The following is a 57,088-nucleotide window of genomic DNA, read 5'->3' as shown; positions in this document are numbered from 1 at the left end:
AGGCACTCAGTGCCATGGTCTACCTTTACGAAGGCGATGCGCGGATTGTTACAGAAGACGAAGAGAAGCCCCTGACCCGGTCCGGAGCCAGCCTTCTCTCTGAGGGCGGGCAGGTGCACCTGAAAGCAGGAGACGATGGCGCCCGGCTGCTGCTGATTGCCGGCAAAGCGCTACGGGAACCGGTGGTGCAGTACGGCCCGTTCGTGATGAATACCCGCGAGGAAGTGGAACAGGCGCTGCGGGATTACCAGAGCGGCGCGCTCACGGCCTAGCCGAGGCTCTCCAGCAGTCTCGGCTTTTCAACCACGAAGCCCTGGGCATAGTCCACACCCAGCTGTTTGAGGGTATCGAGCACACTTCGGGATTCCACCTGGGCGGCAATGACTTCCCGCTTCATGTAATGGGCCATGTCCACCATGGAGCGAACCATTGCCTGGTCGTTCTGGTTCACGTCCAGGCGCGCGGTAAAGGCGCTGTCGATCTTGATCAGATCGACCGGCAGTGACCGCAGAAATTCGAACGATCCGGGACCGCTGCCGAAATTGGCCAGGCAGAACCGGCAGCCAATCTCCTGCATTTCCGCCATGAAATCCGCCACCGCCTGAACATCGTTGATGGCAGCAGCCTCGGTGAGTTCGAACCAGAGCCGCTCGATAGGCGCGTCTTTCTCGCTCAGCTTCTCGTAGATAAATTCCAGCAGGGACTGATCATTGAGCGAGTGCCCGGACAGGTTGATGCACACTCCCGCCACGCCAATGGCATCCGGCGCCCGGTCCCTGAGCCAGTCAAGCATGTGACCAACCACCCAGCGGTCCACTACCTGCATACGGTCATAACGCTCGGCCATGGTGACGAAATCCCGGCCGGAGATCATCTGGCCGCTGTCGTCGTACATGCTGATCAGGATTTCGTACTGGGCCGCCATGGAGGTCTGCGGGTGTAGAGGTATGATTTTCTGACAACGCAGCCGGATACGCTCGTCGTCCGGATTGTTCAGGCCGGCCACCCGGGCAGCGATCTGCTCCTGCCGGGACTGGTCTTCCTCATCCGGAACATAACGCTCAACCCGGCCCGGCCCGTTATTGCGGGCGATGGCCAGCGCCCGGTCGGATGCTCTCAGCCAGCGGCCGGCGCTGACCAGCGCAGGCAACTCCGGCACCAGCCCGACATTGGCCGACAACTGGTAGCTACGACCATTATGGGCGAAACCGGTGCCTTCTATCGCCTTGACGATATTCCGCGCCACCTGCTCGGCATCTTCTTCCGCCACCAGCATGGCGAACTCGGTGCCCGATATCCGGGCCACCGGCATGCCGTCGTTTACGTGCTGACACAGCATGTCCGCCACCTGCCGCAGGGCAGCGTCGCCACCCTCGTGCCCGGCGGTGTCATTGAGCAACTGGAATCCCCGCAAATCCAGATGCAGCAGGCTCCGGTGGTCCTCACGGCGGGTCAGTTGCTGGTCCACCATACGCTCGAATTCACGGCGGTTGAGCAGACGGGTCAGGTCATCGTGAGTCGACACCCAGGACAACTGATCGTAGACACTGCGAACCATCCGGTCGATGCTTTCATCCACCAGCGGCCGGTCATACTGGTTGTCCGGTACAATCACGCCCTTGCGCATCTGTCGGGCCAGGGCATCCAGTTCCAGTTCCACCACCCGCATGCCCTGGTGGTTCACGAAGACGAACCGGCCAAAGCCACGGGCAATCCAGACCAGACGGATATACTGCGGCGTTTCCGGATGGGTCTGGTCACGCAGCCAGTCCCCGGTGCGCAGTTGCTGGGCACGATTGATCCAGCGCTGGATGCTGCGCTGCTCGCGCTCGCTGACTTCCTTCGCATTCACCGTGTCCGGGCGACGCTCGGGCATTTGCACCAGATCCGGCGACCAGTCCGGCCGGCGCACCAGAAAACGCTTGAGTTCTTCGCGAATCTGGGACGATGGCAGGTGGTTACTGGAGATGGAGGCCAGGCCTTCCTGGATGGTGCGCAACAGCTCCGGCAGGTTGATGTTACCGTCCGGGTTGTCGGCAAATTCCAGCAGGGAGTCGATCACCGACAGGTAATCCTGCCACATCTGGCTGTCCGGGCCCTGGCGGATCCAGGTCAGTGACAGCAGATCCCGCCAGCCACCATCAAGCAGGCTGAGCACGGCGCGGGGCACACGACGGCCGGCCAGCCGGTCATCCAGTGCTTCCGACACCCGGGCCTTGGATTCCGAAACCTTTTGGGCGCCCTCGGCGGCCGCGGTTACCCGCTCGACATTGCGACGGTACACCAGGTTCTGGCGGTCAATCAGGGTGTCCAGTTCGCTCACGGTCTGCTCAAAGATACCCACATCCTGCTCGAACTCCGAGGCGATCCGGTGCACCAGTTCGTCCACGCGCCGCTGGACCACCGGATTAAGCCGGCCTCCTTTCACTCCCAGCTGGGCCAGGCGGTTCATCACCCCCCTGACAGGGCTGCCCTGGTCCTCGAAAAATGCGGGGCCGCGCATCACCACTTTCAGCACCGGCACTTCCAGCTGGCGCAGCCGGCTCTGCCCGTATTCACCCAGTTTCGGGCTTTCCACCACGCTCTTGAAGAAGCGGTCCACGACGTCCAGTGTTTCCTGCTCGTCGTCCCCCAGACGGGCATCATCGGCGTTATCGCGGATCTTGCTGACCACCCGCTCCCGTAGCGAGGCAGGAGACTCGGTTTCCCCCGGCCCCTGAATCTGAAGTTCCTGAAGCTGGCGCTGAAGCTCGCCGCTGGATAACGGTCGGGCATTGACCGGGAAAGGCTCAGGATCCCGCTGGCCACGGCTGAGGCGATCGGCCTGCAGGCTGCCCAGCAGGTTGCGCACGGTGGCAAAGGCCGTCTGTGCGGCCCGGGAATGCCCGGCAAACTCCCGGGAGGGCAATCCACGGCGGTAAGAGTCGGGCTTTAAAGGGGGCACCGGCGGAGCATCGGCTGCTTCTGTGGGTACCAAACGAGGCTCTGGCTCCTTCGGGGCAGTCGCCTCAGGCTCCAGCGGCGAAGCGGGCGGGGCCGTTTTTTTTCGGGCCTGGGTACTCAGATAGCGCGACAGATCCAGGTCCGGCAACACACCCTGGCGTATCAACAGATCATTGAGCTCCTGGTAGAGCGGACCCAGGTTTTTCAGGACGGTCTGTTCGAAGGTTTTCAGGCAGACCTTCTCCACCTCCCGGGAGAGTTTGAGCTGAGCCAGGGCCCGGTGAAAGGACTCACAGACCAGAGCCGGCCCCAGCGGATTATGATGTCCCGTGCGGTTGGCGATACCCAGCTTGTCGAGCCGGAGTTTCAGTTGCATCAGATCACCCCGGTACAGGGTGTCCGCCCGGGTGACCATCACTCGAACCGCCAGCCAGTCCTCGAATTCGTTCTTGTCCACCACTGAAAGACTGGCGTCCGGCGTCTCGTGGGATTCCGGTTTGAGGGGGGATTCGAGACTTTTGGCCATCTGGTGCCAGATCATCCGGTGCCGGCTCTGCATGATGCCCGAAGCGTCAATGTACTCATTGGCCAGCTGATCGCTGGTGGCAGCCTGGGCGGCCTGCCTCAGGGCCTCGGTCACCTGGCTACAGCAGGTGGCCAGCAGGGGTTCGATATGACGGATAATCGCCCGGGCCGACTGGTGCAGGACAAACTGCACCTGTTCATTGGGCGCCTTGAGTGCGGAACGCTCCTGGTCACCGTCACTGCCGCACATCTCGAGCATGTCTTCCAGGGCCTGGAGATTGGGACGGGTCAGCTGGACGCCCATGGCGCCATCAATACGGCGAACCGGCGCCACGTGCAGATCATGGCGGCGATGACCATCCGCGCTGCGGAAGCGGACAATCAGCTCGTTCGGAGCCTGCAGGTGGAACAGATGATCCAGCTTGCCAGAGGTTTCACCGGAATAGCGGACGAACAGACCTTCGGCACAAAAATCCGCGATCTGACACGGCAGCGGCGTATCGCCGCCAATGTGGATCTGGGCGGCCAGTTTGATCGGCTGTCGCTGACTGGTACGGCGTTCTCTGGGATCCATCCTGCCTCGTTCGGTTTACAGGTTTTTGAAAAAAACCTTGGAGTTACGCTGGGTGTTATAGGATGCCAGTTTGGGACCGGGCAGGTCCTTGACCTCGCCCACCTGAAAGCCACGCTCAAGGAACCAGTGCTCCGTCTGGGTGGTCAACGCAAACAGTTTTGTCAGACCAAGCCCTCGGGCCATTTTCTCGATCATGGCCAGTAGTTCGTCACCCCGCCCTGCGCGACGGTACTCCGGATTGACCGCAAAGCAGGACAGTTCCCCTGCACTCTCGTCCTGGTAGTGATAGAGCGCGGCGCAGCCCACGATCGTGCCGTCCCGCTCCACCACCACAAAACGGTCCACTTCGGTTTCCAGCATTTCCCGGGATCGTCTGACCAATATACCCTGTTCTTCCAGTGGCTGGATCAGTTCCAGAATGCCGCCGATGTCTTCCACCCGGGCCTGACGGATCTGCTCGTAATTGTCGCCGCTGACCAGTGTGCCCGAGCCATCCCGGGTAAACAGCTCTTCCAGCAGGGCACCGTCTTCGGCATAGCTGATGATGTGGGCCCGGCGCACGCCTTTGACACAGGCGTCACAGGCGGCTTGCAGCAGGGCGGCGTCATGGCCGGTCACCATGTTGCCATGAAGCCGTTCGGAAGCCTGGCGCGCCGACAACTCGCGGATCAGGGCGCCATCTTCCTCCAGCAGGCCTTCATCATCAATGAACACAATCAGCTTCTCAGCCTGCAGGGCAGCGGCAACCTGACTGCCCACGTCTTCATAGGACAGGTTGAAGGCATCGCCGGTCGGCGAGTAGCCCATCGGTGGCAGCAGCACGATGTGCCCCATCTCCAGCAACTGTTCGATACCCCGGGAGTCCACCCGGCGTACCCGACCGGTGTATCCGAAATCCGTTCCGTCCAGAACCCCGACCGGCCGCGCCATGACATAGTTGCCACTGCTCACCCGGATACGGGCGTTGTGCATGGGGGAGTTGACCAATCCCATGGACATCTGACTTTCAATATAGCCCCTGAGCCCACCAATGGCCTCCATGACCAACGGCAGATGATGATCCGGGGTGACTCTCAGCCCCCGCGAGAAGCTGGATTCCAGTCCGGCATCATCAAGACGTGACTGGATCTGCGGTCGCGCACCGAACGCCACCACCAGTCGGATGCCCAGGCTGGCCAGCAGGGTAATGTCGTGGATGATGTTGATGAAGTTCCGGTGCTCAATGGCATCCCCGGGCAGGGTCAGCACCACCGTACGCCCGCGATGGGCGTTGATGTAGGGTGATGAGTGCCTGAATCCGTGCAGCCAGTCATTTGATTTCAAGACTCTTTTCCTTCAAGACAGAACGCTTTGATTAACCCTTTAAGGATATCGACCGTGGGCTGTAACTGCGAGAGTTCCAGGTATTCGTCCGGCTGATGGGCCTGGTCGATAGAGCCCGGCCCCATTACCAGGGTCTCCAGCCCGAGTATCTGCAGCCAGGGCGCTTCGGTGGCAAACGCCACCGACTGGGCAGGCTGGCCGGTCAGCTTTTCGCAGGCTTTAACCAGCGCCGCATCCGCCGGCGTTTCGAACGGTGGAACGCCATCAAACAGCGGCTCGAACGTCAGCTTGAGCTCCCGCCGCTGCGCCAGAGGTCTCATCCGGTCCAGGATCGTCTGGCGCAGGGTGTCCATGTTCATTCCCGGCAACGGGCGCAGGTCGAAATGCAGCTCGCACTGGGCACAGATCCGGTTGGGATTGTCTCCACCGTGGATGCAGCCGAGATTCATGGTGGGTACCTGGACCCGGAAACCGGGGTTGCGGTAAGCCTCCTGCCACTGGCTGCGCAGCGACAGCAACTCGCCCATGGCCTCGTGCATGCCTTCCAGGGCATTGCGGCCCAGCGCCGGGTCCGAGGAATGGCCAGACTGGCCCTCGAACTTCAGGCGTTCCATCATGATGCCCTTGTGCATGCGCACCGGCTTGAGGCTGGTAGGCTCACCGATCACCGCATAACGGGCTTTGGGCTTGCCGGCCTCGGCCAGGGCCCGGGCGCCGTTCATGGAACTTTCCTCATCGGCGGTGGCCAGAATGATCAGCGGCTGTGCCAGTGGCTGATCGACGAATTCCCGGGCGGCCTCGATGGCCAGGGCGAAAAAGCCTTTCATGTCGCAGGTGCCCAGGCCATACCAGCGATTGTCTCTCTCGGTCAGGGTGAACGGATCACTCTGCCAGCGCTGGTCGTCAAAGGGGACTGTGTCGGTATGCCCGGACAGCACCAAGCCTCCGGAGCCACTGCCGAGCGTGGCAATCAGATTGTACTTGCCGGACATGCCCGGCACTTCAAGAATCTCAATGGCAAAGCCCAGTGCCTCCAGCCACTGGGCCAGAGTGTGCACGACACTCTCGTTACTGTGATCCCAGTCCGGTGAGGCACTGCTGATCGACGGCTGTGAAATCAGCCGGGCCAGCATCTCGCGGATACCCGGTACCTGGTCCGCGCTGTCCGTCCCTTTTGCCATAACAACCTCCTGCCGGTCGGTCAGTTCTGTTGGCCACGGCGCCAGACCTCAAACCGGGTGATGGCCCGGATCAGGATGGGATAGGCCACTTCGCCACCGGCCACGGTCCTGGCGACTTCGAATTCACGCTCACCCACGCTGACCAGACGCCCCTCGACTTCATTACCGTTCGACAGCAGCACCCGGACCTGACGGTTAATCCAGTCGTCGGCGTTCCCAACGGCTTCCGGATACCACTGCCGGCCCTGTGGTTGCTCCTGTGCGCCATCCTCGGGTAAAGCCGCCGAGGTGGTCGGGGCCGGCTGCGCGGGTTCTTCCACCGGCATCAGGTAAACATCCGGCACCTCGGCACCATTGTATCGAACCGGCCAGCTGTCGGTGGCGTCATCTTCGGCCCGCACAGGTATCCCCGGCAGGTCGACACCGGAGGCCAGTTGCAGGGTCAGTTCGCCACCATCCATCAGCCAGGTCCGGTACAGCGCCATCAGCTGTGGACTGCCACGATAGCCTCGGGCCGCCAGCGCCTGAGCCAGAAACTCCAGCGACTGATCGCCCCAGTCCTCCAGTGACAGCCCGGTTTCCCGGGCACAGTATCCGGAAAGCCGCCGCATCAGTCCGGCGTCCCGAAGCTGAATGTCGAGAGCAGGCGACTCGTTGCTCCAGAGGGTATCCAGGCTCTGTGGCCCCACACGGGTGTCTTGCCAGTGCAGCTCCAGGCTGCCAGTGGTGCCGGTGTTGATCTCGGCAACGAGTCCCGCCGGCGACTGGGTAACCATAAGGTCGCCGGTGATGTCGGTGATGCCCATCCGGATCAGATCGCCGCTGCCCAGACGCTGTCTGAGGTCCGGGCCACAGGGCAGCACCACCAGGGGAACACTGGCTTCATCAGACGGATCGCCGGCATCCACCCAGTTGCGGAACATGGCCGGCTCCAGGGTCAGGCGAAGGTCCGTCGCCGACACACGCCAGGTCTCCGGCAGATGGGAGGGATCGGCCAGCGCACTGATCAGGCTGACCGGCGAACCGGCGTCAAATTCCAGGGTCCCGATATCCAGGGGCGGGGTTAACCGAAAGTCCTGCCAGAGCGCATGCTTCAGCGTGACCCGCCCATCCACGGAGGAATGAATGCCGCCCCTTTCCAGCACGCCAAACTCGGACAGCGCCCGGCGGGCCTCCGCCATGCGCTGGTCCGTCAGCCACCAGACGCCCGCCTTGAAAACGGCAAACAGCACCAGTGCCGCAATGATCAGAAATGACAGCAGGCGTTTCATTCCTTGTCCCCCGCTCCGGTCAGAATCAGTTCCTTGAAATCAGGGTGCCAACCCCTTCGTCAGTAAAGATTTCCAGCAGGCAGGCGTGGGCCACCCGCCCATCAATGATATGGGAGGTGCGCACACCGTTCTCCACCGCGTTCAGGGCGCAGCGGATCTTCGGCAGCATGCCGCCATGGATGGTGCCATCCTCAATCAGCTCATTGACCTGTTGCGCCGTCAGCCCGGTGAGCACCTTGCCATTGCCATCCTGCAGGCCGGACACGTTGGTCAGCAGGATCAGCTTCTCGGCTTTCAGGGCCTCGGCCACCTTGCCGGCCACCAGGTCCGCGTTGATGTTGTACGAGGCGCCATCCGGCCCAACGCCGATGGGAGCAATCACCGGGATCACGTTGCTCTGGGTGAGCATGTTGATCACATCCACATTGACACTGGCCACTTCACCCACGTGCCCGATGTCGATGATCTCCGGCTTTTCCATCTCCGCAGAACGGCTTTCCACTTCAAGTTTGCGGGCGCGGATCAGGCTCGCATCCTTGCCGGTCAGGCCCACGGCGGTGCCGCCATGGGAGTTGATCATGGAGACGATTTCCTTGTTGACCTGGCCGCCCAGCACCATTTCCACCACATCCATGGTCTGGGAATCGGTTACCCGCATACCATTGACGAAGCGGGACTCGATATTCAGACGCTTCAGCAGCTCACCAATCTGGGGCCCGCCACCATGAACCACAATCGGGTTGATACCGACCAGTTTCATCAGCACCACATCCCGGGCGAAGCTGTTTTTCAGGTCTTCGTTTTCCATGGCATTGCCGCCGTACTTGATGACAACGGTCTTGCCTGTAAAACGTTGTATATAGGGCAGGCCCCGGCTCAGTACCGAGGCCACCTGCATTGCTGTCTCACGATCCAGCGCCATGGTGTTGTGTTGATCCTTGCTGTCAGAAAAGTTCAATGTCAGAAATCCGCGACCAGGTCCGGCGCGGCTTTTTGCAGTTGCTCCCGGAACACGGCTTTGATGCGCTCCAGGGCCGCGTCGCTCTCCGCCTCGAAGCGCAGTACCAGAACCGGGGTGGTGTTCGAGGCACGGCACAGGCCCCAGCCGTCGGTGTAGTCCACACGGATGCCGTCAATGGTACTGATATTGCCCTCGCCAAAGTCACCCTGCTGGGCAAGGCGGTCAATGATGGCGAACTTGTCGCTCTCCGTCACGTCCACATTCAGCTCAGGGGTACTGATGTCTTCCGGGAAATCGGCAAAGACATCGTCGCTATCACGGTCTTCGATACCCAGTATCTCCAGCAGGCGGGCGGCGGTATACAGGCCGTCATCGAAGCCATACCAGCGTTCGCTGAAGAACACGTGACCGCTCATTTCGCCGGCCAGCAGGGCGCCGGTTTCCTTCATCTTGGCTTTCATCAGGGAGTGGCCGGTTTTCCACATGATGGGCCGACCGCCCGCTTCGGAGACGACGCCCGCCAGGCGGCGGCTGCATTTCACGTCGTAGATGACGTCGGCACCCGGATTCCGGGACACTACATCCCGGGCAAAGAGCATCAGCAGGCGGTCCGGCCAGATGATCTTGCCGCTGTTGGTCACCACGCCCAGGCGGTCGCCGTCGCCGTCGAAGGCCAGCCCGATGTCGGCGCCGGTTTCCTGCACCTTGGCGATCAGGTCCTGCAGGTTGTCGGGTTTGCCCGGGTCCGGGTGGTGATTGGGAAAGTCACCGTCCACCTCACAATACAGGGGTGTGACTTCGCACCCGAGTTCCTCAATCAGCATGGGCCCCAGCTCGCCCGCAATGCCGTTGCCGGCATCCACCACCACGCGCAGCGGAGCCGCCACCGCGATATCCCCGACAATCCGGTCCAGATAGGCTCGCCGGACATCTTCCCGGGACTCGCTGCCCTGTCCCTGGCTGAAATCGCCGGTCTGGATGCGCTGATAGAGTTTCTGGATGGCCTCACCAGACAGCGTCTCGCCGCCCAGCATGATTTTAAGCCCGTTGTAGTTGGCCGGGTTGTGGCTGCCAGTGACCATGACGCCGGAGCCGGTCGCCAGATGATGGGTCGCAAAGTACAGCACCGGCGTGGGTACCGCCCCAATGTGAATGACATCGCAGCCCGCGGCCATCACGCCCCGCGCCAGGGCTTCGGACAGTTCCGGACTGGAGTGCCGGCCATCATAGCCAATACACAGGGACGCCACACCGCGCTGCACGGCCTCGGAGCCAATGGCCCGGCCGACGGTTTCGACAACCTCCGGCGACAGCGTCTGGCCGACGATGCCCCGGATGTCATAGGCACGGAAGATCTCGGGGGACACCTCAACGGCGGGCACTTCGACTTCCGCCACTTCGGGAATGTCTTCGTCGAACAGGGCCTCACCGGAGCCGCCAAACCCGAGCACATCCTCGTCACCGTCCAGCATGTCGATGTCGGGCACCTCTTTATCCTGGAACAGCGGTTCTTCCTCTTCCTGTGGCGCAGCGGCTTTCGCCTTGCCTGCCGCAGGGCGCGGCCTGGCGCTTTCCGACGCCTTGGCAATCCGTTTATCCACGACCTGGGACAACCGGTGCAGCACCTCGCCGGTGGACGCCACCATGTCCCACTTGAGAGTCGGCATCTTCACCCGCTCACCACCAAACACCTTGTGGGCCCACTGGATCAGGGTGGCAACATCCTGGCGAATACCACGCTGGGCTGACGACAGCAGCAACCAGATGAGAATGGCAGCGACCAGTACGGGGACGGCAACGACAATCGCGACCATGACCAGATTGACCACCGGCTCGGGGCCGGCAGCAGTCCGGTAGGACACCGACCAGTCGGGATTGAGCAGTGTCCGGGTTTCCGCCGTGCCATTGCCGGAACCGGCAGCAACCACCGTCCTTGAGGTACCGGCGACCGTCTGGATCAGCTCCAGCTTACCGACACTGCCCGCCTGGGCGACCAGGAAGGGGCGCAGGGTCGAGGCCTCAAACACCGCCAGCACGGTGCCGGCCAGTTCGCCACCGGGCTGCGCAACACGGGCTGCAAACTGCAGATACCAGCGGTTATCCCGGGGGAAGGCATCCGGCAACAGGGGCTGGCCGTTCTGGGCGCGGCGTGCCAGTTCCAGGCCGGCAAAGCCAAGCAGACCGTCATTGTCTGCTGTGCGGGGAATATCGTTCTCCGGGAAGACAAACACAGCCTGGGCATTGGGCAGGGCAGTCTCCAGATGCCGGGCCAGTTCATCGGAACCTGCTCTGTTGCCAAGGCCCTCAGCGATGAAGGGCTGGTTGGCCACCGCCTGAACCCGCTTCTGCTGTTCGGACAGGTACTGGTTCAGTTGCTGCCTGGCGCTTTCCACCTGCTGCACGCGCGCCTGCTCAAGCGCTGACCTGGCAGAAGGCTGGAGAACCAGGAACTGCAGCAGGGCAACCACAGCCGCGCCAGCCAGCAATACCACGAAGGCCTGGGTAACGGCGACGGAGCCCAGACGTTTCTGGCTACCGGGGCCATCCGCGCCCTTCGCTTTCTTGTTCCGCTTCCCGGGCTTTGCTTCCTCCGCTGAAGGATCCTGCTTCTTTTTACCGAACTTCATAGTGCATCCCGCCTGTTTTCCTTCCCGGACCGACATTTACACGGAATTATAGACACAGGCCGTGCAAACTGCCGCTCGTCGTGTCACACCCGGCAGTTACTGCCGGCCGGTGGAGCCAAAGCCACCCTCGCCCCGGTCACTGTCCGTAAACTCCGTGACCAGCTCGAAATCGGCCTGGACCACCGGCACCAGAACCAGTTGGGCGATCCGTTCACCCACGTCAACGGTAAACTCGGTGCTGCCCCGGTTCCAGCAGGACACCATCAGCTCGCCCTGGTAATCCGAGTCGATCAGCCCCACCAGATTGCCCAGAACAATGCCGTGCTTGTGGCCAAGGCCACTGCGCGGCAGGATCATAGCCGCCAGAGCCGGATCGGCGATGTGGATCGACAGGCCCGTGGGAATCAACTGGGTTTCCCCGGGGCGCAGAGTCAGGGGTTCTGCCAGGCAGGCCCGCAAATCGAGTCCGGCTGAGCCGTCGGTGGCGTATTCCGGGAATGGGATGGCGGTGCCGATCCGGTCGTCGAGAATTTTTACCTGCAGTTTTCTTTTGCTCATTGGGTTCATGCCCTGTCGTTCTGTTCCGCCATCAGCACCACCAGACGGTCGGCAATGGCCTGTTTGCTGTCCGGCCCGATGCTCTCCTGGCCCTCGGGCCAGAACACCGTGACCGCGTTATCGTCACTGTTGAAACCGAGCCCGGCGACGGAGACGTCATTGGCCACGATCATGTTCAGCTTCTTGCGATGCATCTTGTCGGTGGCGTACCGGGCAACATCGCTGGTTTCCGCCGCAAAGCCCACGGTAAAGGGCGCGTCCTCACGACCGGCAATGGTGGCCAGGATGTCGGGGTTGCGCACCAGTGGCAGCGCCATGGTCTCGCTGGTCTTCTTGATTTTGTCTCCGGCGCGGTTCTCCGGGCGGTAATCCGCCACCGCAGCGGTGGCAACGAACAGATCGCAGCCTTCAGCCACCGCCTTCTCCGAGGCTGCCAGCATCTCGCTGGCCGTCTGCACCGGGCGGACCTCCACGTTATCCGGCGCTGTCAGCGACACCGGGCCGCTGATCAGCACAACCCGCGCGCCAGCACGCTCCGCAGCCCGGGCAATGGCATAACCCATCTTGCCTGAACTGTGGTTGGAGATGTAGCGCACCGGGTCAATGGCCTCCCGGGTCGGGCCTGCCGTAATAACCACCCGTTTACCCGCCAGTGGCCTTGAAGCCGGCTCGGCCTCCGAGTCCAGAATAAGCCCGGCCAGCACCTGCGGCTCCAGCATCCGCCCCGGCCCGACATCGCCACACGCCTGATCGCCCTGGTCCGGGCCCCAGACCGAGATCTGCGGGTCGTCCTGCAGCAGGGACAGGTTGCGTCGGGTACGATGGTTTTTCCACATGGCCTGGTTCATCGCCGGCGCTATGGCAATCGGTGCTTCGGTGGCGCAGCAGACGGTGGTCAACAGGTCGTCGGCCATGCCCTGGGCCAACCGGGCCATGAAATCCGCGGACGCTGGCGCAACGACCACCTGATCCGCCCATTTCGCCAGTTCGATATGGCCCATGCCGGCTTCGGCCTCCGGGTCCAGCAGAGAGGTCCTTACCGGCTCACCACTGAGGGCCTGAAAGGTCATGGCGGTCACAAAGGCTTCGGCGCCCCGGGTCATCACAACCCGCACTTCGCAGCCAGCCTTTTTCAGTTGTCGCACCAGTTCTGCACTTTTGTAGGCGGCAATGCCACCGGTAATTCCCAGCAGTATGCGTCTGGCAGCCATGGGCTCCCCATCCAGTCGGTCAGTAGAAGAAATAAAGGAGTTACAAGATAGCATGTTGGGCGTTGCCAGGCAGCCTGCTATCCGCGCCGCGTTTACCGCCTTCGCGGTTTGCAGTAACCTCTGGAGACGCGATCTTCCAGGCACAGGACGGCCTGGACCAACTCCTTCACTTTCTCTGCAGGGAAGCAAGCATGAATGACTCTCACTGGCCCAGCGAGGAGCGCCCCCGCGAGCGGCTTCTGGCCCATGGCCCCGAAGCGCTCTCAGACCCCGAACTGCTCGCTATTTTTCTGCGCACGGGCACCGCAGGCATGCCGGTCATGGATCTGGCCCGGCACCTGATTCAGGAATTTTCCGGCCTGCGAGGGCTGATGAGCGCCTCCCGGCGCCAGTTCTGTCAGGTTCACGGGCTGGGCACCGCCAAATACGCCCAGGTCCAGGCGGCCATGGAGATGGCCAGGCGGGTCATGGACGAACCCCTGCGCCAGGGTGACCCCCTGCGCTCACCCGAGGATACCCGCCGCTTTCTGACCAGTCGTCTCGGCACCTACCCCCATGAGGTGTTCGCCGGCCTGTTCCTGGACAACCGCCACCGGGTGATTCGTTACCGGGAACTGTTCCGGGGTACCATTGACGGCGCTGCTGTCTATCCCCGGGAAGTGGTGCGCCAGGCGCTGGAAGAAAACGCAGCAGCAGTCATTTTTGCCCACAATCATCCTTCGGGTGTCGCGGAGCCCAGCCCGGCCGATGTTTCCCTGACCCGGCGACTGAAGGAAGCCCTGGGCCTGGTCGATATCAGGGTTCTTGACCATATGGTGATCGGGCATGGTGAGGTAATATCGCTCGCCGAACGGGGTTTGATGTAAACAGGCACCGGAATGCTGGCCAAATTCCCAACAATTTTTTGCGTTGGGGGGCCAGTTCTGGTATAAAAGCGTCCCTTTCTGGCGGCGTCTGGCAGGCAGCGTTCCGTTCAAAGGCGCGAACAGGGAGCAAATAACCGGCTCCCGGCAACCAGAGACGCATTAAAAACGAATTCGTATTGATTGAGACCACTGCTCAGGTCGGAGGCAAGTATGTCCAGAGTTTGTCAGGTTACCGGAAAGCGTCCGGTTACCGGTAACAACGTTTCCCACGCGATGAACCACACTCGTCGCCGTTTTCTGCCGAATCTGCAGAACCACCGTTTCTGGGTTGAATCCGAGAAGCGTTTCGTGAAGCTGCGCGTTTCCACCAAGGGCATGCGCATCATCGACAAAAAAGGCATTGACGCTGTGCTGGCCGATCTTCGTGCCCGCGGCGAGAAAGTATAAGGAGCCGCATCATGCGCGAGAAAATCAAGCTGGTATCCTCAGCAGGCACTGGTCACTTCTACACGACCAAGAAAAACAAGCGTAACACTCCGGAAAAAATCGCTATGAAAAAGTACGATCCGGTTGTACGCAAGCACGTTGAGTACAAGGAAGCCAAGATCAAGTAATTGATTCGAGGCGACAAAAAAACCCGGCCAGTGGCCGGGTTTTTTTATGCCTGATCAGCAGGCCCGAAGGCCCGCATCAACCTAACGACTGGCCCCCTCAGTGGGCACCAGCGCCTTGGTCAGATCCAGCATGGACAGACGACCCACCGTCTCGCCATCACGGACGACACGATAGACAAGACTGACATCGCCTTCGGATTTGGCCAGCACACTTTCAAGGTTGTCATTCTCAACCACCTCTCCGGCGTACTCGTCATCCGACCTGGCCTCTGTCATGACCGAGCGCACCCGCAGGACCCGGGCCCGGTTGATGTCGCTGACAAAGTCCACGATGTAGGGATCGTTCGGGTTCAGCAGGATATCCTGGGGATCCCCCTGCTGCACCACCTCCCCTTCCTTGAGGATCACCAGATGGTCCGCCAGTTTCAGGGCTTCATCCAGGTCGTGAGTGATAAACACAATGGTCTTGTGAAGCTCTTCCTGAAGCTCCAGCAGCAGATCCTGCATATCCGAGCGGATCAATGGATCCAGGGCAGAGAATGCCTCATCCATCAACATGATCGGCGCATTGGACACCAGCGCACGGGCAATACCCACGCGCTGTTGCATACCGCCGGACAACTGATGCGGATACTGCTCCTCGTTGCCTTCCAGTCCAACCCGGGCGAGCCATTTACGGGCTTCATCCTCGTAGTCTTTCTGGGTCTGGCCACCGATTTCCCAGGACAGACCGGCATTTTCCACCACGGTCTTGTGGGGCAGCAGCGCAAACTTCTGGAACACCATGGACATGGTGGTTCGGCGAAGCTTGCGCAGGGTTTCCTCACTGAAGTTCAGGATATCCTTGCCGTCGACCCGCACCTCACCGGAGGTGGGGTCAATCAGACGGTTCAGGTGACGGATCAGCGTGGACTTGCCCGAACCGGACAGGCCCATGATCACGGTGATCTCACCCTCGTGGATATCCACATTGATGTCCCGGAGCCCCAGGACATGGTTCTGCTGTTCAAGCAGTTCGGGCTTGGTCATGCCTCGCTGGACGTACTCCAACGCCACATCCGGCTCCGGGCCGAATATCTTGTACAGGTTTCGGATCGATATCTTGACGTTTTTAGCCACTGGCTACCTCACTGTTTCTGGGCCGCATTCACCCGGGCCAGGGAGGCCTTGGTGACACGGTCAAGAATCACGGCAAGAAGGACGATGCCCAGACCGGACACCAGACCCACACCCAGTTCCAGGTTACGGATACCACGCAGCACCAGGACGCCGAGACCGGGCGCCGAGACCAGCGAGGCGATCACGACCATGGCCAGACTCATCATGATGGTCTGGTTCACACCAGCCATGATGTTGGGCAGGGCCAGCGGAATCTGAACCTTGAACAGTTTCTGACGAGGGGTCATGCCAAAGGCATCCGCCGCCTCAATCACTTCCTTATCCACCAGCCGTATGCCCAGGTCGGTCAATCGCACCACCGGCACGATGGCATAGAGGATAATGGCGATGCCGTACAGCTTGGATTCGGTCACGCTGAACAGGAAGATCAGCGGAATCAGGTACACGAACGGCGGCAGTGTCTGGAGCATGTCCAGCACCGGTATGGCCGATCGTTGCAGCCAGTCACTGCGGGCCATGGCAATCCCTATGGGCACGCCCAGAAGCACACAGAGGAAGGCGCAGACAAAGATAATGGCCAGTGTCTGCATGGCGTAATCGTAGTGATCGATAAACGCCAGGGAGCCAATGGCAATGGCAACAAACGCCACCAATTTCCAGGAGCGGCTCACCAGAAAGACGATGGCCAGCATAATCGGGATCACCAGCCACCAGGGTGTATTCAGCATGGCGTAGAGGGCGCCATCAAGCCCCCAGCTCAGGGGCTGGGTAATCGGATCCAGAACCAGGCTCAGACTGTCCTTGATATTGAGAAAGCCATCTTCCAATCCCTTGGTCAGTTCCCTGGATTTGGGAAAAGCAGCACAGGATTCATTGAGTGCGTCCATGGACGGAAACGGCAGGTCCCAGAGGGACTCCTCCTGCGCTTCGTCGCCCTTGCTCTTGGCCAGCAGATCGGCCATGGACATGGGCGCGCCACTCTTACCCTGGCCACACCACTCCTCCAATCCCAGGGAGGAGAATAACCAGTCATACGTTGCCATCGATATGCCTTTTGCGTTGCGCTATCGGAAAGACGGGACAGTGTCGGGATCACCCACCCGGCCGAGGGGATGGCCGGGTGGGTGAGGCAGGCCTATCAGTTGTTGAGAACCTTGCTCAGGCGACCACGGGCGTCGTCGCTGAGCCAGGAGGACCATTCGTCACCGTAGTTGCTCAGGAAGTAAACAGCCGCTTCCTCGGCGGTGGCGTTGTTTTTGTCCATCCACGCCAGCAGGGAACTCATGGTGGAGGTTTCGAAGCTCAGGTGGCTCAGCATTTCAGCCACTTCCGGCTCGCGATCCTTGAAGTCGGTGGTCACGGACGTCAGGACGGTAGCAGCCGGGAATTCAGATACCCCCGGGTTTTCCGCATCCTGGGTCTGGTTACGCTTGTGGACTTCCGGCTTGTATTCACCGAGCTCGACGCGGGTCATGTCGAATTTACCCAGCGGCACGGTCGGGCCCCAGTAGTAGCCGAACCAGGGTTCTTCGCTCTGGACCGCAGACGCCATGGAGGACGCCAGTGTCTCACCAGAGCCGTGGTTGAAGACTTCGATGCCGGATGCTTCCAGATCCAGCGCTTCAATCAGGTTGTCACTGACCACACGACAGCCCCAGCCGTCCGGGCAGTTGTTGAAGCGGGCGTCAACCAGCTCGGGGTTTTCCATGATGCCTTCAATGGTGGTCAGTTCCGGATGTTCTTCGGCCAGGTAGGTCGGGATCCACCAGCCTTCAACACCGCCCGGACGCAGCACTTTGGTCAGGCGCTCGATCTTGCCCTGCTCTTCCAGGCGCAGATAGGCCTCACCGGCGGAGTTCAGCCACAGCTCGGTCACGATGTCCGGCTCACCGTTTTCGGCAACGGAGGTCACCGCCGGCACGGTGTCGGATGGAACCACGGTCACGTCACAGCCGTAGCCCTGCTCCATGATGAATTTGGCAACGCTGGTTACCACGGTGTTGGACGCCCAGTTCATCTCGGTGATTGAGACCTCGCCACAATTGGCACTGGCAACCCCTGGAATCGTTAGGGTGCAAAGCAATGTGGCAGACGCAAGTTTACGCATGGGTTACTCTCCTTTCCGGTTTGATATATATCTGGCGTTATGATTCGAACCAGTAATTCAGGTGTACGGAGGGTAGGCCGAAATGGCCCATCGACCGTCAGCCTGAGGGGGGAGGCCTAGACCAGGAAGGCCGTAGGAGCTCGGTATGTAATAAATCAGAATGTAGATCCATAGACCTCTAAGGATAGGACGCTCAGCAAAAGTTACAAGTCTTTCAAGCAAAAAACTGTCTTTGGCGTATCCATGTCAGGCCAGTCAGGCGGATCAGAAGGTTTCCAGATAGCCCTTGGGCAGAGCCACATCCATGGCAATGGGCAGATGGTCAGAGACCGGATAGCTGACGACTTCCGAGCGGCGGATTTCCAGGGAGGGACTGACCAGAATGTGATCCAGGGCTTTGCCGGGCCGCCAGCTGGGGAAGCTGTGAGCAGAAGCAGGAAGAGGGACAAGATCGGTTTCTTTCAGGGGAGTTTCATTCAGCAACTGGTCGGCATGGGCATTCATATCGCCCATCAGGACTACGTGCCGGTAGTCAGAGATCAGTTCCCGGATAAAGCCGAGCTGCCGCTGCTGCGCCGCCTTGCTCAGCGACAGATGCATCAGCACCAGCACCAGCGGATCGTCCTCAGCGCCATAACGGGCAATGATGGCCCCTCGCCCGGGAATCAGCCCCGGCAACCGGTGCTCGGTCACATCCAGAGGCCGGAACCGGCTCAGCAGTCCATTGCTGTGCTGAGCGATCTGGCCCAGATTCCGGTTCAGTTGCTGATACCAGTAGGGAATACCCGCTGCCTCAGCCAGATACTGCACCTGGTTGATGTAACCGCTACGCAGGCTACCACCGTCACACTCCTGAAGCGCCACCACGTCGTACTGACTGAGCAGCCCGGCAATGCGGTCCAGGGTGTCAAACCGTCGCCGGTGAGGCAGCAGGTGCTGCCAGCTTCGGGTCAGATAATGATGGTAAGACGACGTGTTGATGCCCACCTGGATATTGAAGGTAAGCAGACGGATGTGGCGATGTGGCTCGAAGTCAGGGACGTGATCACTGCCCGAGCAGCCCCCCCGGCGGCGTTCCCCCGGGTTGATGATCCCATCCAGCCGACTCCGGATGCGCTTATACATAATCAGGCCTTTGTATTTTACCGGGGGCCGCGTCGGCATGCCCGGCCAGGCCGGGCCGTTTATTCTCCGGCTGCATTGTGCTCCTGCTCAGCCAGGTACCCGACCACTTCCAGCATCTGTTCATGACTACCCGCCATGGATGCGGTAACAACATACTTGCCATTCACCAGCATAGTCGGTGTTCCGGTCACCCGCGCACCACGAATCTTGGACTGGGCCTGCTGAACCTTGGCGCGCACACCAAAGCTCTTGTAGTTCTTGATGAACTGTTCACGATCGACACCATAACCTTCGACGAAATCCCCCAGGGACTCAGCATCGTTCAGCGGGCGGTGCTCACCGGCCAGGGCATCGAACAGGGCATCGTGGACCTTGTCCAGCTCACCCATCGCCTGCAGCGCATAGAAAGCATAGGCATGGGGCTCCCAGCTGCGACCCAGGGCTGCCGGCAGGCGAACATAGTTAACATAGTCCGGCGCGCTTTCTTCCCACGCTTCCGCCAGCGGCTTCAGGTTGTAGCAGTGCGGACAGCCATACCAGAAGATCTCGGCCACTTCGACACCGGTATCGGATTCCGTATGGAGAGGATTGTCCAGAGTCCGGTAATGGGTACCTTCCTGCCAGGACTGGGCGCTAACCGTTGCAGCAAACAGTGAAAAGACGAGCGTGGCTGCATAACCAAAGGCTCTGAACATCGACAATCTCCGAGGAAAAATGGAATTTAGCCGATTATGACTTACCAGAGCGAGGGAGTGCCACCGCCTGACCCAAGGGAATGGTTACGGATAGGTAAACAAAAAAACCCGCCGAAGCGGGTTTTTCAGCGACCGTCGAGACGCCCTCAGTGCAGACCAGAGACGTAGTTTGCAACCGCCTCGATTTCTGTGTCCGTCAGCTTGGAGGCCACATCCATCATGATGGACGCATTGTTGCCGCTGGTGCGCTCGCCGGCACGGTAGGCTTTGAGCTGGTTAATCACGTACTGGGCATTCTGACCACCCAGGCGCGGATAACCGGCAGGCTCGTTGCCTTTACCCTGCGGGTTATGACAACCGGCACAGGCGGGAACGCCAGAGGCCATGTTGCCGCCACGATACAGGGCAGCACCCTGATCAACCAGTTCCGGATCGGCCTGGTTAACCACCATTTCCTGGCTGCTGAAATAAGCGGCCAGGTTCTGCAGATCCTGATCGGACATGGCATCCAGCAGACCGGTCATTTCCGGGATGGCCCGCTCCCCGGACTTGATGTTCCGGAGCTGGCTGTACAGGTAGGTTTCGCCCACACCGGACAGCTTGGGATAGTTGCCCATGATCGGCTTGGCACCGCCCTGGCCGTGACAGCTGGTACAAACCGCTGCCTTCTGTTCACCCGCATTCGGATCTCCAGCCCCGTGAGCCATCGCTGTAAGGCCTACTCCGAGAACAACTCCTGCGATCAGTCTTTTCATGCTCGCTCCGCTTCTCTCATCTTCGAATCTAGAAAATGTTCTTTATTCTGCAGCCGGCAGGCACTGACCCGATCAGGCTCAAAACCGGGGCTGACAGCGGCAACGCAAAGCGCGCCGCCGGAAATTGGTGTAGCATTATACATTAATCATCGATAACTGAAATCCAAAGGAATACCAACCGTCGTGGACCCTGATCTGACTCAAAAAAGCCTTTCGTTCAACAGTGCCCGATTCCTGATCAGCGCCTCCCGACTGGACGAGTGCCCAACCGATGCCGGCGCCGAAGTGGCGTTTGCCGGGCGCTCCAATGCGGGCAAATCCAGTGCGCTGAATACCATTACGGCCAATGGCAAACTGGCCCGCACCAGTAAAACCCCCGGCCGCACCCGCCTGATCAACTTTTTCAGCCTCAACCGGGACAACTGCCGACTGGTGGACCTGCCCGGTTATGGCTATGCCCGTGTGTCCCGCGACATGAAGGATGACTGGCAACAGCACCTTGGGCAATATCTGATCGAAAGACGCTGTCTTAGGGGACTGGTACTGGTCATGGATATCCGTCATCCGCTGACCGATTTTGACCAGATGATGGTGGAGTGGTGTGAACACAACGATCTGCCCCTGATGATCCTGGCCACCAAGGCCGACAAGCTTAAATATGGCAAGGCCAAGACCAGCATGCTGGGCATCGCCAAGGCGCTGAAAGATCATCGCTGCGTTCAGCACCTGATCATGTTTTCAGCCACCTCCGGGCGGGGTGTCGAGGAATGTCGTCAGGCCCTGACCGACTGGCTTGAGGCGCCGGAAGACGTCGATTCTGCGGAGTGACAAAAAGCCGGCCTGTACAGGACAGGCCGGAGAATCGTCAGGGTTTGCGACGTGCTCGGTGATTCCCGGATTTCGTGAATCACCAACCTGAGTACTCACTCAGGAGACGCTGGGGATGTCCGGTTTCCCTGCGTCATTGGGTTGGAACCTTATATCCGAAAAAAGTTCAATAATCGGATACTTTTTCACCAAGGCCCGGAGGAAACATGGCAAGTGAAACCACCACGACAACTGCCAGCGAAGAACAGATCCGGCACACCGAACGGCTTTTCAGCCTGCAGCGGACGGCCTTCAGGCAGTCTGCGCCTCCTGGTCTTGCTGAGCGCGAACAACACCTTGAGCGACTGAAACAGGCCCTGCTGGACAATCGCGAACGCCTGATCGAGGCCATTGACCAGGACTTTTCCTGCCGCTCCCGGGATGAAACCCTGATCGCCGAAATCATGCCGTCCGTTCAGGGCATCAACCATACCCTCAAACATCTGGCCCGCTGGATGAAGCCCTCCCGGCGCCATGTCTCCGTGCTGTTCCAGCCGGCCCGCAACCGGGTGGAGTACCAGCCCAAGGGTGTGACGGGCATCATCGTGCCCTGGAACTACCCGCTTTACCTGGCGGTGGGCCCGCTGGTCGCCGCACTCGCGGCGGGCAACCGGGCCCTGATCAAGATGTCGGAGTTCACACCGTCCACCTCCGAACTCTTTGCAGAAATCATTGAGGCGACATTTCCGGAAGATCAGGTGGCGGTGGTCAAAGGGGAGGCCGATGTAGCCGCCCATTTTTCCGCCCTGCCCTTCGATCACCTTCTGTTCACCGGGTCCACCAGTGTTGGCCGGAAAGTCATGAAGGCCGCCGCAGACAACCTGACCCCGGTGACCCTGGAACTGGGCGGCAAATCCCCGGCGGTTATTTCTCCGGATGTACCCATGCGGGATGCCGCTCAGCGCATCGCCTTCGGCAAAGCCCTCAACGCCGGCCAGACCTGCGTCGCCCCAGACTATGTGCTGTGCCCGAAAGACCGGGTGCAGGACTTTGTTGAGCAGTTCTCAAAGGCGGCCAGGCGCATGTACCCGACACTCCGGGACAACCGGGACTATACGGCCATCGTCAATGACCGCCAGTACCAGCGATTGCAGGGATACCTGGACCAGGCAAGCGATCTCGGCGCGGAGCTCATCACCCTCAATCCCGGGAACGAAGACCTGACAGGCACCCGCAAGCTGCCGCTGACCCTGGCGCTCAATACCGGGCCGGAGATGGCACTGATGCAGGACGAGATCTTCGGCCCCATCCTGCCGGTGATCGGCTACCGAACCCTGGACGACGCGATGCGCTATATCAATGAACGGCCACGCCCGCTGGCCCTGTACTTCTTCGGTTACGACCGGGAGCAGCAGCAACACGTGCTGGGGAACACCTGCTCCGGCGGCGTGTGCATCAACGACTCCCTGATGCACGTGGCCCAGGACGACCTGCCCTTCGGTGGCGTCGGCAACTCCGGCATGGGGCATTACCATGGCCATGAAGGATTCCTGACCTTTTCCCATCACCGGGCGATATTCAGCAAACAGAAATTCAACAGCGGGCGATTTATCTACGCCCCCCACGGTACAATCCTGCACCGACTGGTTTACCGGTTCTTTATCCGGTAGCCGATACTTCGTTAATTCCTTATAGAACTATGACAATAACCTGCGGCAATTTGTCACTTATGCCTTTCGGGCGTTGCTGATACTGTCGCCGCCACCGAACGAGGAGCCCCCATGCCTAAAGTTGTTTACCCTGGCACCTTCGATCCGATCACCAACGGGCATACAGACCTGATTGAGCGGGCCGGCCGCATGTTCGACGAAATCGTCGTGGCCGTTGCCTACAGCCCGAAGAAGCAACCCCTGCTGAACCTTGAAGAACGCTGCGAACTGGTACGCCAGTCCACCGCCCATATTCCCAATGTCACCGTAACCGGGTTCAGGAATCTGCTCGCGGAATTTGTTCAGGAGCAGAAAGCGACCGTGATCATCCGGGGTTTGCGGGCGGTCTCCGACTTTGAATACGAATTCCAGCTGGCCGACATGAACCGGCGGCTGGCCCCGGAGGTGGAAAGCGTGTTCCTAACACCCGCCAACCACCTCTCCTATATCTCTTCCACCCTGATCCGGGAAATCGCTTCCCTCGGCGGGGACATCTCCGAGTTTGTGGACCCGGCGGTGGCGGAAGTACTGAAACGGAAGTTTAAACAGGTCTGAGGAACAAACCCATGGCGCTGATGATTACGGATGAGTGCATCAACTGTGATGTCTGTGAACCGGAATGCCCGAATGAGGCCATTTCACAGGGCGATGAGATCTATGTGATCGATCCCGACCGGTGCACCGAGTGCGTCGGTCATTACGACGAGCCCCAGTGCCAGCAGGTCTGCCCGGTGGACTGCATTCCCCATGACCCGGAACATCAGGAATCTGAAGCCCAGCTCATGGAGAAATACGAGCAGATCACCGCCTGATCAGAACAGCGGTGGCAGCGGCAGGTCCTGACCGTTGATCGTCAGGACCATGTCCTTCATACGACCCTCCAGTACCAGGCGGTCCCCTTCCTCAACAAGGAGACCCTGCTTGATCAGCGGGGCTGCCTGCATGCGCACGGACGGATAATTTTCTGCCAGCGCCGCCGGCAGGCTGAGGTCCACCTGACCGGTCAGTCGCTGCATCACCATCAGCATCTGTTGGCGCTCCTCTTCGCTCAGTTCCGGATGTGACAGACTCAGACTGCCTTCCACCACCCCTTCAGGCGTACTGACACTCAGCTCCGGAATGCCGGCGGAAAAGCCCGCCGCAACCAGCCCCTGCAGGGAATCGTTGACACGCTGCATCAGCACCATCTGCTGTTCGAAAGCCGCCTGAGGGTCGTCGGGATCCTGCAGGGCCAGCGCCTGCATTTCGGCAAGGTTGGTGCTGAAGTCGTTCCAGTTAGCCACATCCAGGTGCTCAAGACTCAGCGTCACCCGGTGCGGGCCATAGGCCTGACCTTCCATGCGAGTGGAGTCGAGTGAGAAGCTCACTTCGGAATCCAAGCGTGAGCCATCGTCGTTTGCCTCACTGCGGCTATCCACGGCTAGCCCCTCAACGGTCATCCGAGGCGCTCCGGGACCAAGGAACGACAGCTGCTTGATGGTCATGGTGCCCGAGCCGGTCCAGATATCGCCGCTCAGCCACTCCATGCTCTGTTCCGCCTGGAAGTCGTCTATGCTCACCTGCGCTTCGGGGCTATCCAGTTGAAGTCCGGGCATGACCACCAGCAAATCCGCCTGCTGCCCCATGCTGCCCACATCCAGGCGAGCGAGGCCACCACTGCTGCGCAGGTTTTCAATACCATCAGGAGACTGGATGCGGGTAACCGGCATCTTCAACTCCAGTACACCGGAGCCCCAGAGGCGGGTTTCCAGAGTCAGGCGGGGATCGCCTTCGGGGAACCAGTCAGCGCCTTCCGGCTGCCAGCCATCAACCGGCTGGAAGTCCATCAGGCTGCCGGTAACACCATGGCTCACCGTCATCCGGAAATCCACCCGATGGTGCTCACCGGTGCTCGGATCGATAACGACCAGAGAGCCTGTGGCATCGGCGCCAAGCAGACCACGCTGATACTGGTCTGTTTCCATGGTTACGAACGCCTGTGACCGATTGACCTCGTCAACGGCCTGAAACCACTGCTGTTCCGTAACATAACCGACACCCCAGGGGGCCGCGCCGGCCGCGACAAGAATCGCCGAACCGGCGACAATCCATTTTTTCAGTTTCAAGGTTCCGTTCCTGTTTGTTTTTCCGTCTCCGGGAGAGTGTGATCAGCCGGTCTTGCCCGTCAGCCGCTCCAGCAATACCCACTGTGAGGCAAGGCGCTCCTCTCCCTCCTCCGGTTGATTCTGCTGGTAACTGCCATCGGGCTGCAATACCCACGACTGGCAGTTGTCGGCCAGATAGGTGTCCAGATCCTCCCGGAGCCGGGCGACCAGGGTCGGATCCTCAATCGGGAAGGCGGTTTCCACCCGGTTGAGCAGGTTCCGCTCCATGCCATCGGCGCTGGAACAGTAGACCTCCGGGCGCCCCTTGTTGCCGAAATAATAGACCCGGGTATGTTCCAGGAAACGGCCGATGATCGAACGTACCCGGATGTTGTCCGAAAGCCCCGTCACCTGCGGACGCAGGCAGCAGATGCCCCGGATGATCAGGTCAATCTTCACACCAGCCTGGGAGGCGCGGTAAAGCGCCTTGATCAGTTGCGGTTCGGTCAGGGCATTGAACTTGAAGATGATCCGCCCCTTCTCACCCAGGCTGGCCTCCCGCTCGATCAGACTGATCAGCCGGTTATGCAGCGTGAAGGGTGCGTGGAACAGCTTCTTGATCTTCAGGGCCTTGCCCATCCCGGTCAGTTGCTGGAACAGCTTGTTGACGTCATCCCCGATGGACTCGTCGCAGGTCATGAAGCTGTAGTCGGTGTAGAGCCGGGCATTGCCGGCGTGATAGTTACCGGTCCCCAGATGCACATACCGGCGCAGCCGGCCTTCCTCACGCCGGACTACCAGAATCATCTTGGCGTGGGTCTTGTACCCCACCACCCCGTACACCACGATGACGCCCGCTTCCTGAAGCCGGCTGGCCAGCTCCAGGTTTTCCTCCTCGCTGAAGCGGGCGCGCAGCTCGATGACCGCTGTCACTTCCTTGCCGCGGCGGGCAGCGTCTGCCAGCGCCTCCACTACTTCTGAATTGGCACCGGTACGGTAAAGGGTCTGGCGAATGGCCAGCACCTGGGGATCTTTTGCCGCCTGGCGTAGCAGATCCACCACCGGGCTGAAATTCTCATAGGGATGCAACAACAGCAGCGGGCGCTTGCGGATGGCATCAAACATGGAATCCTTGTTGCGGATGGCACGCGGAATCGACGGTGAGAAGCTGGAATAGGTCAGGTCCGGGCGATCCACCAGCCCGCCGACTGCCATCAGCCGGGTCAGGTTTACCGGGCCATGCACCTTGTACAGTTCCCGCTCGGTCAGGCCGAACTCACGGAGCAGAAACTCGATCAGCTCCTCCGGGCAGTTATCCGCCACTTCCAGGCGCACCGCATCACCGAAGCGACGGCTGAGCAGCTCACCGCGCAGGGCGGAAGCCAGATCTTCCAGATCATCCTCCAGCTCCAGGTCAGCGTTACGGGTCAGACGGAACTGGTAACAGCCCTTCACTTCCATGCCCGGGAACAGCTCATCGGCGTGGGCGTGGATCATGGAGGACAGGAACACCAGATTGTCTCCACCGTTGCAGATCTCATCCGGCAGGCGCACCAGGCGCGGCAATGAGCGGGGCGCCGGCACGATGGCCAGACCGGTTTCCCGGCCGAAGGCGTCCTTGCCATCCAGCTCGACAATAAAGTTCAGGCTCTTGTTGACCAGGCGCGGGAACGGGTGCGATGGGTCCAGCCCGATCGGACTGACCACCGGCAGGATCTCGTCCTCGAAGTAGGAGCGCACCCATTCGGCCTGCTCCGCGGTCCACTCCCGGCGACGGACAAAGTGGATATTCTCTTTTTCCAGCTCCGGGATCAGGACCTTGTTGAGAATCTCGTACTGCTCGTCGATGTAATCGTGAGCAATGCGACCGATCTCCTCCAAGACCTGATCCGGCAGCATGCCATCCACGCCGACGGCCTCACGGCCATACTTCATCTGCTGGCGCAGACCGGCAACACGGATCTCGAAAAACTCATCCATGTTGCTGCTGAAGATACAACAGAAGATCAACCGGTTGATCAGCGGGTGGGTGTTGTCCAGCGCCTGCTTCAGAACCCGGTAGTTGAACTGCAACTGGCCCAGTTCCCGGTTGAAGTAGTTCTCGCTGGCATCGAGATTGATTTCCTCGCCCACCGGCGGCACATCCACAGGGGCCGGCACGTTCTGGTCACTGGGGTCTGTGGTTTTCGCTGTCTCGGTTGTCATTGCTGTGCGTATCCGTCGGTTGGTGCGGGCAGTGCCCGCGATTATGACTTGCTGTGGCCTTTCATCAGCCTGGCCGCGCGTACGGCGAAATAGGTCAGGATGCCATCGGCACCCGCCCGGCGCATGGCCATCAGGCTCTCCATCATCACGGCATCACCATCCAGCCAGCCATTCTCGGCAGCGGCCATATGCATGGCGTACTCACCACTGACCTGATAGACAAACGTGGGCACCTGGAGTTCGGTTTTCACCCGCCGGACAATGTCCAGATACGGCATACCCGGCTTGATCATGACCATATCCGCACCCTCGGTAAGATCCATCGCCACCTCGTGCAGGGCCTCATCGCTGTTGGCCGGATCCATCTGGTAGGTTGCCTTATTGCCCTTGCCCAGGTTGCCAGCCGATCCGACCGCATCGCGGAAGGGGCCGTAATAACTGGAGGCATACTTGGCAGAATAGGCCAGGATCCGGGTGTTCACATGGCCGGCGGCTTCCAGGGCATCGCGGATGGCACCGATCCGCCCGTCCATCATGTCCGAGGGAGCCACCACATCCGCACCGGCGTCGGCATGGGAAAGCGCCTGTTTCACCAGGGCCTCCACGGTTATGTCGTTGAGCACGTAGCCCTGTTCATCAATGATGCCGTCCTGGCCGTGGGTGGTGAACGGATCCAGCGCCACATCGGTGATCACCCCCAGCTCGGGATGCGCAGCCTTGAGCGCGCGTACGGCCCGCTGGGCCAGACCGTCAGGATCCCAGGCGCCGGAACCGTCCAGGTCCTTTTTCTCCGCCGGTACAACCGGAAACAGGGCCAGGGCCGGAATGCCCAGCTCCACCAGTTCCGCTGCCTGCTCGACCAGCAGATCAATACTCAGGCGCTCAACCCCCGGCATCGAAGGCACGGCTTCGCGCTGGCCGCTGCCTTCGAGTACAAACACCGGATAGATCAGGTTGTCTGGGGTGAGCTGGTTCTCCCGCACCATGCGACGGGAAAAGTCACTGGCACGGTTACGGCGTGGACGACTGGCAGGAAACGTACGGCTGGCGAGTGGGTGGTGCGGATGGGTCACGTAATACCTCCTGATCATGGATGGCCCGTTTTTCTAGTGACATCATACACTCACCGAAGGCCCCGGGCCGAGTCTGCCGTTGACTGATGACAAACGGATGACAGAAAACCGGACAATCAGAGAATGCCCGGCTCCAGAATCAGGGAAGAGAGAACTCAGATGGAACGGTTGTTGAACCCGGTTTCCACCTTGCGAGGCGCATCAGACCGGAAACTGGTCTCAACCTCCTCAATCCGCCCTCCACCATTGAGGAATGCGTCGATATCCGCCTGCAACCGCGCGCGTACCCGCGCCCGGCTGGCAATGGAATGGTTGTCTTCACTGTCGCCCCAGCTACCGGAGGCGTCCAGATTGCTTTCGTCGAGCTCGCTCATGGTCATCTCTCCACCAACGAAAACAGCACCGCGGGTGCCACGGCCGGATCACCCTGTATCGGCCACCGGCGCTACGACCAGCCAGCCTTGGCGTCTTTATAATCCCGAAACCGTTACTGCGCTATTGCCTGACAACCGATTTTTTGTAATTTTTTGTAATCATAATTATATCAATGATTTTAAAAGAATTAATGAAAATTCTCCGACCTGACACCACATTGACACAACAAATGAATCGTGATTCACTCCTTTCAGGAGGACACCATGGCCTATCGTGAAACAGAAATGATGCGGGAACGCAAAGCCCAGGCCCGACAGCGAATCATTGAATGCGCCTGGGAAAGCGTGACAACCGGCGGCTTCCGAAGCGCCCGAATCACGCAAATCGCGAGCATGGCCGGTGTGGCCACCGGCAGCATCTACCGGCACTTCGAATCCCGGGAGGAGCTGTTCGCCGAAATGTTCCGGCTTGCCACCCAGCATGAGGTGGACCGGGTCGCCCAGGCACTTACCGGCCCGGAAACCGCAGCTCAGCAGCTGGAAAACGCACTGAGACTCTTCGCCGAGCGGGCTCTCAGGGCACCCACCCGGGCCTGGGCACTGATCGCCGAGCCCGTGGACCCGAAACTGGACGAGGAACGTCTGGTCTATCGTCGCGCTTTTGCCCGACTGTTCGAAGGTGCCATCCGGGATGGCGTTCTTGACGGCAGCCTGCCGGAACAGAACGCCAGACTGGCCAGCACCAGTCTGGTCGGCGCGATTGCCGAGTCCCTGATCGGACCGCTAGCCCAGGCAAGCCCCGAGCCTTGCGAAGCTGCGGACCTGAAACCGAACGAGCTGGTCGACGCCATCATGCAGTTCTGCATGCAGGGCCTGACCGGCACCAGGAGCCAACCATGAGTAAACCGACACAGAACAACACAACAAACACCGGTGAACCGCTCCACGACGACCGGTACCTGGCCAGCACCCACGAGGTCATCAATCAGCCCCGTCCGCTGGAAAACTACAACCTGTACATTCAGGACAAGGCACTGCGCGAAGCGGTGCTGCGCGAAGGTGCCGGCAAAGCCAACGACGACCTGGAACGCTTTGGCGAATGGGCCGGCCGGGCCGAGACCATCGATCTGGGCAACCAGGCCAATGCCAACAAACCCACCTTCCGGACCCACGACCGTTACGGCCACCGGATTGACGAGGTGACCTTTCACCCGGCCTACCACGAACTGATGCGGGTAGCGCTGGAAAACGGCATCCACAGCTCTCCCTGGAGCAACCCCGGCCAGGGTGCCAACGTCGCCAGGGCAGCCCGTTTCTACATGCATTCCCAGGTGGAAGCCGCCCACTGCTGCCCGATCACCATGACCTTTGCGGCCATCCCCTCCATTCGCAACCAGCCGGAACTGGCCCAACTCTGGGAGCCGAAAATTCTGGCCAACAGCTATGACAGCCGCAACATCCCCGATACCGGGAAGACCTCCGTCACCATCGGCATGGCCATGACCGAGAAGCAGGGCGGCAGCGATGTACGGGCCAACACCACCCGCGCCTATCCGGTGGGGCAACCCGGTTCCGGCCAGGCCTACGAACTGGTGGGCCACAAATGGTTTGTCTCGGCCCCCATGAGCGATGCGTTCCTGGTGCTGGCACAGACCGATGCCGGCCTGTCCTGCTTCCTGATGCCACGCTGGCGCCCGGACGGCACCAAGAATCCCTGGCAGGTCCAGCAACTGAAGAACAAGATGGGCAACGTCGCCAACGCCTCCAGCGAAGTCGAACTGCGCGGCGCGCTGGCCTGGATGGTTGGCGAAGAGGGCCGGGGTGTGCGAACCATCATCAACATGGTGGCCATGACCCGCTTTGACTGCATGATCGGCAGCTCTGCCGGCATGCGCCAGGCCATCGCCCAGGCCAGCCACCACTGCCACAGCCGCAGTGCCTTTGGAGCCCGGCTGAGCGACCAGCCGCTGATGCAGAACGTGCTGGCCGACCTGGCCCTGGAAAGCGAAGCCGCGCTGGCCTACACCATGCGCGTTGCCCGGGCCCTGGATAGCCAGGACCAGGAACACGAACGCCTGCTGACACGCCTGGCCACCCCCATCGGCAAATACTGGATCTGCAAACGCACACCCAACCACGCCTACGAGGCCATGGAGTGCATAGGCGGCAGCGGCGTCATGGAAGACTGCATCATGCCCCGGCTGTTCCGGGAGTCTCCGGTCAACGCCATCTGGGAAGGCAGCGGCAACGTCCAGTGTCTGGACACCCTGCGCGCCATGCAAAAGGAACCCGAGAGCCTGGATGCCTTCTTCCGGGAGGTCGCCGAAGCCAAAGGCGCTGACCGGCGCTTCGACCAGTTCCTGGCCAACCTGCAGACCGACTTTGGCGATGTCAGCGACTTCCAGTACCGGGCCCGCAACCTGGTCGACCGCATGGCGCTGGCGATGCAGGCCTCCCTGCTGCTGCGCTACAGCGACCCTCACGTGGCCGATGCCTTCTGCGCCTCGCGGCTGCAAAGCGCCGGTGGCATGAACTACGGCAACCTTCCCTCGGGCACCGACCCCGCAGCCATTATCAAACGGGCGACGCCTGTAGTAGGCTAGCGATATCGTAACGCCCCCTGCATGGCGACGGGGCGTTTGCCTCAACTGTCTGCGGGCGGGCGTGGTGGCGCCTGACAAAAATGTGCGGAGCCAGGGATGGCGGAGCCCAAGCGTCACATGGATGTGCCGCAGGAGCGTTTTTTGGCAGGCGCCACCACGTACGCCCTTCACCATTGATCCGGATCCCATGTCAGAAGCCCTCAGAAAACTGCTAGCCCAAGGCAACCCCCAGCAGCCGGTGATCACCCCCAACGTCGGCGTGCTCACCCTGCATTTCCAGCTCTATGGCTGCGATGACCTCAAGGCCAAACGCAAGGTATTCACGGCCCTCAAAGCGGTCTGGGGCAAAGAGCCGGACCTTGCGGTCGCGGAAACCGCCGACCTCGAGGCACTGGACTGCGCCACCTGGACCGTTGCCGCTCTGGGCGCCTCCTCACAACAGATTACCCAGCGCCTGGACCAGGTTGAAAAAGAGATCGCCGAGCGCATTGACGCGGCCATTCTCGAAGTCCAGCGGGAGATCCTCTAGTGTCCAACCGGTTGAAGGCTTATACTAAGCGCCCTCAGGGAATTGATACCCTGGTATGCCTTCTGGCTGACCGCTATACCTGACCGGGCCCGTCCCGGCCTCCGATCCGCAGGGTTCCCGGAACCGATCCCACGGATAACCACTGATTGTGTGTGCCGCTATGACCGGAAAGAAAAAATCCGCTCAGGCCTCATTGGAGGCCATGTACCGCGTATTCACTGTGCCCGAAGCGCCGGACTCAACCCTGAGCCGGATCGACCAGGACATTTCCCGCAATATGGCGGGATTCCTCCAGGAACACATCGTTGCGGTTGAGCGCGACCTATCGGATGTTGAAAAGAACTTTTCGGACTACGCGATACCGGAGAAGCCTGTCTTTGTATCCGAGCAGGCGCAGTTCCTGCTGGACAAGCTCGTGGCCAACTCCGTACACACCGCCTCCCCGGCGTTCATCGGCCACATGACTTCGGCACTGCCCTACTTCATGCTGCCGCTGTCGAAAATCATGATCGCGCTGAACCAGAACCTGGTTAAGACCGAAACCTCCAAGGCATTCACACCGCTGGAGCGCCAGGTGCTGGGCATGATCCACCGGCTGGTGTACAAACAGGACGGCCCGTTCTACCGCAAATGGATGCAGGACCCCCGTTACTCCCTGGGTGCCATGTGCTCCGGCGGCACCATTGCCAACCTCAGCGCACTCTGGGTCGCCCGCAACCGCGCCTTCCCGGCGGAGGGCAGCTTCCGGGGCCTGCACGAAGAAGGCCTGTTCCGGGCCCTGCGCTACTACGGCCATGAAGGCGCCGCCATTGTCGTCTCGGACCGGGGGCACTACTCCCTGCGCAAGGCTGCCGATGTGCTGGGGCTGGGCCGGGACGCGCTGGTATCGGTGGAAACCGACGACGACAACCGTATCCAGATTGACGCCCTGCGCGACAAATGTCTGGAACTGCAGAAACAGAAGATCAAGGTCATGGCTATCTGCGGGGTGGCCGGCACCACGGAGACCGGTAACGTCGACCCGCTCGACGCCATGGCTGACATCGCTACCGAGTTTGGCGCCCATTTCCACGTGGACGCCGCCTGGGGTGGCCCGACCCTGTTCTCCAGGACCCATCAGCACCTGCTGCGGGGCATCGAGAAAGCGGACTCCGTCACCTTCGACGCCCACAAGCAACTCTACGTCCCCATGGGCGTGGGCCTGGTGGTATTTCGTGATCCCAGCCTGGCCAGCGCCGTGGAGCATCACGCCCAGTACATCATCCGAAAAGGCTCGCGGGACCTGGGCAGCACCACGCTGGAGGGCTCCCGGCCCGGCATGTCCATGCTGATCCACTCGGGCCTGAGAATTCTGGGGCGGGAAGGCTATGAAATCCTGATTGATCAGGGCATTGAGAAAGCCCGGACCTTCGCTGACATGATCACGGCCGATCCGGATTTTGAACTGGTCACCAAACCGGAACTGAACATCCTGACCTACCGCTACTGCCCGGACAAAGTGCAACAAGCCCTGACCATGGCCAACGAGTTGCAGGCAGAAAGACTCAACACCTGCCTGAACCGGATCACCAAATTCATCCAGAAAACCCAGCGGGAACGGGGCAAGGCCTTTGTATCACGGACCCGTCTGGAACCGGCCCACTATTACTACTTCCCCTGTATTGTCTTCCGGGTGGTGCTGGCCAACCCACTGACAACACCGGAGATTCTTTCAGACATTCTGGAGGAGCAGAAAACGCTGGTGCAGGAAGCAGAGATTGCCGACGAAATAGCCATCCTGGAGCAGATGGCCGACGCCGTGCTGGCCAGCGAGCAACGGAGCACCCGCCAGGCCTGAAACTCGAGGGGCGGGACTCAGTAAAGCGCCTCTTCGTCATCCAGTACTTCGTGCAGGATGCCGAGGAACATGCGATCCGCTTCGCTCCAGTTCTCGGGAATACGGATGGTGGTACTGGCACCGATTTCCCGGGCGATCAGCTCATCCGCGTTGGCCTCGCCCCGGTATTTACGGGCAATCTCCATGGACTTGACCGCAATGGTCGGATCGCTCATCACCTTTTTGATGAACACCCGAAGCTCTTCAATCATCCGGGCCTGGCGGCTTTCAACCGATGTGCTCATAGCCTTCTCTCCGAAATAGAACTGCCGTGGAGCCTCAGGTGCTCCACACTCTTCTTGTAGTATGGCCAAAGTCGACCTGGCTCACCAGCCCGGCAACTCAGACCAAAGCCCCACGAAGGGTAAAGAACAGCAGGGCCGCGAGCAACGCCGAAGCCGGCACGGTAATGATCCAGGCCGCCGCAATCTTGAACAGGTGCGAGCGCTTGACCATCTCCTCACGGTACAGTTTTTTCAGGCGTTTACGCTCGGATTTGGACAGCGGCGTCTGGCTTTTGCCCTTCTTCGCCTGTTTGAGCAGCCTCTCCATCTCCTCCACCGAGGAATTACGGAAATCCTTCAGGAAGGAACGCAGCCGTTCCTGGTCCTCAGGCTCATGGTGCTGGATGACCGAATGCAGCTGGGACACGTAATTGGATTTAAGATATTCTCGCAGGAAGCCCACCCCGAAGACACCGCCAATGGCGATGTGAGTGGAACTGACCGGCAGCCCCAGTTGTGAGGCCAGGATGACAGTCAATGCCGCGGACAGGGCAATACAGAAGGCGCGGGTCTTGTCCAGCTCGGTAATCTCCGTGCCGACGGTTTTGATCAGGCGGGGACCAAACAGCATCAGCCCGAGCGCCAGACCCAGCGCGCCCACCATCATCACCCACAGCGGAATACTGGCGGAAGTCACCACACCACCGCCGGCCTGGATGGCATCGTTGATGGCTGCCAACGGACCAATGGCATTGGCCACATCGTTGGCACCATGGGCAAAGCTGAGCAACGCTGCGGCGAAGATCAGCGGCCAGGTAAACAGGTTGCTGACGGCCTGGGGAGTGTTTTCCATGGTCGCCGCAATACGGCTGACCAGTCTGCGCATGATCAACAGCACCGCCACGGCCACGGCCAGGCCAATCAGGGACGCGTCCAGGAAATCCACCTTGACCACCTTCTTGACCCCTTTGATCATCAGATAGGAGGCAAAGGCCCACGCCATGATAGCCACCAGCCAGGGCACAAAGGTACGGGCCGACGCCACCAGGTTCTGGCGGTACAGGACGGCTTTCTTGAGCGCAAACAGGAACAGGGCCGCCAGCAGACCGCCGAGAACCGGCGAGATCACCCAACTGGCAGCGATTTTACCCATGACCGACCAGTCCGCGATGCCCCAGCCACCGGCGGCGATGCCCGCGCCCAGAACGCCCCCAACAATGGAGTGCGTGGTGGACACCGGAGCGCCCATCCAGGTCGCCAGGTTCAGCCAGAGAGCACCAGCCAGCAGGGCGGCAGTCATCAGCCAGACAAACGCCTTTGGTTCTTCCAGAACCGTGGGGTCAATAATGCCCCCTTTGATGGTGGAAACCACCTCACCGCCGGCGATCAACGCACCACCAGCCTCGAACACCGCGGCCAGCAGCACCGCCATGCCCAGGGAGACGGCTCCGGAGCCCACGGCCGGGCCAACGTTATTGGCGACATCGTTGGCCCCGATGTTGATGGCCATGTAACCGCCGATGACAGCAGCCGCCATCAAAAGCATGTTGCCGGGCAGGTCCTGGCTGAACGCGCCTACGGTTAACCAGATTCCCAACAGGAAGAAAACACTGATACCAATGCGGTACCTTTCGGTAGAGGGGCTGCTGAGGAGGGTATCCATGAAACCGGAGGCAGTGGCCATAAAAAAACATCTCTTCGACACGGGATGAATTCGGGCGTTTTCAGCGCTGCAAACTATAGTTTTTTTGCAACGGAATTGAAACACAACCGACACATCCGTTGACTTGAGCCCGAATCGCCCCGCCGCTAATATCGTCTCCTCTGTATTCAGCCAACACCGACGGGGACCCCATGGCAGCTATCCGCATTCTTACCGGCAGTGTCTTTGGTGGCGCACTGCTGACCGCACGACGGCTACGCCAGGAACTGGAAGCTGACGGCCACACAGTCACGGTTCTGGAGGAACCTTCAGTATCGGACATTACTGATAACGAGGATGCCCTGCTGGTGTGCACCTCCACCACTGGCCAGGGCGAGGTACCGCCCAACCTGTTGCCGCTCTACGTTGACCTGCGGGAACAGTTACCACAACAGCCCGGGCGGCCGTTCGGCATTATCGTGCTGGGGGACAGCTCTTACGGGGATTCGTTCTGCGGTGCCGGCGATCTGATGGAAGAGGCATTGCTGGAAACCGGCGCCAGCAAGCAGGGCGAGACTCTCAGGATCGATGCCCTGGAAACCATGGAGCCGGAAGCCGAAGCGGTGCCATGGGCCAGGGCCTGGGCCAGCCAGCTCTGATCAGCGCCGGCGTTCCCGGATCAGGGCTTCCTGGGTGGTCGAAGCCACCAGTTGCCCATCCCGGGTAAAGAAATTGCCCCGGTTGAAGCCCCGGCCACCAGAAGCGCTGGGGCTGTCCTTGTCATACAACAGCCAGTCGTCCATGCGGAAATCCCGGTGGAACCAGATGGCGTGGTCCAGGCTGGCCACCTGCATGTTCCGGCTCAGGAAACTCCGGCCGTGGGGCGCCAGCGATGTGCCCAGAAAGGTAAAATCCGAGGCGTAGGTCAACAGACAACGGTGCAGCACGGGGTCATCCGGCAGCGGGCCCTGGGCCCGGAACCAGTTCTGCCGGTGCGGCGGCTCCTTCTCGGGCTTGAACGGATTGCCCGGGTTCACCGGACGGATTTCGATGGGCCGGTCACGGGTCAGCATATCCCTCATCTGTTCCGGCGCCTGATCCGACAGCAGCTCACCCAGCTCCTGTTCCGATTTGAGGGTATCCGGGTTCGGCGCCGCTGGCATGTCGAGCTGATGTTCAAAGCCCTGCTCCTCCGCCTGGAATGACATGGAACCGGTCAGGATTTCCTTGCCGTCCTGGCGGGCGATCACCCGCCGGACCGAGAAGGTTCCACCATCGCGTACGCGCTGCACCTCATAATCAATCGGCATGCTGTGATTGCCCGGGCGCAGAAAATAGGCGTGAAGGGAATGGCACAGCCGGTCTTCCACGGTGCGGCTGGCCGCCATGAGGGCCTGACCGAGTACCTGACCGCCGAAAACATGGGGAAACCCCAGATCCTCACTGTCGCCCTGAAAATGATCATCACCAATAGGGGCCAGATCCAGCAAATCCACCAGTTTCCGGGTTACTTCCAGCATGCCTGCTCCTGTCTGTCTATTTATTGCAATAGCTTAGCTTACGAACGGGATTTCTACCTCAGACCGCCGGGTTTGGCAACGGAAAATCCCGGAGATACCGACTCACAAGGAGTGGACCGGGGGGACGTCCCTGGCCAGTTGCTGCTTTTCCATAGCGTAGCGTCCGGTCACCGCAAAGCCCAGAGTTTCCCCCTTCGGTGAACGGAAGACCGCTTTCACATCCTGGCCGTCCTGCGTCACCTGCCACTCTCCGGACGCCTGCGCCGGCGGCGGATAGACAGCGGTCGGACAGCACGGCGTCTTGACCATCACCGGCATAACGCCATAGCGCACTTCCGTGCGCTCACCGGTGAGCGTCCGGGCCAGCGCCCGAGCACAGGCCATCAGCGGCATGACATAGGGCAGCAAGTGACCGTCCACCTCGGCACAGTCCCCCAGGGCATAAACATCCGGCAGGGAGGTTTCCAGGGCCCTGCTCACCACGATGCCGCGGGCTGTGTCAGCACCTGCTGCCCGGGCCAGTGCCACCCTCGGCTGCAGCCCCACGGCAGAAATCACCAGATCTGCTTCCAGAGTCTGGCTGTCGGCCAGGGTCAGCCGGACGGCGTCGCCCTGCCGGTCAACGCGCTGGACCACTGTGCCCGGATAAAAAGCCACGCCCAGCCCGGCCAGCGCTGTCTGCACCGCATCAGCGGCCGGCTTCGGCAAAAGTCCCGGCATAACCGTGTGGTCCGGGGCAATCACCGAGACATCGTACCCGCCATTGCGCAAATCATTGGCAAACTCACAACCAATCAACCCCGCCCCCATGATCGCCACATGCCTGGCTCCGGCCAGCGCCTCCCGGAACGTCCGGTAGTCCATCAGGTCGTTGATGGAAAACACGCGATCAAGGCCATCACCGTCCAGATCCAGGCGCACGACATCAGCGCCCCAGGCCAGCACAAGCCGGCTGTACCGCACCCGCTCCTGACCGATCCGCAGCTCATGGGCATCGGCGTCAATGGCGGTGACCGCCGTATAGGGCCGGATCTCCACATTCAACTGCTCCGCCATGGCCTCGGCACTGGCCTGGGCCAGGCCATCTGCGTCCTTGTCTTTGGTGAACCCGGTCGACAGCATGGGCTTGGAGTAGCTGGCGCCATCATCCGCCGTGATCATCAGCACCCGCTGATCCGGAGCATGCTTGCGCAACTCCCGGACCAGGGCGTAACCCGCCAGGCCAGTACCAACCACAACCACCGGAAGCTCTTCAGTCATGTGTCAGGCTCCGGCTCAGTCGACTTCGATCATTTCGAAATCTTCCTTGCCAACACCGCAGTCCGGGCATTCCCAGTCTTCCGGCACATCCTCCCAGCGGGTTCCGGGCTCGATGCCGTCTTCCGGCCAGCCTTCGGCCTCGTCATAGATGAAACCGCACACCATACACTGCCATTTCTTCACACTGTCTCTCCTGTTTTTTGATCACGGACAGTACGCATGCTTTTACCCGCCATCATACCCCAGCACCCCCTCCCTTCAACCGGTCCGGTCCGGTATAATCGCCGGTTTTGGACAGGACCGATCGAATGACCGACACCGTCGCCGAAATGAACCAGGTCATGGCAGACGCTGACTGCCTGGTCACCGAACAGCAGGTACACACCGCCATTAACACCATGGCACAGGAAATCGCCGACCGACTGAAGGACAGCAACCCCCTGCTGTTCTGTGTCATGAATGGAGGCCTTATCCTGACCGGGCAGCTACTGCCGAAACTGCACTTTCCGGTGCAAGCCGAATACATGCACGCCACCCGTTACCGTCAGGAAACCACAGGCGGCATCCTGGAGTGGAAACTCCGCCCTGACGCGGACCTCAACGACCGCACCGTGCTGATTGTCGACGACATTCTGGATGAGGGTACGACCCTGTGCGCCATCGCGGATTACTGCCGTGCTCACGGTGCCCGCGAGGTTCTGACCGCCGTGCTGGTGGACAAACAGCATGACCGCAAGGCCCGGCCCGACCTGAAGGCCGACTTCACCGGCATGGAAGTGGAAGACCGCTTCCTGTTCGGCTACGGCATGGATTACAAGGGTTACTGGCGCAATGCGCCGGGGATCTATGCTGTCAAAGGACTCTGAGACCGGAAGACAAAGCCCTCTTCCCGAGACCCACTGGCTCCGCTCACTGTCGGCTGCCGGCCTGCAGTCTCCGGAAGTCCGGGGCCCGGCCCGCTACTGGCTGGGCGTGGAAGGCTCCTTCACCCGGGCACTGCAGCAGCAGTGCCGCGAGGCCTTTCATGTCGAGGTCTGCACTGAGGGCTTTGCCCGCCCCTCTGCCGAGGAAGCCCGGAGACTGGACATCCCACCCCGCCAACAAGCCTGGATTCGCGAAGTCCGGCTCTGCGGTGACCATCAGCTCTGGGTACTGGCCCGCACGGTGATTCCCGTACCCTGCCTGGAGGGCCGCGGTCGGCAACTGCGACATCTCGGCAGCCGGCCGCTGGGCGCCTATCTGTTCAGCAGCCCGGACTGGTCCCGCGGCCCCCTCGAAGTCGGCCTCTGCCGCGCGACGCAGCCCGGCCAGCCCCGCCTGGCCCGTCGCTCGCTGTTCCATTGCCAGCACCAGGCCCTGATGGTCTGCGAGTATCTCCTGCCCGACCTTTACCTGCCGGCAGGTCCGCTTTAATCCGGATCACTCCGGTGGCTATAATCAGTCGCTCGATAGTTTCTGTTTTCCACCGACGGATCACCACCATGCTGCAAAACGCCGTGCCTGCCTCTGTCCAGCAACGTCTGCTCGACTACGCGCGACTGCTGAGGATCAATCGCCCCATCGGCACCCTGCTGCTTTTGTGGCCCACCTGGTGGTCGCTCTGGCTGGCGGCCGAGGGCATGCCCTCCATCGCCAATCTGGTGATTTTCACACTGGGGGTGTTCTTCATGCGCGCCGCTGGTTGCGCCATCAACGACTTTGCCGATCGGGAATGGGATCGCCATGTCGAACGCACCCGGGAACGCCCGCTCACCACCGGCCGTATTCAGGCGTGGGAGGCTTTGGCCCTGTTTGCCGGACTGGCGATTGTGTCGTTTCTCATGGTGGTCCTGTTCACCAATACCCTGACCCTCTACCTGTCCTTCGGTGGCGTGGTGCTGGCGTTTATCTATCCGTTTATGAAGCGTTACACCCATCTGCCACAGCTGTTTCTCGGAGCCGCCTTCTCGTGGGCCATCCCAATGGCCTGGGCTGCAGAGGCCGGCGAACTGGCACGCATCACCTGGCTGCTGTTCACCGCCAACGTGCTCTGGACGGTGGCCTACGACACCCTGTATGCCATGGTGGACCGGGACGACGACCTGCAGGTGGGCATCAAATCCACCGCAATCCTGTTCGGCGAGGCGGACAAGGCCATCATCGCGGTTCTCCAGGTACTGGTGATCGTTGTGCTGGTCATGGTGGGACGACAGGCCGAACTGGGCACCTTCTACTACCTCGGCCTGGTAGGCATGGCCACGCTCTTCGTTTACCACCAGTACCTGGCCCGGGATCGCGCTCGGGCAGCGTGTTTCAAGGCGTTTCTCAACAATAACTGGGCCGGTTTTTCCGTGTTTGCAGGCCTGGCGCTCGACCTTGCTCTCTAGTTCACCCTGTCATATACCTGTAACAAATCAGCGATGTAATGAGGCAGCAACAAAACAGGGGGTGATCAGCCAAGAGCACCCCCGGTCTACAACAGGTTGAAGCTCATGACTGGAAAAACCGTCCTGATCGTCGATGACGAGGCCCCGATCCGCGAGATGATCGCGGTGGCCCTCGAAATGGCCGACTACGACTACCTGGAAGCGGAGGACGCCCGCGAAGCCCACGCCCTGATCGTTGACAGGCAGCCCGACCTGGTGCTGCTTGACTGGATGCTCCCGGGCACCAGCGGGGTTGAACTGGCGCGCCGGCTGAAGAAAGATGAAACCACGGCGGATATCCCCATCATCATGCTGACCGCCAAGGTGGAAGAGGACAACAAGATCCAGGGTCTGGAAGTCGGTGCTGACGACTACATCACCAAACCGTTCAGCCCACGGGAACTGGTGGCGCGACTGAAGGCCGTCCTGCGCCGGACCACCCCGGCCGGCGTCGACAGCCCCATCGAGGTGGAAGGCCTGACCCTGGACCCGGTCGGCCACCGGGTCACCACACAGGAAGGCGAAATCAGCATTGGCCCCACCGAATACCGGCTGCTGCAGTTCTTCATGACGCACCAGGAGCGGGTTTACAGCCGCTCGCAGTTGCTTGACCAGGTCTGGGGTGGCAATGTTTACGTTGAGGAGCGTACCGTTGATGTGCATATCCGGCGCCTGCGCAAAGCTCTGGGTGAGCGTTACGACCACCTGATCCAGACGGTACGGGGCACCGGCTACCGCTTCTCGACAAGAGCCGCCTGATCGACAGAGATTCGCGGCATCCGCATCGGTTTCCACAAGGCAGTACTGGATGCAACATTCCTGGTCACGCTATCTGCGCATTATCCTGATCGGGCTCGCCGTCACCACGATGATCGGTGCGTACCTCGGTGAGCCACTGTACGGACTCCTTGTGGGCCTGGCCGCCTATCTTGGCTGGACACTGGTCCAGTCCCGCCGGCTCTACAACTGGTTAAGCAATCCCAGCGCCAGCGCCGAGGCGCCCCAGAGCGTCGGCCTGTGGGGTGAAACCTTCGACAAGCTGCAGAAACTGCACCAGAGCCACCTGCTCACCGAGGATCGGCTCCGCGCCCAGATCAACCGGGTTCAGGAGTCCACCAACGCCATGCGCGACGGTGTGATCATGACCAACGCCCAGGGCTCGCTGGAATGGTGGAACGGCGCCGCGGAACACCTGTTGGGGTTCCGGCGCAGTACGGACCAGGGCCAGTACATCTACAACCTGATCCGGACCCCGGCCTTCAAGGCCTACTTCGAAGCACGGGATTATCGGGACCCCCTGGAACTCCATTCCCCCTCACGGCCGCACCTGCGCCTGCAGATACAGATCAGCCTGTTCGGGGATAACGACCGGCTGATTGTTGCCAAGGATGTCACCCGTCTCTATCAACTGGAGCAGATGCGCCGGGACTTCGTCGGCAATGTCTCCCACGAGATGCGAACGCCCCTGACCGTGATCAGCGGCTACCTGGAAACCCTGGTGGATCACGCCGACGAACTGCCGAAGAAATGGCAGCGGGCCATTCACACCATGGCCGACCAGTCCTCACGGATGGAGGCCCTGATCACGGACCTGATCCTGCTCTCCCGGATCGAAACCGGCGAACAGACCGCGGACGACGCCCTGACCGATGTGGAAGCCCTGATCCAGCAGATCTGCAGTGATGCCCGGGCCCTGAGCGGCGACAAACAGCACAGCATCAACGTGGAAGTAACGGACCACCGTTTATTGAGGGGGGACGAGAGCCAGTTGCGCAGCGCGTTCTCCAACCTGGTGTTCAACGCCGTGAAATACACCCCGGCGGGTGGGCGAATTACCGTCTCCTGGAGCGCTGACCGTGAGGGCGCTCACCTGTCAGTGAAAGATACCGGCCTGGGCATAGACCCGATTCACATTCCGCGCCTGACCGAGCGTTTCTACCGGGCCGACCCAAGTCGCCACAAGGAGACGGGCGGAACCGGGCTGGGCCTGGCCATCGTCAAGCATGTGCTGATTAACCACGATGGCAGCCTTGATATCCGCAGTGAAATCGGGAAAGGCAGCGAGTTCATCTGCCACTTCCCCAAGGTTCGGCTGGTGGAACGCCAGGAAACTCACGAGGAGGTCTGATCCCGCCGGATCAGCGTGCCGCAGCACGGAAACGGGCCACAAACCGGGACAGGTCCTCCATCTTTTTCGGGTCTTCATCGACAAAGCGGATGGTGACGCTGACAAAATCCGTGTCCTGGCGTTTGTCCACCGCCTGAAGCTGATGAACATAACCATTCAGACGCGCCATCTGCCCCTCCCCGGTGTCGATATCAACCACCGCCTGATCAAGGATGCCCGGAAAAACCTGGTCCCGCTTGGCGATAACCCGCACCTCTGTGAGGTTCACATCCTTGACCACCGATTTGAGGGTGCTGTCCGAGAAGCGTACAGACGCCACGGTCATCGAGGCTTTCTGGGCCGACCGGCCGGCGCTGCCACCCTGCCGGCCTGCCGCCAGCAGTGGGTTGTCAGCCGCCGGATTCGGTGCGGAAGCCGCAGGCTTGGGAGGAGCCACCTCCCGCTTCTGGGTCAGCAGGTCGGCGGATTCCCGGAAGGCATCGGCCGGCCCATCCATGGATTTTCCGGAACCGTCCATGGCCTCTTTCAGGCGCCGGCCCATCACTTTGATGATTTTCTTGCTCAGGCCTTCGGGGCTGAACGGCTTGCCCAGGTATTCCGACACCCCTTCCTTGACCGCTTCAACCACATGATCCTTGTCGCCCCGGCTGGTGATCATGATAAACGGCACTTTCTGATAATGGGGCTGCTGACGCATCCACTGCAGAAGTTCCAGGCCGGACATCTCCGGCATCTCCCAGTCACAGAGCACCAGATCAAAGGTCGTGCGGGACATCAGCGACTGCGCCCGGCGCCCGTTCTGGGCATCGGTTGTCTCGATCACCGGAAAACGCTGGCGTACCGTGCGTTTCACCAGATCCCGCACAAAGCTGGCGTCATCCACTACCAGCGCCTTCAGGGTTGTCATATCAACGTCACTCCGGATTTGGTCATTGGCACCACTATAGAACATCCCGACACGCCCATTCACCGTATGTGACCAAATGACGAGAACGAAACCGTTTAAAATAGTTGGTAACGGTAGCCTGTAGCGGTATTTCCAGACCCGGAAAACGCGCTAACATGGCCCGATCAGAGATTTTCAATCTACCGTGAGAGGTGCCCCTTGGTCTATTCCCTGACACAAAAGATAACGCTGCGTTCCGGGCTGTTATCCGCCGCGCTGGCGGCCGTCATGATGGCTGCCCCGGCTCAGGCGGAAACCACGATGACAGGGGAGGCTTTCAACCAGTGCAAACAGCGGCTGCAACAACAGGCTGAGGACGCCGGCGTCAGTAGCGACACCGCCTCCGGCGTGCTGGCACAGGCCGAATATCTGGAGAGGGTAATTGAGCTGGATCGCCGGCAACCGGAATTCACCACCACCTTCGCCGATTACCTGAACCGCCGCGTGAACAGCCAGCGCATCGAACGCGGCCGGGAACTGCTGCGCGAGCATGAGGCCCTGCTGGAACGGGTGACCGAGGAAACTGGCGTACCGGGCCACTACCTGGTCGCCTTCTGGGGCCTGGAAACCAATTACGGCACCTATTTCGGTAAAATGTCGGTACCCAGTTCTCTGGCCACCCTGGCCTGTGATCAGCGCCGCAGCACCTTCTTCAGCCAGCAGTTGGTAGCCGCCCTGAAGATCATCGATGAGGGGGCTATCGCCCCGGAACTGATGGAAGGCTCCTGGGCCGGCGCCATGGGCCACGTCCAGTTCATGCCCACGGTGTTTCTGAAACACGCAGTGGACGCGGATGGCGATGGCCGTCGGGATCTCTGGAACAGCGTGCCCGATGCCATGATGTCCGCCGGGCATTTCCTGGAATCCATGGGCTGGGATGGCGATTATCGCTGGGGCCGTGAGGTTCTGCTGCCTGAGAACTTTGACTTCAGCCTGGCTGACGGTCGCCGCCTGCCCCTGACACGGTGGCGGGAACTGGGCGTGACCGATGCCTTCGGCAACACCCTTCACCGGGAACCCATCGACGCCGCCCTGGTTGTGCCCTCCGGCCATCAGGGGCCCGCGTTTCTGGTCTATGACAACTTCCAGGTGATCATGGGCTGGAATCGCTCGGAGTTCTACGCCATTGCCGTCGGCCACCTGGCGGACCGGATTGCCGGCGCCGCCGGGCTTCAGAACCCGCCGCCGGAAGACCTACCCGCCCTGTCCCGGGATCAGGTGCTGGAACTTCAGCAGACCCTGAATAATCGGGGATACGACAGTGGCGAAGCGGATGGCATCATGGGCGGTAACACCCGGGAGGCCATTCGTGGCTTCCAGAGTGATCGGGGCATGATCGCCGACGGCTTCCCCTCCGCCCGCGTCCTCCGGGCGCTGGGCATCGAGACCGGAGCCTGATTGGTGGATTCTGTCACCCAGGCAGCCCTGGGCGCTTCGATTGCAGGTGCCGTGGCCGGCAAGAGCCTGGGTCGGTCTGCGCTGGTGGCCGGTGCCCTGCTTGGCACCCTGCCGGATCTTGATGTGGTGATCGACTATGGCTCCGCCATTGCCAATTTCACCCAGCACCGGGGCTTCAGTCACTCACTGTTTGTACTCATCCCGCTGTCACTGCTGATTGGCTGGCTGCTGTGGCGATGGCGGCCCCAGGTTTCCCTGGCACGCTGGCTGACCCTGGTCACCCTGGTGCTGGTCACCCACCCCCTGCTGGATACGTTCACAACTTACGGCACCCAGATTTTCTGGCCGGTTGGGCCGCCGATGGCAATCAGCAGTATCTTCATCATTGATCCGCTGTACACACTGCCGCTGCTGGCGGGCTGTCTGGCAATGCTGGTGCGACCACCGGCCCACAGGCTGGTGGTTCTCGGACTGGTGCTGTCGAGCGTCTATCTGGGCTGGACGTTACTGGCACAGCAATGGATGACAGCCAGGGTCCGTCCGGCCCTGGCCGAAGCCGGGCTGGAGGATTACCGGTTGCTGGTGCAGCCCATGCCCTTCAATACCGTGCTCTGGCGCGCCACCGCCGTCACCGATGAAACCCGTGTTGAGGTCGTTACGGGCTTTCTCGATGACGATCAGCCCCTGACTCTGGAACACTTCCCCCGACACCCTGAACTCCGCCAGAGTGTCGCGGGCCTGCCGGAGGTCCAGCGACTGGAATGGTTTACCCGGGGGTTTCTGCAGTACGACCGTGAAAATGCCCAGGTGACCGCCACGGATATTCGCCTGGGCATTCCCGGCGCCCATCCATTTACCTTTGTCGTGGCCTCCCTGTCTGCCGACGGGCCGGCACCGGTGAACAGCACCCAGTTGGCCCGGCCACCACTCAGGCCGGATGCGCCTCAGATACTGTGGTCGCGGGTAACCGGCCAGACACCGGTACTGTGCCTGTCCAACCTGTCAACACCAATGCCCGGAGATGGCTGCTGATGCGCCTGGACCAGTACGTTTCGAGCAGTTCACCCCTGTCCCGAAAAGAAGCCAAACGGGCCATCATGGCCGGGCGTATACGGGTTAACGGGCCGCCGTGCAAGCTGGCCCGCCAGCAGGTTCAGGAACACGATGAAGTGCTGTTCGACGGTGCCCCGCTGACCCTGCCCGGCGAGTCCTACCTGATGATCAACAAACCGGCTGGCACGCTCAGCGCCACCACCGACAGCGACCAGCCGACGGTACTGGATCTTCTGCCACCGGAACTGGCGGCCGGTCTTCACGTTGTCGGCAGGCTGGACAAGGACACGACTGGCCTGCTGTTGCTGACCACCGACGGGCAGTGGTCTCACACGGTCACCTCTCCCCGCCGGGAATGCCCGAAATGCTACCGGGTGGATCTGGCCGAGCCACTGACCGAACAGAGCCGGCAGCAACTCGAGCAGGGCGTGATGCTCAAGGGGGAAAGCGCCCGCACCCGGCCAGCAGCCGTGGCAGAGCTGTCAGGCAGACAGATCCTTCTGACCATTCATGAAGGTCGCTACCACCAGGTCAAACGGATGCTGGCCGCGGTCGGCAACCACGTTACCGGACTGCACCGGCAAAGCATCGGATCAATTGCACTGGATCCGGACCTGCCTGCGGGCGGCTACCGGCACCTGACCCAGGCGGAAATCGACGCTGTCGCGGGTTAATGCTCAGTCCGTTTCCGGCATGGTTTCAAAGCGCTGGGCGGCGAGATTTTTGCGCACCTTTCCGGCTTTGAACACCTCGCCGTTCATGGCGATGTACACCCCCGGCGGTAGCAACTGCACCGCCGCCCAGGCGTAACCGATGTTGAAGACCGCATCACTGCGCCGCATGCGCGCAGGCTGCATGGCCCCAAGCAGGACAATGGTGTGGTCGGTCACCCCTCGAAGCACCTCTGCCGTATCCGTCATGGTGTCAGTGCCATGGGTGATCAGGATTCGGCCATGCTTCGAAGCCCTCACCGCTGCCAGTATGGCCTGACGGTCAGCGTCGTCCAGCTCCAGGCTGTCCTTGCGCATCAGCTCACGGATTTCATAACCATCCCGGATGTTGGACTCAGCAAGCAGCTCGGGCACCAAACTGTTGCCGATTTCAAACTGGCTGTTGGCGTCAAAGTACACCTTGTCTATGGTGCCACCTGTAGTCAGGATTTCGATCATTCCGGTTGCCCCGATTGCCATGGAAAACGGCATGAGTATAGACAGGGCCGGACAGGATGACTATCCGGGCATGCCACATGCAATCTCTAAACGGACGCAAGCCAAAATATGCAAAGCCCAATGACCTGCATCAATGGCCCCGGCTCAGGCCCGCTTTAAACTGGCAGCATACCCCGACCCGACTTCCATGGAGGCCATTCATGTCATCGCCCACCTCTCCCGCTTCGTCACCGGAAGCAGCCGCTTCTGCCTTCCGGCACTGGCAGCAGGGCTATGGCGCTGTCCAGCACACGGAAGAAACCGCCAGCCAGGTTCAGGCACTGGCCGAAAAGCTGGTCGAAGCCGGGCACCAACCGGACACGGACACCGTCTACCGGAAGCTCGCCGCTCTGGACAGGCTGACCAGCGCCGGCCTGTGGCTGGTGGTACATATGACCTACTGCAAACGGGTGGACATTGCCGGCGCTCCCCTGGCACCACAGGATTTCAAAACTTCCCCGGAAGGCCATACCGGGGGTGCCCTGAATATGGTGCCTGCCTATGCGGCCTACCTGGCCCTGAACAACCTGACCGGCCACACCCGCAGTTGGCTGATGGGTCAGGGCCACTGCGTGGCAGCCATCGATGCCGTCAACGTTCTTACCGGCAACCTGCATCCGGAGCAGCGAACGCGCTATCAGGCTCCGGAGGGGCTGTCCCGGCTGGCGTCGGATTTCTATTCCTACCAGCAGAAACCGGACGGTTCGATGGCCGCCCCGCTGGGCAGTCACGTCAACTCTCATACTGCCGGGGGCATCATTGAGGGAGGCTATCTGGGCTTTGCCGAGCTGCAGTATGTCCACATGCCGCTGCCCGGAGAGTCCCTGGTGGCCTTTCTGTCAGATGGTGCGGCCGAAGAGCAGAAAGGCAGTGACTGGGTGCCGCGCTGGTGGCGAGCCGGAGACTGCGGCCTGGTTCTGCCGGTCATGATCGCCAATGGCCGGCGCATCGAACAGCGCACCGAGCTGGGCACACCCGCCGGGCTGGAGCGTTTCCAGGAGCACATGGAGTCCCGCGGGTTCGCACCTTTCCGATTCGATGGCCGGGATCCGGCGGCCTTTGTCTGCGCCCTCTACGACATGGAAGTGGCTTTCGAGGCGCGGGCAGAAGCCGCCCGCAACGGCGATCTGGACTATCCGGTCACCATTCCCTATGGCATTGCCGAAACCATCAAGGGCTACGGATTCTACGGTGCCGGCCAGAACAGCGCCCACAACCTGCCCCTGCCCGGCAATCCAAGACTGGACGCCAAGGCCCGTGACCTGTTCAACGAACACGCCGCCCGCCTCTGGGTGGAGCCCGGGGAACTGGGCCTGGCCGTCACCATGCTCAACGAGCACGAACTCCAGGGCCGGGCCCTGGAACGGGATCACCCCCTGGGACAACGCAACCCGGCTGACCCGACCATGCCGGTACTGCCCTGGGGGCAGAACCAGGCGTCGCCGATGACCGCCATTGACGAGTTTTTCCGGGCACTGATTTCCGACAATCCGTCACTCAGGCCCCGGGTTGGCAACCCCGATGAACTGGCCAGCAACCGGCTTCGCGGCGTACTCAAAGACCTCAAGCACCGCTCAAACCAGCCGGAAAACGAGGATGAGGCCCTCGACGGCCAGATCATCACGGCACTGAACGAGGAAGCGGTGGTGTCTGCCTGCCTGGCCAACAAATCCGGCCTGAACCTGGTGGCCAGTTACGAAGCCTTCTGCGTGCGCATGCTGGGCGCCATCCGCCAGGACCTGATTTTCGCCCGACACCAGAAAGAAGTCGGCCGTCCATCCCGCTGGCTGGGCTTCCCGGTTGTCGCGACCTCCCATACCTGGGAAAACGGCAAGAACGAACAGTCCCATCAGGACACCACCTTCTGCGAGGCTCTGCTTGGCGAGATGGGCGACGTCTCCCGGGTGCTTTTCCCAGCGGACTACAACAGCACCCTGGCAGTGCTGCCTTCGGTCTATCAGGAGCGGGGCCGGATCAGTTGCATGGTGGTGCCTAAACGAGAACGCCCCTGCGTGTTCAACGCCAGTGAGGCCCAGACCCTGGCACGCCACGGTGCCCTGGTAGTGGATGAAGACACCTCCGCCGGTGAGGAACCGTTGCTGCTCATCGCCAATGGCGCCTATCAATTGTCTGAAGCCATTCGAGCCTGCGAACGCCTGCGCGATACCGGCGCCCCGTTCCGGCTGGTCTACATTCAGGAGCCGGGCCGGTTCCGCCAGCCCCGCGACCTGATGGAAGCCGATACCTGCATGAGCGAATTCGAGCGCGAGCGGTTGTTCCCCCATCGTATGCATCGCCGGGTGGCGCTGACCCATATGCGCCCGGAGGTCTTCCGAGGCCACCTGCATACCCTGTTTCCGCAACCGGTTCATTCCCGGGTACTGGGCTACATCAACCGTGGCGGCACCCTGAATGAGGCCGGAATGCTGTTTGCCAACCACTGCTCGTGGGGGCATGCGCTGGCGGCCTGTGCGGCCGTGCTCGACAAACCACCGGGCGAATGGCTGTCCAGCGCCGAACTGGCTGCGGTCGAAGGCCGAGGCGATCCCTCCGTGATCACCCGCGGGCTGGGCTAACCCCCCGGCCGGCCGATCACGCCCCAACAAAAACGGGAGCCATCAGGCTCCCGCATTCAGTGTGTTATCCGGTTAACCTCATCGGCAATTACCCGCTGGTGAACACCGGGCCGACACCAAAGTTCCAGATAATGACTGACCCCACGCGGGTGGATACCAGAATCACCAGGGCCACCGTCAGCAGGGCACCGCCGTACATGGCCGCCCTCTCCTTTTCGATACCCATGACGATCGGCAGTCCGTCATACATCAGCCAGGCACTGTAGCAGGCCGCCACCAGGAAAATCGCCGCATTGAACCAGGGCTGGGGATACAGCAGGGCAAAGCCGGCCAGAAACATGGGTGTACAGGAATAGGCAGCCATGGCAACACCGTTGGAGGGCACGTGCTCCTCACGGGCGCCATAGGTCCGGGCCATCCAGTTAATGGCATAACCCAGGGCAAAAACGCCGACCAGCATGGCCAGATATGTCAACACGCTCAGTTGTAGTGCGCTGATTTCCGTCAGTTTGATCAGACGGTCATTACCAACGGACCATCCGAAGTAGGCCGTCGAGATATACGCGCATACCGGCGCGATCGCAGCAAGAACCAGCACATAGGCAACATACAACCGGGTTGGATGTTCGTGCTCGTTCCTGATAGATGCCCACTCCTGGTCCGGGTGGGTAATAAGACCAAACGCATGTGACAGGAGCATAGTCCACCCCTCTTCTTGCTGTTGTTGGTATTGTGAAGTACGGGGGTGTGGCTACTGACGGATCAATAGCCACCCTGAACCTAACTATAGTCAAGAAGTGGGTGTACGAAAGGAAATCTGATTAAAAATTGGGCTCACCTCCCGGATCAGCCCTGACGGGGGTCGGTCTCGGCCACCATGGGCTGACCGGCATTGGCGTTCCGGAAGGTCAGCAGGCTTTCCACACTACTGAAATCCACCAGGTCCCGGAAATCCAGCCAGTCCACCATGGTGTACAGGCAGATAGCCGGATAGTTCCAGGCCTGGAACAACCCCTCATCCACCTGGGCCGCCAGGGTCCGGAGCGTCATCATGATGCGCTCCCGCTGCAGGTTGTAGAACATCCGGTCCTGATCGATATCGATCCCGGAACGCTTGGACAGCAGCAGGATGACGCCCGAGTCATTGGCTCCGTCGATGAGCGTGATCTGGTTGTGCTGATCCCAGCTCAGGGGCTCGGCCCCGGCCTGAGTCATCAGGTACTGGGCGATGACGCGGGAATCGAAAAGCTCCTGATCACCGTCCTGGAGTACCGGAATCTTCAGGGCCGGGTTGTTCCGCCGCAGTACGTCCCGGTCTGCATCATAGATATCCAGGTTCACGAATTCGTATGACTGGTTGGCCAGCAGCAAACGGATGCGGCGCACGTACGGTGAACTGGTGGACCCGATCAGCTTCATGGTGGCTCCTGTCAGAGTGTCAGAGAATCAGTACGGAATCCGGATCAGTGTAGGGGTGTCCGGTGGCCTCTGCCACCTCCCGGTAGGTCACCTTGCCGTCCGCCACGTTCAGCCCCGCCTTCAGATGTGGATCCGCCCGCATGGCTTCAATGGGGCCCTTGTCCGCCAGGGCAACAATAAACGGCAGGGTGACGTTGTTCAGTGCCAGGGTGGAGGTGCGGGCCACTGCGCCCGGCATATTGGCGACACAATAGTGCACCACACCATCCACGCTGTAAGTGGGGTCCTGATGCGTGGTGGCTTTGGAGGTTTCGGCACAGCCGCCCTGGTCAATCGCCACATCCACCAGCACACTGCCTTCCGGCATTCTCTGGATCATGTCGCGGCTGATCAGCTTGGGCGCCGATGCACCGGGGATCAACACGCTGCCGACGACCAGGTCGGACTCGGTGACCGCCTGATCAAGCGTCTGCGCGGTAGAGAACAGGGTGGTGATACGGTTGCCGTAAAGATCGTCGAGCCGGCGGAGCACGTCCATGTTACGGTCGAGGACCGTCACCCTGGCCCCCAGGCCCACGGCCATGGCGACGGCATTCTGGCCAACCACGCCACCGCCAACCACCGCCACATGGGCCGGACTGACACCCGGTACGCCCCCGAGCAGTACACCCCGGCCGCCCATGGCTTTCTCCAGACAGTGGGCGCCAGCCTGAATGGCCATCCGACCGGCCACTTCCGACATCGGGGCCAGCAGTGGCAGGTGGCCATGATGATCGGTCACCGTCTCGTAAGCAATGCAGGTTGCGCCAGAGCTGACCAGGTCGTCCGTCTGTGCCTGGTCCGGCGCCAGATGCAGGTAGGTAAACAGGGTGTGTCCGGGGCGAAGCATGGCCCGCTCTTCTGCCTGGGGTTCCTTGACCTTGACGATCATATCGCCGGCGGCAAACACTTCAGCGGCGGTTTCCAGCACCTGGGCGCCAGCCTTGCGGTAGTCGTCATCGGTAAAGCCAATGGCGGTGCCGGCATCGGTCTCAACATAGACATCGTGGCCGTGGCCACACAGTTCGTGAACAGCGGCCGGAGTCATTCCGACCCGGTACTCATGGTTCTTGATTTCCCTCGGTACACCAATCTTCATGCGCAACCTCCAGACATTACGGGTCTTTTCCTGTACAGATCCAGTGTAGTAAAAACACCCTATACTCGTGTTGGAATACGGTCATTTCCTGACGCCGGACAATTGACAGGAGGTACGCAGCATCATGAAACGATTAACCGCCGCCGCGGCGGCAACCACAATCGCTCTGAACCTGACGACGATGGAGGTGTTGGCCGAAATGCAGACCCGGACCATCGACTACACCGTCGACGGACAGACCTACACCGGCTACCTGGCGTGGGATGACGAATGGGAAGAAAAGCGCCCGGGCGTACTGGTGGTCCACGAATGGTGGGGGCACAACGAGTTTGCCCGGGAACAGGCAGAAAAACTTGCTGCTCAGGGTTACACCGCCTTCGCCCTGGATATGTATGGCTCCGGCAAGCTGGCAGAGCACCCCGAAACCGCCAAGGAATTCATGCAGGAAGCCACCCGGGACCTGGAACAGACCAAGGCCCGGTTTCTGAAAGCACGGGAGGTGCTGACCAGCCATGACAGCGTCGATGCATCACGGATTGCCGCCCAGGGTTACTGTTTCGGGGGCGCTGTGGTGCTGAACATGGCCCGGATGGGTGTCGATCTTGATGGCGTGGTGAGCTACCACGGCGCTCTGGCCAGCCCCATCTCGGCCCAGCCCGGTGAGGTCAAAGCCCGGGTGCAGGTCTACACCGGTGGCGCCGACCAGATGGTCCCCACCGATCAGGTAGCGGGCCTGGTGAGCGAGATGCAGAACGCCGGGGTGGATCTGACCCTGGTCTCCTTCCCCGGCGTTCGCCACTCCTTCACCAACCCGGGTGCGGATCAGATTGCCGAGGAGTTCGGCATGCCCATTGGCTACGATGAGGACGCCGCCCGCAGGTCATGGGAAGGAACCATGAGGTTTTACGAGGAGATCTTTGATCACTGATCCGCGTCAGAGCGCGGACTTGATCGTGGCCCGCACATCCGCCATCAGAGTCTCCAGGGGGATCGTCCCCGTTGCCCTGACTGGCGGATGCACCACGACTTCGATATCACCAGCGGTGAACCACGCCTGCCCTTTGGGTAACCGGTCATGGGAACCGCGGATGGTGACAGGGAGAATCGGCAGCCCGCCGTCCCGGGCAATGACAAAGCCACCCCGCTTGAACGGCAGCAAATGCCCATCGCCGGAGCGCGTGCCTTCGGGGAAAAGCAGAATCCCGGTGCCGTCCGGCAACTGATCGACGCCGCGACGGATGCTTTCCAGGGCATTGCTGCCTTTCGACCGGTCGATGAACAGGTTGCGGGAGGTTTCCAGAGCCAGGCCGAAGAGCGGAATCCGCCGCAACTCTTTCTTGATCACCCACCGGTACTGAATACCCAGCGCCAGCACCAGTGCCGGAGGGTCCAGATAGGAGGCATGATTGCTGAGGATGACGTACCGCTCACCCGGACGGATGTTCTCCAGTCCCCGCACTTTAAGCCGGATGCCGCATACCCTGAGGATGATCCAGGCATAGACCTGGGTGCCATGAAACGCCGCATCGCCACGCCGTCCCAACAGGGCGACCGTCACAATAGGCAGAAAAAGAATCAGGGTCAGCAGTATGGCCCAACTGATGATCCAGATGGCCTTGAATAACCTGGGCATGGGGAGTCTGGACTCTCAATCTCGAGTGAAACGGGAAATCCCGTAAAGATTACACGGAGAGAGAACAATCACCAAGGCAATGAAACACAGAGACATTCAGGCACAAAAAAAGGCAGCCGGAGCTGCCTTTTTTCGCGGTTATTGCCTGAATCCCGAAGGATTAAAGAGCAACAACGTTTTCCGCTTGCGGGCCTTTCTGACCCTGAGTAACGGTGAACTCAACCTGCTGGCCTTCTGCCAGGGTTTTGAAACCGCTGCCCTGAATAGCGCTGTAGTGAACAAAAACGTCCGGGCCGTCTTCACGAGTGATAAAGCCAAAGCCTTTTGCTTCGTTGAAGAACTTAACAGTACCGGTAGTAGTAGACATACTTAAAACTTCCTGAAATCAATCATTTTTTCTGCTGCAACACCAGCAATGGCGCTGTCAGCGGGTTACGGAAAAACAGAACTCGCGGGATCAAAAACAGGACGGCACTACTAACTGCGGAGGTACGTCTTATTCATGAACTGCTTTACTCATCTTTCCTACAGATTCACTCTAACCCGGAACACCGGACTTGCCAAGAATAATTTCAAGATTTTTCATAGGTAATCATACCCAGCCCCGGACAGGCCCCGGCACGGCTATCCCCTGACCAGGGTAAAGGTATAAAACCCCATACCGGTCATCACGATAGAGCCGACCACATGGGCCAGAATACCGAGTCCGGCCATCTGCCATTTTCCTTCCTGCAGGGCCGCGAACATTTCCAGCGAGAAGGTGGAGAACGTCGTCAGGGCACCACACAGACCGGTTATGGCGAACAGGCGCCACTCCGGCGACAGCGAGCTGCTGTGGGTGAAAAACCCCATCAGCAGCCCGATCAGCCAGCCACCGGCAAGATTGGCCACCAGGGTGCCAACCGGCACCGCATGGTAGCTGGTGTTGAGCCAGAGTCCGAGAAACCAGCGCAGGTTGGCGCCGATCACGGCTCCGGTACTCACTGCAAGCACAGACATCCACATGGCGCCGGCCCTGATCAGTCTGCGTTATGGTCGATGACGGTGTCTGCCTTGCGGGCAAAGGCGTCGAACGGGAAGTCATCCACACTCAGCAGTTCCAGGACCTCCGCTTCATACGCCCGCATGAAGTCTGCCTCCTCCTGGGTGAAGACACCCGCCTCCAGTGCCGCATCGAAACGCTGCTCCGGATGCAGGGCCGTCATTGGCAGTTCGTCCTTGGCATAGGCCTTGTTGGCCTTGCGGTACAACTGCTCGGCCTTGTCGTAGTCCTTCAGCAGAGCATTGTAGCGGGCCACCGGGTTGGTGACCGCGCCCTCTTCCTCGGTGGTCCAGACACCGGCGATCAGGCGTTCGCGTAACGGCGTATCTGTGGAAACCGCCTTGGCCAGGGTTCGGGTCAGCTTGTCATCCGGCGCGTGCCAGCGACGGCCCAGCGGCAGGGTCACGGCCCGCAATGCCACCGCGGCCGGGCGGTTCGGGAGGTTCTGCAGGAATTCATCCAGCGCCTCTTCGGTCCGGTGCAGCAGCAACGACAGGCTGTACTGCATCAGTTCCCGCTCACCTTCCACCGGCTGACTCTCATACCAGTTCTTGAGCACCATGGAGGCCAGATAGAGGTTGGCCAGCATGTCCCCCAGGCGCGCGGAAATCAGCTCACGCATCTTCAGTTCGCTGCCCAGGGTGGTCATGGCCACATCGGAGCACAGACCAAAGGCGGCACTGAACCGGGAGACCGCCTGGGCGTAGCGGCGTGAAGCACTGTCGAAAGGCACATCGGCACGACCAATACCCAGCGCCTGGGTGAAGGCTCTCGCCGCATTGCCGAAGATCAGCCCGGCATGACCGAAGAAGGCTTCGTCGAAGGCTTTGAGGTCGTCGTTGTCACCGGCCGCCAGTTCCTTGAGAACATAGGGATGACACCGGATCGCGCCCTGGCCAAAGATCATCAGGCTTCGGGTCATGATGTTGGCGCCTTCGACGGTAATCGAAACCGCTGTGGCACTGTAGCCGATGCCCATGTAGTTGCGCGGGCCAAGCGTCACCGTCTTGCCGCCATGCACGTCCATAGCGTCGGCCATGACGCCGCGCTGGAATTCGGTCAGGTGGTACTTGAGGATCGCTGACGGTACCGCCGGCTTCTCCCCGTTGTCGATCATGTTCGCCGTGTGATTAACGGCAGAGCCGGAAATGTAGGCCTTGGCCGCGATACGAGCCAGCGGTTCCTGGACGCCCTCCATTTCAGCCACAGGCGTATTGAACTGGCGACGGATACGGGTAAAACCACCGGAGGTTCCGACCGCATGGGCGGCTGCGCCCGCTGCGCCGGACGGCAGGGTGATACAGCGTCCGACCGACAGGCATTCAACCAGCATACGCCAGCCCTGGCCGGCCATTTCCTGACCGCCGATGATGTAATCCAGAGGAATGAACACGTCCTCACCCTTGATTGGACCGTTCAGGAACGGACTGCCGATCGGGCAGTGACGCCGGCCGATTTCCATGCCGTCGGTATCGCGGGGAATCAGGGCGCAGGTGATGCCGTAATCCTTGGTATCGCCCAGCAGGCCGTCCGGGTCAAACATCCGGAAAGCCAGGCCGACCACGGTGGCAATGGGGGCCAGAGTGATCCAGCGTTTTTCAAAATTCAGACGGATGCCCAGTACGTCCTTGCCGTCCACTTTCTGTTTGCAGACGATGCCGGTGTCCGGCAGAGAGGTGGCATCGGAACCGGCACGGGGACCGGTCAGCCCGAAACACGGGATCTCGCGGCCATCGGCGAGCCTGGGCAGGTAATAGTTCTTCTGCTCGTCGGTGCCGTAC

55 protein-coding genes (2 of these 55 running past the window's edge) are annotated in these 57,088 nt (G+C 60.8%); 23 read left to right on the top strand and 32 right to left on the bottom strand.

Annotation, left to right across the window (positions count from 1 at the left end):
• A protein-coding gene (locus HNR38_RS01020) for a pirin family protein (RefSeq protein WP_183698873.1) crosses the window boundary here: on the top strand, positions 1-272 show its end. It extends 586 nt beyond the left edge of the window; only the last 272 of its 858 coding nucleotides appear in the window; its start codon lies beyond the left edge, outside the window; it ends in the stop codon at positions 270-272.
• Here HNR38_RS01020 and HNR38_RS01015 read toward each other — a convergent pair.
• From HNR38_RS01015 to coaBC, 8 genes are all read right to left on the bottom strand, one after another.
• Positions 269-4,042, bottom strand: coding sequence for a DUF1631 family protein (locus HNR38_RS01015; RefSeq protein ID WP_183698871.1), 3,774 nt, complete (start codon positions 4,040-4,042; stop codon positions 269-271). The two genes, HNR38_RS01020 and HNR38_RS01015, sit on opposite strands and share 4 nt — an antisense overlap.
• A gap of 15 nt (positions 4,043-4,057) precedes the next feature.
• Complete coding sequence (gene argA, locus HNR38_RS01010) at positions 4,058-5,365, bottom strand: amino-acid N-acetyltransferase (protein ID WP_183698869.1); 1,308 nt, start codon at positions 5,363-5,365, stop codon at positions 4,058-4,060.
• Entirely contained in the window at positions 5,362-6,546 is a 1,185-nt protein-coding gene (gene argE / locus HNR38_RS01005; RefSeq protein ID WP_183698867.1) for an acetylornithine deacetylase, read from the bottom strand. Before argE ends, argA begins: the two co-directional genes overlap by 4 nt.
• A 20-nt stretch (positions 6,547-6,566) precedes the next feature.
• Positions 6,567-7,817: an acetylornithine deacetylase gene (locus tag HNR38_RS01000; RefSeq protein WP_183698865.1), complete on the bottom strand. Its 1,251-nt coding sequence runs from the start codon at positions 7,815-7,817 to the stop codon at positions 6,567-6,569.
• Between the two features lie 25 nt (positions 7,818-7,842).
• Complete coding sequence (gene argB / locus HNR38_RS00995) at positions 7,843-8,739, bottom strand: acetylglutamate kinase (protein WP_183699691.1); 897 nt, start codon at positions 8,737-8,739, stop codon at positions 7,843-7,845.
• A gap of 38 nt (positions 8,740-8,777) precedes the next feature.
• Positions 8,778-11,405 (bottom strand): phosphomannomutase/phosphoglucomutase, encoded by a 2,628-nt coding sequence (locus HNR38_RS17460; protein WP_183698863.1) that lies wholly within the window; start codon positions 11,403-11,405, stop codon positions 8,778-8,780.
• A gap of 96 nt (positions 11,406-11,501) precedes the next feature.
• The gene (dut, locus tag HNR38_RS00985; protein ID WP_183698861.1) at positions 11,502-11,963 is read right to left on the bottom strand and encodes a dUTP diphosphatase; all 462 of its coding nucleotides are present in this window, start codon (positions 11,961-11,963) and stop codon (positions 11,502-11,504) included.
• Positions 11,964-11,968: 5 nt separating this feature from the next.
• On the bottom strand, positions 11,969-13,174 hold the full coding sequence (coaBC, locus tag HNR38_RS00980) for a bifunctional phosphopantothenoylcysteine decarboxylase/phosphopantothenate--cysteine ligase CoaBC (RefSeq protein WP_183698859.1): 1,206 nt from the start codon (positions 13,172-13,174) through the stop codon (positions 11,969-11,971).
• 191 nt (positions 13,175-13,365) lie between these two features.
• Between coaBC and radC the strand changes: the two genes are divergently transcribed.
• The 3 genes from radC (at position 13,366) to rpmG (ending at position 14,654) form a co-directional block, all read left to right on the top strand.
• Entirely contained in the window at positions 13,366-14,040 is a 675-nt protein-coding gene (gene radC / locus HNR38_RS00975; RefSeq protein ID WP_183698857.1) for a RadC family protein, read from the top strand.
• A gap of 210 nt (positions 14,041-14,250) precedes the next feature.
• Positions 14,251-14,487 (top strand): 50S ribosomal protein L28, encoded by a 237-nt coding sequence (gene rpmB / locus HNR38_RS00970; RefSeq protein WP_011786975.1) that lies wholly within the window; start codon positions 14,251-14,253, stop codon positions 14,485-14,487.
• Positions 14,488-14,498: 11 nt separating this feature from the next.
• The gene (gene rpmG, locus HNR38_RS00965; RefSeq protein WP_091701227.1) at positions 14,499-14,654 is read left to right on the top strand and encodes a 50S ribosomal protein L33; all 156 of its coding nucleotides are present in this window, start codon (positions 14,499-14,501) and stop codon (positions 14,652-14,654) included.
• An 81-nt stretch (positions 14,655-14,735) separates the two neighbouring features.
• Here the strand turns inward: rpmG and HNR38_RS00960 are convergent, their stop codons facing one another.
• The 6 genes from HNR38_RS00960 to HNR38_RS00935 form a co-directional block, all read right to left on the bottom strand.
• Positions 14,736-15,773: a betaine/proline/choline family ABC transporter ATP-binding protein gene (locus tag HNR38_RS00960; protein ID WP_183698855.1), complete on the bottom strand. Its 1,038-nt coding sequence runs from the start codon at positions 15,771-15,773 to the stop codon at positions 14,736-14,738.
• A gap of 8 nt (positions 15,774-15,781) precedes the next feature.
• The gene (locus HNR38_RS00955; protein ID WP_183698853.1) at positions 15,782-16,816 is read right to left on the bottom strand and encodes an ABC transporter permease; all 1,035 of its coding nucleotides are present in this window, start codon (positions 16,814-16,816) and stop codon (positions 15,782-15,784) included.
• Between the two features lie 95 nt (positions 16,817-16,911).
• A complete protein-coding gene (locus HNR38_RS00950; RefSeq protein WP_183698851.1) occupies positions 16,912-17,880 on the bottom strand; it encodes an ABC transporter substrate-binding protein in 969 nt (322 codons plus the stop codon).
• A 264-nt stretch (positions 17,881-18,144) separates the two neighbouring features.
• The gene (locus tag HNR38_RS00945; protein WP_183698849.1) at positions 18,145-19,005 is read right to left on the bottom strand and encodes an endonuclease/exonuclease/phosphatase family protein; all 861 of its coding nucleotides are present in this window, start codon (positions 19,003-19,005) and stop codon (positions 18,145-18,147) included.
• Positions 19,006-19,064: 59 nt separating this feature from the next.
• Positions 19,065-19,700: a thiol:disulfide interchange protein DsbA/DsbL gene (locus tag HNR38_RS00940; RefSeq protein WP_183698847.1), complete on the bottom strand. Its 636-nt coding sequence runs from the start codon at positions 19,698-19,700 to the stop codon at positions 19,065-19,067.
• Positions 19,701-19,846: 146 nt separating this feature from the next.
• Complete coding sequence (locus HNR38_RS00935; RefSeq protein ID WP_183698845.1) at positions 19,847-20,455, bottom strand: c-type cytochrome; 609 nt, start codon at positions 20,453-20,455, stop codon at positions 19,847-19,849.
• Between the two features lie 183 nt (positions 20,456-20,638).
• On the opposite strand from HNR38_RS00935, the gene yihA reads away from it, so the two are divergent.
• The 4 genes from yihA to HNR38_RS00915 all read left to right on the top strand — a co-directional run bounded on the left by yihA (position 20,639) and on the right by HNR38_RS00915 (position 23,783).
• The gene (yihA, locus tag HNR38_RS00930) at positions 20,639-21,283 is read left to right on the top strand and encodes a ribosome biogenesis GTP-binding protein YihA/YsxC (RefSeq protein ID WP_183698843.1); all 645 of its coding nucleotides are present in this window, start codon (positions 20,639-20,641) and stop codon (positions 21,281-21,283) included.
• A gap of 206 nt (positions 21,284-21,489) precedes the next feature.
• Positions 21,490-22,932, top strand: coding sequence for a coniferyl aldehyde dehydrogenase (locus tag HNR38_RS00925; RefSeq protein WP_183698841.1), 1,443 nt, complete (start codon positions 21,490-21,492; stop codon positions 22,930-22,932).
• A gap of 111 nt (positions 22,933-23,043) precedes the next feature.
• The gene (coaD, locus tag HNR38_RS00920; protein WP_183698839.1) at positions 23,044-23,526 is read left to right on the top strand and encodes a pantetheine-phosphate adenylyltransferase; all 483 of its coding nucleotides are present in this window, start codon (positions 23,044-23,046) and stop codon (positions 23,524-23,526) included.
• A gap of 11 nt (positions 23,527-23,537) precedes the next feature.
• Positions 23,538-23,783 carry a YfhL family 4Fe-4S dicluster ferredoxin gene (locus tag HNR38_RS00915; RefSeq protein WP_183698837.1) on the top strand — a complete coding sequence of 82 codons (246 nt, stop codon included), beginning with the start codon at positions 23,538-23,540 and terminating at the stop codon, positions 23,781-23,783.
• On the opposite strand, the gene HNR38_RS00910 is transcribed toward HNR38_RS00915, so the two are convergent.
• From HNR38_RS00910 to HNR38_RS00895, 4 genes are all read right to left on the bottom strand, one after another.
• Positions 23,784-25,076: a YdgA family protein gene (locus HNR38_RS00910; protein ID WP_183698835.1), complete on the bottom strand. Its 1,293-nt coding sequence runs from the start codon at positions 25,074-25,076 to the stop codon at positions 23,784-23,786.
• 42 nt (positions 25,077-25,118) lie between these two features.
• Positions 25,119-27,260 (bottom strand): polyphosphate kinase 1, encoded by a 2,142-nt coding sequence (gene ppk1, locus HNR38_RS00905; RefSeq protein WP_183698833.1) that lies wholly within the window; start codon positions 27,258-27,260, stop codon positions 25,119-25,121.
• A 41-nt stretch (positions 27,261-27,301) separates the two neighbouring features.
• Positions 27,302-28,333 carry a porphobilinogen synthase gene (gene hemB, locus HNR38_RS00900; RefSeq protein WP_343068197.1) on the bottom strand — a complete coding sequence of 344 codons (1,032 nt, stop codon included), beginning with the start codon at positions 28,331-28,333 and terminating at the stop codon, positions 27,302-27,304.
• A gap of 155 nt (positions 28,334-28,488) precedes the next feature.
• Positions 28,489-28,707 (bottom strand): hypothetical protein, encoded by a 219-nt coding sequence (locus tag HNR38_RS00895; RefSeq protein WP_183698829.1) that lies wholly within the window; start codon positions 28,705-28,707, stop codon positions 28,489-28,491.
• A 264-nt stretch (positions 28,708-28,971) separates the two neighbouring features.
• On the opposite strand from HNR38_RS00895, the gene HNR38_RS00890 reads away from it, so the two are divergent.
• The 4 genes from HNR38_RS00890 to panP all read left to right on the top strand — a co-directional run bounded on the left by HNR38_RS00890 (position 28,972) and on the right by panP (position 33,676).
• Positions 28,972-29,607 carry a TetR/AcrR family transcriptional regulator gene (locus HNR38_RS00890; RefSeq protein ID WP_183698827.1) on the top strand — a complete coding sequence of 212 codons (636 nt, stop codon included), beginning with the start codon at positions 28,972-28,974 and terminating at the stop codon, positions 29,605-29,607.
• Positions 29,604-31,310 carry an isovaleryl-CoA dehydrogenase gene (locus HNR38_RS00885; RefSeq protein WP_183698825.1) on the top strand — a complete coding sequence of 569 codons (1,707 nt, stop codon included), beginning with the start codon at positions 29,604-29,606 and terminating at the stop codon, positions 31,308-31,310. The genes HNR38_RS00890 and HNR38_RS00885 overlap by 4 nt, the downstream gene beginning before the upstream one ends.
• A 187-nt stretch (positions 31,311-31,497) precedes the next feature.
• Positions 31,498-31,839, top strand: a complete 342-nt coding sequence (locus HNR38_RS00880; protein WP_183698823.1) for a DUF503 domain-containing protein — start codon at positions 31,498-31,500, stop codon at positions 31,837-31,839.
• 160 nt (positions 31,840-31,999) lie between these two features.
• Positions 32,000-33,676: a pyridoxal-dependent aspartate 1-decarboxylase PanP gene (panP, locus tag HNR38_RS00875; protein WP_183698821.1), complete on the top strand. Its 1,677-nt coding sequence runs from the start codon at positions 32,000-32,002 to the stop codon at positions 33,674-33,676.
• A 17-nt stretch (positions 33,677-33,693) separates the two neighbouring features.
• Here panP and HNR38_RS00870 read toward each other — a convergent pair whose 3' ends face one another.
• Complete coding sequence (locus tag HNR38_RS00870) at positions 33,694-33,960, bottom strand: hypothetical protein (RefSeq protein WP_183698819.1); 267 nt, start codon at positions 33,958-33,960, stop codon at positions 33,694-33,696.
• Between the two features lie 97 nt (positions 33,961-34,057).
• The gene (locus HNR38_RS00865; protein WP_183698817.1) at positions 34,058-35,623 is read right to left on the bottom strand and encodes an inorganic phosphate transporter; all 1,566 of its coding nucleotides are present in this window, start codon (positions 35,621-35,623) and stop codon (positions 34,058-34,060) included.
• A gap of 170 nt (positions 35,624-35,793) precedes the next feature.
• Between HNR38_RS00865 and HNR38_RS00860 the strand changes: the two genes are divergently transcribed.
• Complete coding sequence (locus HNR38_RS00860) at positions 35,794-36,240, top strand: flavodoxin domain-containing protein (protein ID WP_183698815.1); 447 nt, start codon at positions 35,794-35,796, stop codon at positions 36,238-36,240.
• Here HNR38_RS00860 and tesB read toward each other — a convergent pair whose 3' ends face one another.
• The 3 genes from tesB to HNR38_RS00845 all read right to left on the bottom strand — a co-directional run bounded on the left by tesB (position 36,241) and on the right by HNR38_RS00845 (position 38,544).
• Positions 36,241-37,101: an acyl-CoA thioesterase II gene (tesB, locus tag HNR38_RS00855; protein WP_183698813.1), complete on the bottom strand. Its 861-nt coding sequence runs from the start codon at positions 37,099-37,101 to the stop codon at positions 36,241-36,243.
• 102 nt (positions 37,102-37,203) lie between these two features.
• Positions 37,204-38,361 (bottom strand): NAD(P)/FAD-dependent oxidoreductase, encoded by a 1,158-nt coding sequence (locus HNR38_RS00850; protein WP_183698811.1) that lies wholly within the window; start codon positions 38,359-38,361, stop codon positions 37,204-37,206.
• A gap of 15 nt (positions 38,362-38,376) precedes the next feature.
• Positions 38,377-38,544, bottom strand: a complete 168-nt coding sequence (locus HNR38_RS00845; protein ID WP_183698809.1) for a rubredoxin — start codon at positions 38,542-38,544, stop codon at positions 38,377-38,379.
• Between the two features lie 125 nt (positions 38,545-38,669).
• Between HNR38_RS00845 and HNR38_RS00840 the strand changes: the two genes are divergently transcribed.
• The 5 genes from HNR38_RS00840 (at position 38,670) to phoR (ending at position 42,894) form a co-directional block, all read left to right on the top strand.
• On the top strand, positions 38,670-39,227 hold the full coding sequence (locus tag HNR38_RS00840; RefSeq protein WP_183698807.1) for a hypoxanthine-guanine phosphoribosyltransferase: 558 nt from the start codon (positions 38,670-38,672) through the stop codon (positions 39,225-39,227).
• Complete coding sequence (locus tag HNR38_RS00835; protein ID WP_246362261.1) at positions 39,208-39,774, top strand: chorismate--pyruvate lyase family protein; 567 nt, start codon at positions 39,208-39,210, stop codon at positions 39,772-39,774. Before HNR38_RS00840 ends, HNR38_RS00835 begins: the two co-directional genes overlap by 20 nt.
• Positions 39,775-39,842: 68 nt before the next feature.
• Positions 39,843-40,727 (top strand): 4-hydroxybenzoate octaprenyltransferase, encoded by an 885-nt coding sequence (ubiA, locus tag HNR38_RS00830; RefSeq protein WP_183698802.1) that lies wholly within the window; start codon positions 39,843-39,845, stop codon positions 40,725-40,727.
• A 105-nt stretch (positions 40,728-40,832) separates the two neighbouring features.
• Complete coding sequence (gene phoB / locus HNR38_RS00825) at positions 40,833-41,525, top strand: phosphate regulon transcriptional regulator PhoB (RefSeq protein WP_183698800.1); 693 nt, start codon at positions 40,833-40,835, stop codon at positions 41,523-41,525.
• 49 nt (positions 41,526-41,574) lie between these two features.
• The gene (gene phoR / locus HNR38_RS00820; protein ID WP_183698798.1) at positions 41,575-42,894 is read left to right on the top strand and encodes a phosphate regulon sensor histidine kinase PhoR; all 1,320 of its coding nucleotides are present in this window, start codon (positions 41,575-41,577) and stop codon (positions 42,892-42,894) included.
• A gap of 10 nt (positions 42,895-42,904) precedes the next feature.
• Here phoR and HNR38_RS00815 read toward each other — a convergent pair whose 3' ends face one another.
• Positions 42,905-43,801 carry a response regulator gene (locus tag HNR38_RS00815; protein WP_183698796.1) on the bottom strand — a complete coding sequence of 299 codons (897 nt, stop codon included), beginning with the start codon at positions 43,799-43,801 and terminating at the stop codon, positions 42,905-42,907.
• 267 nt (positions 43,802-44,068) lie between these two features.
• Here HNR38_RS00815 and HNR38_RS00810 point away from each other — a divergent pair, with 267 nt between their 5' ends.
• From HNR38_RS00810 to HNR38_RS00800, 3 genes are read left to right on the top strand one after another with little or no spacing between them, the layout of a single operon-like run.
• Positions 44,069-45,238, top strand: a complete 1,170-nt coding sequence (locus tag HNR38_RS00810) for a lytic murein transglycosylase (RefSeq protein WP_183698794.1) — start codon at positions 44,069-44,071, stop codon at positions 45,236-45,238.
• 3 nt (positions 45,239-45,241) lie between these two features.
• Positions 45,242-46,270, top strand: a complete 1,029-nt coding sequence (locus HNR38_RS00805) for a metal-dependent hydrolase (RefSeq protein WP_183699689.1) — start codon at positions 45,242-45,244, stop codon at positions 46,268-46,270.
• The gene (locus HNR38_RS00800) at positions 46,270-46,965 is read left to right on the top strand and encodes a pseudouridine synthase (RefSeq protein WP_183698792.1); all 696 of its coding nucleotides are present in this window, start codon (positions 46,270-46,272) and stop codon (positions 46,963-46,965) included. The genes HNR38_RS00805 and HNR38_RS00800 overlap by 1 nt, the downstream gene beginning before the upstream one ends.
• A gap of 3 nt (positions 46,966-46,968) precedes the next feature.
• Here the strand turns inward: HNR38_RS00800 and HNR38_RS00795 are convergent, their stop codons facing one another.
• Positions 46,969-47,460, bottom strand: coding sequence for an asparaginase domain-containing protein (locus HNR38_RS00795; RefSeq protein WP_183698790.1), 492 nt, complete (start codon positions 47,458-47,460; stop codon positions 46,969-46,971).
• 200 nt (positions 47,461-47,660) lie between these two features.
• Here HNR38_RS00795 and HNR38_RS00790 point away from each other — a divergent pair, with 200 nt between their 5' ends.
• The gene (locus HNR38_RS00790; RefSeq protein ID WP_183698787.1) at positions 47,661-50,075 is read left to right on the top strand and encodes a phosphoketolase family protein; all 2,415 of its coding nucleotides are present in this window, start codon (positions 47,661-47,663) and stop codon (positions 50,073-50,075) included.
• Positions 50,076-50,163: 88 nt separating this feature from the next.
• On the opposite strand, the gene HNR38_RS00785 is transcribed toward HNR38_RS00790, so the two are convergent.
• From HNR38_RS00785 to ald, 3 genes are all read right to left on the bottom strand, one after another.
• Positions 50,164-50,775: a Yip1 family protein gene (locus tag HNR38_RS00785; protein ID WP_183698785.1), complete on the bottom strand. Its 612-nt coding sequence runs from the start codon at positions 50,773-50,775 to the stop codon at positions 50,164-50,166.
• Positions 50,776-50,921: 146 nt separating this feature from the next.
• Entirely contained in the window at positions 50,922-51,494 is a 573-nt protein-coding gene (locus HNR38_RS00780) for a glutathione S-transferase family protein (protein ID WP_183698783.1), read from the bottom strand.
• A 19-nt stretch (positions 51,495-51,513) separates the two neighbouring features.
• Positions 51,514-52,632 carry an alanine dehydrogenase gene (gene ald, locus HNR38_RS00775; protein ID WP_183698781.1) on the bottom strand — a complete coding sequence of 373 codons (1,119 nt, stop codon included), beginning with the start codon at positions 52,630-52,632 and terminating at the stop codon, positions 51,514-51,516.
• A gap of 124 nt (positions 52,633-52,756) precedes the next feature.
• Between ald and HNR38_RS00770 the strand changes: the two genes are divergently transcribed.
• Positions 52,757-53,560, top strand: a complete 804-nt coding sequence (locus HNR38_RS00770) for a dienelactone hydrolase family protein (RefSeq protein WP_183698779.1) — start codon at positions 52,757-52,759, stop codon at positions 53,558-53,560.
• Between the two features lie 6 nt (positions 53,561-53,566).
• Here HNR38_RS00770 and HNR38_RS00765 read toward each other — a convergent pair whose 3' ends face one another.
• The 4 genes from HNR38_RS00765 to HNR38_RS00750 all read right to left on the bottom strand — a co-directional run.
• Positions 53,567-54,265 (bottom strand): lysophospholipid acyltransferase family protein, encoded by a 699-nt coding sequence (locus tag HNR38_RS00765; RefSeq protein ID WP_183698777.1) that lies wholly within the window; start codon positions 54,263-54,265, stop codon positions 53,567-53,569.
• 160 nt (positions 54,266-54,425) lie between these two features.
• Positions 54,426-54,632, bottom strand: a complete 207-nt coding sequence (cspE, locus tag HNR38_RS00760) for a transcription antiterminator/RNA stability regulator CspE (protein ID WP_036132879.1) — start codon at positions 54,630-54,632, stop codon at positions 54,426-54,428.
• Positions 54,633-54,889: 257 nt separating this feature from the next.
• A complete protein-coding gene (gene crcB / locus HNR38_RS00755) occupies positions 54,890-55,270 on the bottom strand; it encodes a fluoride efflux transporter CrcB (RefSeq protein WP_183698775.1) in 381 nt (126 codons plus the stop codon).
• A gap of 14 nt (positions 55,271-55,284) precedes the next feature.
• Positions 55,285-57,088 carry the 3' portion of an acyl-CoA dehydrogenase gene (locus tag HNR38_RS00750; RefSeq protein WP_183698773.1) on the bottom strand. Its footprint extends 644 nt past the window's final position, so only the last 1,804 of its 2,448 coding nucleotides appear in the window; its start codon lies beyond the right edge, outside the window — the gene reads right to left on this strand; it ends in the stop codon at positions 55,285-55,287.

Origin of the sequence: Marinobacter oulmenensis, assembly GCF_014201735.1 — a bacterium.
Taxonomy (GTDB): domain Bacteria; phylum Pseudomonadota; class Gammaproteobacteria; order Pseudomonadales; family Oleiphilaceae; genus Marinobacter; species Marinobacter oulmenensis.
This window is presented reverse-complemented; position numbering and strand designations above follow the sequence as displayed.

Bases quoted from the DNA above. Each gene is read 5' to 3' on its own strand.
- HNR38_RS01015 (WP_183698871.1), bottom strand. From the start codon at position 4,042: ATGGATCCCAGAGAACGCCGTACCAGTCAGCGACAGCCGATCAAACTG.
- argE (WP_183698867.1), bottom strand. From the start codon at position 6,546: ATGGCAAAAGGGACGGACAGCGCGGACCAGGTACCGGGTATCCGCGAG.
- HNR38_RS01000 (WP_183698865.1), bottom strand. From the start codon at position 7,817: ATGAAACGCCTGCTGTCATTTCTGATCATTGCGGCACTGGTGCTGTTT.
- argB (WP_183699691.1), bottom strand. From the start codon at position 8,739: ATGGCGCTGGATCGTGAGACAGCAATGCAGGTGGCCTCGGTACTGAGC.
- HNR38_RS17460 (WP_183698863.1), bottom strand. From the start codon at position 11,405: ATGAAGTTCGGTAAAAAGAAGCAGGATCCTTCAGCGGAGGAAGCAAAG.
- dut (WP_183698861.1), bottom strand. From the start codon at position 11,963: ATGAGCAAAAGAAAACTGCAGGTAAAAATTCTCGACGACCGGATCGGC.
- coaBC (WP_183698859.1), bottom strand. From the start codon at position 13,174: ATGGCTGCCAGACGCATACTGCTGGGAATTACCGGTGGCATTGCCGCC.
- radC (WP_183698857.1), top strand. From the start codon at position 13,366: ATGAATGACTCTCACTGGCCCAGCGAGGAGCGCCCCCGCGAGCGGCTT.
- rpmB (WP_011786975.1), top strand. From the start codon at position 14,251: ATGTCCAGAGTTTGTCAGGTTACCGGAAAGCGTCCGGTTACCGGTAAC.
- rpmG (WP_091701227.1), top strand. From the start codon at position 14,499: ATGCGCGAGAAAATCAAGCTGGTATCCTCAGCAGGCACTGGTCACTTC.
- HNR38_RS00955 (WP_183698853.1), bottom strand. From the start codon at position 16,816: ATGGCAACGTATGACTGGTTATTCTCCTCCCTGGGATTGGAGGAGTGG.
- HNR38_RS00950 (WP_183698851.1), bottom strand. From the start codon at position 17,880: ATGCGTAAACTTGCGTCTGCCACATTGCTTTGCACCCTAACGATTCCA.
- HNR38_RS00945 (WP_183698849.1), bottom strand. From the start codon at position 19,005: ATGTATAAGCGCATCCGGAGTCGGCTGGATGGGATCATCAACCCGGGG.
- HNR38_RS00940 (WP_183698847.1), bottom strand. From the start codon at position 19,700: ATGTTCAGAGCCTTTGGTTATGCAGCCACGCTCGTCTTTTCACTGTTT.
- HNR38_RS00935 (WP_183698845.1), bottom strand. From the start codon at position 20,455: ATGAAAAGACTGATCGCAGGAGTTGTTCTCGGAGTAGGCCTTACAGCG.
- HNR38_RS00925 (WP_183698841.1), top strand. From the start codon at position 21,490: ATGGCAAGTGAAACCACCACGACAACTGCCAGCGAAGAACAGATCCGG.
- coaD (WP_183698839.1), top strand. From the start codon at position 23,044: ATGCCTAAAGTTGTTTACCCTGGCACCTTCGATCCGATCACCAACGGG.
- HNR38_RS00915 (WP_183698837.1), top strand. From the start codon at position 23,538: ATGGCGCTGATGATTACGGATGAGTGCATCAACTGTGATGTCTGTGAA.
- ppk1 (WP_183698833.1), bottom strand. From the start codon at position 27,260: ATGACAACCGAGACAGCGAAAACCACAGACCCCAGTGACCAGAACGTG.
- HNR38_RS00895 (WP_183698829.1), bottom strand. From the start codon at position 28,707: ATGAGCGAGCTCGACGAAAGCAATCTGGACGCCTCCGGTAGCTGGGGC.
- HNR38_RS00890 (WP_183698827.1), top strand. From the start codon at position 28,972: ATGGCCTATCGTGAAACAGAAATGATGCGGGAACGCAAAGCCCAGGCC.
- HNR38_RS00885 (WP_183698825.1), top strand. From the start codon at position 29,604: ATGAGTAAACCGACACAGAACAACACAACAAACACCGGTGAACCGCTC.
- HNR38_RS00880 (WP_183698823.1), top strand. From the start codon at position 31,498: ATGTCAGAAGCCCTCAGAAAACTGCTAGCCCAAGGCAACCCCCAGCAG.
- panP (WP_183698821.1), top strand. From the start codon at position 32,000: ATGACCGGAAAGAAAAAATCCGCTCAGGCCTCATTGGAGGCCATGTAC.
- HNR38_RS00870 (WP_183698819.1), bottom strand. From the start codon at position 33,960: ATGAGCACATCGGTTGAAAGCCGCCAGGCCCGGATGATTGAAGAGCTT.
- HNR38_RS00865 (WP_183698817.1), bottom strand. From the start codon at position 35,623: ATGGCCACTGCCTCCGGTTTCATGGATACCCTCCTCAGCAGCCCCTCT.
- HNR38_RS00860 (WP_183698815.1), top strand. From the start codon at position 35,794: ATGGCAGCTATCCGCATTCTTACCGGCAGTGTCTTTGGTGGCGCACTG.
- tesB (WP_183698813.1), bottom strand. From the start codon at position 37,101: ATGCTGGAAGTAACCCGGAAACTGGTGGATTTGCTGGATCTGGCCCCT.
- HNR38_RS00850 (WP_183698811.1), bottom strand. From the start codon at position 38,361: ATGACTGAAGAGCTTCCGGTGGTTGTGGTTGGTACTGGCCTGGCGGGT.
- HNR38_RS00840 (WP_183698807.1), top strand. From the start codon at position 38,670: ATGACCGACACCGTCGCCGAAATGAACCAGGTCATGGCAGACGCTGAC.
- HNR38_RS00835 (WP_246362261.1), top strand. From the start codon at position 39,208: ATGCTGTCAAAGGACTCTGAGACCGGAAGACAAAGCCCTCTTCCCGAG.
- ubiA (WP_183698802.1), top strand. From the start codon at position 39,843: ATGCTGCAAAACGCCGTGCCTGCCTCTGTCCAGCAACGTCTGCTCGAC.
- phoB (WP_183698800.1), top strand. From the start codon at position 40,833: ATGACTGGAAAAACCGTCCTGATCGTCGATGACGAGGCCCCGATCCGC.
- phoR (WP_183698798.1), top strand. From the start codon at position 41,575: ATGCAACATTCCTGGTCACGCTATCTGCGCATTATCCTGATCGGGCTC.
- HNR38_RS00815 (WP_183698796.1), bottom strand. From the start codon at position 43,801: ATGACAACCCTGAAGGCGCTGGTAGTGGATGACGCCAGCTTTGTGCGG.
- HNR38_RS00810 (WP_183698794.1), top strand. From the start codon at position 44,069: ATGATGGCTGCCCCGGCTCAGGCGGAAACCACGATGACAGGGGAGGCT.
- HNR38_RS00800 (WP_183698792.1), top strand. From the start codon at position 46,270: ATGCGCCTGGACCAGTACGTTTCGAGCAGTTCACCCCTGTCCCGAAAA.
- HNR38_RS00795 (WP_183698790.1), bottom strand. From the start codon at position 47,460: ATGATCGAAATCCTGACTACAGGTGGCACCATAGACAAGGTGTACTTT.
- HNR38_RS00790 (WP_183698787.1), top strand. From the start codon at position 47,661: ATGTCATCGCCCACCTCTCCCGCTTCGTCACCGGAAGCAGCCGCTTCT.
- HNR38_RS00785 (WP_183698785.1), bottom strand. From the start codon at position 50,775: ATGCTCCTGTCACATGCGTTTGGTCTTATTACCCACCCGGACCAGGAG.
- HNR38_RS00780 (WP_183698783.1), bottom strand. From the start codon at position 51,494: ATGAAGCTGATCGGGTCCACCAGTTCACCGTACGTGCGCCGCATCCGT.
- ald (WP_183698781.1), bottom strand. From the start codon at position 52,632: ATGAAGATTGGTGTACCGAGGGAAATCAAGAACCATGAGTACCGGGTC.
- HNR38_RS00770 (WP_183698779.1), top strand. From the start codon at position 52,757: ATGAAACGATTAACCGCCGCCGCGGCGGCAACCACAATCGCTCTGAAC.
- HNR38_RS00765 (WP_183698777.1), bottom strand. From the start codon at position 54,265: ATGCCCAGGTTATTCAAGGCCATCTGGATCATCAGTTGGGCCATACTG.
- cspE (WP_036132879.1), bottom strand. From the start codon at position 54,632: ATGTCTACTACTACCGGTACTGTTAAGTTCTTCAACGAAGCAAAAGGC.
- crcB (WP_183698775.1), bottom strand. From the start codon at position 55,270: ATGTGGATGTCTGTGCTTGCAGTGAGTACCGGAGCCGTGATCGGCGCC.